34 protein-coding genes and 1 pseudogene (1 of these 35 cut by a window edge) are annotated in these 42340 nt (G+C 59.8%); 12 read left to right on the top strand and 23 right to left on the bottom strand.

Annotated features, from left to right (window positions below):
• Positions 1-203: 203 nt before the first annotated feature.
• The 3 genes from fecA to ACM6IN_RS20415 form a co-directional block, all read right to left on the bottom strand.
• On the bottom strand, positions 204-2537 hold the full coding sequence (fecA, locus tag ACM6IN_RS20425) for a TonB-dependent Fe(3+) dicitrate receptor FecA (RefSeq protein ID WP_414916612.1): 2334 nt from the start codon (positions 2535-2537) through the stop codon (positions 204-206).
• A gap of 144 nt (positions 2538-2681) precedes the next feature.
• Entirely contained in the window at positions 2682-3614 is a 933-nt protein-coding gene (locus ACM6IN_RS20420) for a DUF4880 domain-containing protein (RefSeq protein ID WP_414916611.1), read from the bottom strand.
• On the bottom strand, positions 3611-4099 hold the full coding sequence (locus ACM6IN_RS20415; protein WP_007914173.1) for a sigma-70 family RNA polymerase sigma factor: 489 nt from the start codon (positions 4097-4099) through the stop codon (positions 3611-3613). Before ACM6IN_RS20415 ends, ACM6IN_RS20420 begins: the two co-directional genes overlap by 4 nt.
• Positions 4100-4289: 190 nt before the next feature.
• On the opposite strand from ACM6IN_RS20415, the gene ACM6IN_RS20410 reads away from it, so the two are divergent.
• The 6 genes from ACM6IN_RS20410 to ACM6IN_RS20385 all read left to right on the top strand — a co-directional run bounded on the left by ACM6IN_RS20410 (position 4290) and on the right by ACM6IN_RS20385 (position 10689).
• A complete protein-coding gene (locus tag ACM6IN_RS20410) occupies positions 4290-4595 on the top strand; it encodes a DUF3649 domain-containing protein (protein WP_095112645.1) in 306 nt (101 codons plus the stop codon).
• On the top strand, positions 4592-6178 hold the full coding sequence (locus ACM6IN_RS20405; RefSeq protein WP_414916610.1) for a PepSY-associated TM helix domain-containing protein: 1587 nt from the start codon (positions 4592-4594) through the stop codon (positions 6176-6178). Before ACM6IN_RS20410 ends, ACM6IN_RS20405 begins: the two co-directional genes overlap by 4 nt.
• Positions 6178-6504, top strand: coding sequence for a DUF3325 domain-containing protein (locus tag ACM6IN_RS20400; protein ID WP_007914161.1), 327 nt, complete (start codon positions 6178-6180; stop codon positions 6502-6504). Before ACM6IN_RS20405 ends, ACM6IN_RS20400 begins: the two co-directional genes overlap by 1 nt.
• A 1-nt stretch (position 6505) precedes the next feature.
• Positions 6506-7072, top strand: a complete 567-nt coding sequence (locus tag ACM6IN_RS20395) for an RNA polymerase sigma factor (RefSeq protein WP_095112643.1) — start codon at positions 6506-6508, stop codon at positions 7070-7072.
• Positions 7069-8058 carry a FecR family protein gene (locus ACM6IN_RS20390; RefSeq protein ID WP_414916609.1) on the top strand — a complete coding sequence of 330 codons (990 nt, stop codon included), beginning with the start codon at positions 7069-7071 and terminating at the stop codon, positions 8056-8058. The genes ACM6IN_RS20395 and ACM6IN_RS20390 overlap by 4 nt, the downstream gene beginning before the upstream one ends.
• Before the next feature lie 201 nt (positions 8059-8259).
• Complete coding sequence (locus tag ACM6IN_RS20385) at positions 8260-10689, top strand: TonB-dependent siderophore receptor (RefSeq protein WP_414916608.1); 2430 nt, start codon at positions 8260-8262, stop codon at positions 10687-10689.
• 215 nt (positions 10690-10904) lie between these two features.
• Here ACM6IN_RS20385 and ACM6IN_RS20380 read toward each other — a convergent pair whose 3' ends face one another.
• A complete protein-coding gene (locus ACM6IN_RS20380) occupies positions 10905-11780 on the bottom strand; it encodes a helix-turn-helix domain-containing protein (protein ID WP_414916607.1) in 876 nt (291 codons plus the stop codon).
• A gap of 138 nt (positions 11781-11918) precedes the next feature.
• Here ACM6IN_RS20380 and ACM6IN_RS20375 point away from each other — a divergent pair, with 138 nt between their 5' ends.
• Positions 11919-12821 carry a DMT family transporter gene (locus ACM6IN_RS20375; RefSeq protein WP_414916606.1) on the top strand — a complete coding sequence of 301 codons (903 nt, stop codon included), beginning with the start codon at positions 11919-11921 and terminating at the stop codon, positions 12819-12821.
• 19 nt (positions 12822-12840) lie between these two features.
• On the opposite strand, the gene ACM6IN_RS20370 is transcribed toward ACM6IN_RS20375, so the two are convergent.
• The 7 genes and pseudogenes from ACM6IN_RS20370 to ACM6IN_RS20340 all read right to left on the bottom strand — a co-directional run bounded on the left by ACM6IN_RS20370 (position 12841) and on the right by ACM6IN_RS20340 (position 18861).
• The gene (locus tag ACM6IN_RS20370; RefSeq protein ID WP_122598000.1) at positions 12841-13350 is read right to left on the bottom strand and encodes a DUF2165 family protein; all 510 of its coding nucleotides are present in this window, start codon (positions 13348-13350) and stop codon (positions 12841-12843) included.
• 147 nt (positions 13351-13497) lie between these two features.
• Entirely contained in the window at positions 13498-14472 is a 975-nt protein-coding gene (locus ACM6IN_RS20365) for a 2-hydroxyacid dehydrogenase (RefSeq protein WP_414916605.1), read from the bottom strand.
• 568 nt (positions 14473-15040) lie between these two features.
• Positions 15041-15280 (bottom strand): annotated as a pseudogene (locus ACM6IN_RS20360) (DUF6124 family protein); the annotation flags it as partial.
• A 61-nt stretch (positions 15281-15341) separates the two neighbouring features.
• Positions 15342-15806, bottom strand: coding sequence for a hypothetical protein (locus tag ACM6IN_RS20355; RefSeq protein WP_414894698.1), 465 nt, complete (start codon positions 15804-15806; stop codon positions 15342-15344).
• Between the two features lie 339 nt (positions 15807-16145).
• Complete coding sequence (locus tag ACM6IN_RS20350) at positions 16146-16520, bottom strand: DUF6124 family protein (RefSeq protein WP_007914120.1); 375 nt, start codon at positions 16518-16520, stop codon at positions 16146-16148.
• A 602-nt stretch (positions 16521-17122) separates the two neighbouring features.
• Positions 17123-17497: a DUF6124 family protein gene (locus ACM6IN_RS20345; RefSeq protein ID WP_414916604.1), complete on the bottom strand. Its 375-nt coding sequence runs from the start codon at positions 17495-17497 to the stop codon at positions 17123-17125.
• A gap of 395 nt (positions 17498-17892) precedes the next feature.
• Positions 17893-18861: a LysR family transcriptional regulator gene (locus ACM6IN_RS20340; RefSeq protein WP_007914118.1), complete on the bottom strand. Its 969-nt coding sequence runs from the start codon at positions 18859-18861 to the stop codon at positions 17893-17895.
• Between the two features lie 276 nt (positions 18862-19137).
• On the opposite strand from ACM6IN_RS20340, the gene ACM6IN_RS20335 reads away from it, so the two are divergent.
• From ACM6IN_RS20335 to ACM6IN_RS20320, 4 genes are all read left to right on the top strand, one after another.
• Positions 19138-20637, top strand: coding sequence for an efflux transporter outer membrane subunit (locus ACM6IN_RS20335; protein WP_414916603.1), 1500 nt, complete (start codon positions 19138-19140; stop codon positions 20635-20637).
• Between the two features lie 140 nt (positions 20638-20777).
• Entirely contained in the window at positions 20778-22970 is a 2193-nt protein-coding gene (locus tag ACM6IN_RS20330) for an FUSC family protein (RefSeq protein ID WP_414916602.1), read from the top strand.
• Complete coding sequence (locus ACM6IN_RS20325; RefSeq protein WP_007914106.1) at positions 22960-23160, top strand: DUF1656 domain-containing protein; 201 nt, start codon at positions 22960-22962, stop codon at positions 23158-23160. Before ACM6IN_RS20330 ends, ACM6IN_RS20325 begins: the two co-directional genes overlap by 11 nt.
• 10 nt (positions 23161-23170) lie before the next feature.
• Positions 23171-24037 carry an HlyD family secretion protein gene (locus ACM6IN_RS20320; RefSeq protein WP_123375719.1) on the top strand — a complete coding sequence of 289 codons (867 nt, stop codon included), beginning with the start codon at positions 23171-23173 and terminating at the stop codon, positions 24035-24037.
• A 108-nt stretch (positions 24038-24145) separates the two neighbouring features.
• On the opposite strand, the gene ACM6IN_RS20315 is transcribed toward ACM6IN_RS20320, so the two are convergent.
• Both ACM6IN_RS20315 and ACM6IN_RS20310 read right to left on the bottom strand, forming a co-directional pair.
• Positions 24146-24970 carry an SDR family oxidoreductase gene (locus ACM6IN_RS20315; RefSeq protein WP_414916601.1) on the bottom strand — a complete coding sequence of 275 codons (825 nt, stop codon included), beginning with the start codon at positions 24968-24970 and terminating at the stop codon, positions 24146-24148.
• Between the two features lie 36 nt (positions 24971-25006).
• The gene (locus tag ACM6IN_RS20310; RefSeq protein WP_123451836.1) at positions 25007-25471 is read right to left on the bottom strand and encodes a multidrug transporter; all 465 of its coding nucleotides are present in this window, start codon (positions 25469-25471) and stop codon (positions 25007-25009) included.
• A 182-nt stretch (positions 25472-25653) separates the two neighbouring features.
• Here ACM6IN_RS20310 and ACM6IN_RS20305 point away from each other — a divergent pair, with 182 nt between their 5' ends.
• Positions 25654-28485 carry an RHS repeat domain-containing protein gene (locus ACM6IN_RS20305; RefSeq protein ID WP_414916600.1) on the top strand — a complete coding sequence of 944 codons (2832 nt, stop codon included), beginning with the start codon at positions 25654-25656 and terminating at the stop codon, positions 28483-28485.
• Positions 28486-28561: 76 nt separating this feature from the next.
• Here the strand turns inward: ACM6IN_RS20305 and ACM6IN_RS20300 are convergent, their stop codons facing one another.
• The 10 genes from ACM6IN_RS20300 to ACM6IN_RS20255 form a co-directional block, all read right to left on the bottom strand.
• On the bottom strand, positions 28562-30013 hold the full coding sequence (locus ACM6IN_RS20300; RefSeq protein WP_007914094.1) for a mannose-1-phosphate guanylyltransferase/mannose-6-phosphate isomerase: 1452 nt from the start codon (positions 30011-30013) through the stop codon (positions 28562-28564).
• Positions 30014-30223: 210 nt separating this feature from the next.
• Positions 30224-30880, bottom strand: a complete 657-nt coding sequence (locus ACM6IN_RS20295; RefSeq protein ID WP_007914291.1) for an alginate O-acetyltransferase AlgF — start codon at positions 30878-30880, stop codon at positions 30224-30226.
• 14 nt (positions 30881-30894) lie between these two features.
• The gene (locus ACM6IN_RS20290; protein ID WP_007914293.1) at positions 30895-32070 is read right to left on the bottom strand and encodes an alginate O-acetyltransferase; all 1176 of its coding nucleotides are present in this window, start codon (positions 32068-32070) and stop codon (positions 30895-30897) included.
• 10 nt (positions 32071-32080) lie between these two features.
• On the bottom strand, positions 32081-33646 hold the full coding sequence (locus tag ACM6IN_RS20285; RefSeq protein ID WP_007914295.1) for an MBOAT family O-acyltransferase: 1566 nt from the start codon (positions 33644-33646) through the stop codon (positions 32081-32083).
• Positions 33647-34028: 382 nt separating this feature from the next.
• The gene (locus ACM6IN_RS20280) at positions 34029-35153 is read right to left on the bottom strand and encodes a mannuronate-specific alginate lyase (protein ID WP_414916599.1); all 1125 of its coding nucleotides are present in this window, start codon (positions 35151-35153) and stop codon (positions 34029-34031) included.
• 8 nt (positions 35154-35161) lie between these two features.
• The gene (locus ACM6IN_RS20275) at positions 35162-36622 is read right to left on the bottom strand and encodes an alginate O-acetyltransferase (RefSeq protein ID WP_414916598.1); all 1461 of its coding nucleotides are present in this window, start codon (positions 36620-36622) and stop codon (positions 35162-35164) included.
• A gap of 10 nt (positions 36623-36632) precedes the next feature.
• The gene (gene algG / locus ACM6IN_RS20270; protein WP_007914299.1) at positions 36633-38204 is read right to left on the bottom strand and encodes a mannuronan 5-epimerase AlgG; all 1572 of its coding nucleotides are present in this window, start codon (positions 38202-38204) and stop codon (positions 36633-36635) included.
• 26 nt (positions 38205-38230) lie between these two features.
• A complete protein-coding gene (locus ACM6IN_RS20265; RefSeq protein ID WP_414916597.1) occupies positions 38231-39712 on the bottom strand; it encodes an alginate export family protein in 1482 nt (493 codons plus the stop codon).
• Positions 39709-41220, bottom strand: coding sequence for an alginate biosynthesis TPR repeat lipoprotein AlgK (algK, locus tag ACM6IN_RS20260; protein WP_414916596.1), 1512 nt, complete (start codon positions 41218-41220; stop codon positions 39709-39711). The genes ACM6IN_RS20265 and algK overlap by 4 nt, the downstream gene beginning before the upstream one ends.
• A gap of 9 nt (positions 41221-41229) precedes the next feature.
• Positions 41230-42340: the 3' portion of an alginate biosynthesis protein Alg44 gene (locus ACM6IN_RS20255; RefSeq protein WP_007914303.1), read on the bottom strand. 59 nt of this gene lie beyond the right edge of the window; only the last 1111 of its 1170 coding nucleotides appear in the window; its start codon lies off the right edge, out of view; it ends in the stop codon at positions 41230-41232.

Genomic DNA, 42340 nt, shown 5'->3' with positions numbered 1-42340 from the left:
GACCGAGGTGTCTGGCGTGGTACATCGACCTGACAGACCGAGTCGATTATGGATTCGGCAAAGCGGTTTCAGGTCGAGTCGATTATGGATTCGGCACAGTACGTTCAGGTCGGCGTACCTCGCAAGCATCCCCCCAATCAGTCCCCTCTCCCTCTGGGCGGTCCGACGTTTCGGGAGGGTTAGGGTGAGAGGCTCTTCAACCCTCAGAACGCTACAGAAGTTTGCACATAAACCGTGCGCGGTTCCCCGACATACTTGCCCTTGTTGTTGTCATCAAACGACCGCGTGAAGTACTGCGTGTTGAAGATGTTCTTCACCCCCACCGCCACATTCAGATCCGACAACTGCGGCCCGAAGTCATACCCCGCGCGGCTGCTGAACAGCATGTAACCCGGGATCTTCCCGGTACTGCCATCGGCACTTTCCTTCGAAGTGTTGGCGTTGTCGGCGAACTGATCGCTCTGGAAGCTGCTGTCCAGATTCAGCTTCCATGGCCCCTCGGTGTAACCGACGCCAATCGTGCCCTTGTGTTTCGACGAGAACGGTACGCGGTTGCCCTTGTTCGGTCCGTCTTCGCGGATGGTCGCGTCAACGTAGGCGTAGCTGGCATAGACATCAAAACCGGCGAGCGCAGGGCTCAAGTCATCCAGCGCGTAGTTGATGCTAGTTTCTATACCCTGATGGCGGGTTTCACCACGGGCGATTACCGAGTCGTTGGTCTGGTTGCTTTCGTACTGGTTATCGAAGTTGATCAGGAACGCGCCGATCTCCGCGCGTAACGCACCGTTGTCATAGCGCGTGCCGACTTCCCAAGTGCGCGCCTTCTCCGGTTTCACTTCGCCGCTGGTTACACGGTTGGGCATCTGGCTGTATTGCACACTGCCGAACGAGCCTTCGGTGTTGGCGTACAGATTCCAGCTGTCGGTCAGGTGATAAAGCACGTTCAACGCCGGCAGTGCGGTGTTGTAGTCGCCCTTGTATTTGACGTTGGTCAGGTTGTTGGTCTGCTGCGATTCGATCATCTCGTAGCGCACGCCCGGGGTGATCGTCCATTTGCCGATGTCGATGCGGTCGTCGACGAAGAACGCATTGGCCTCGGTGCCGCCACGGGTGTCGCGGTCATTGCGGCTGCTGGTGGTCGGGTATTCGTTGCTGCTGATTGGCGTGCGATAACGCAGCTCGTGGCCAGCCTCGTTAACGTAGCGGTAGCCGACGCCGACTTCATGGCTGGTCGGGCCGAGGTCGAAGCCTTGGGCGAAACGGGTTTCCAGGCCGCGAACCCAATACTCTCGCGGCGACAGCGAAAGGAATGTGCCCTGATCCAGATAGCCGCTGCGCAAGGTCTTGGTGAAAAAGGTGTTGGCGGTGAATTCGCGGCGATCTTCCTGATAGCGATAGCCGAAGTTGAACATCGTCCGACGGCCCCAGAACTGGTCTTTCGGACGCGTCGATTGATACGGATCGGCGTCGTAATCAGCAACGTTCAAACCGCCTGGCATGTCGGCCTTGCCTTCGTAATACTGGGCCATGGCGTTGAAACTGTTGGCCTCGTCGAGCTGGTATTTGCCTTTGAGGATCAGGTCGTCGATCTCGGTGTCGCTGTGTTCGCGCCAGTCACCACCACGGGTGCCGGAGTAGAGCAACGCGCCACCGAGGCCATTGGCATTAGTGCCGCCGGCCAGCAGGTTGGCGCTGGTCTTGAAGCCGTCATGGCTCGACGATGGGCTGGTTTCCGTCTGGAAGCCGCCCTTGACCGTTGGCTCGTCGGGAATCGCCCGGGTCACGAAGTTGACCACGCCGCCGACGTTCTGCGGGCCGTAACGCACGGCGCCACCGCCACGTACCACGTCCACGGCATCCATGTTGCCCATGCTGATTGGCGCGAACGATAGCTGCGGTTGGCCATAAGGCGCGAACGGCACAGGAATGCCGTCCATCAATACCGTCGAGCGCGCGGCCAGGCGAGGATTCAAACCACGAATGCCGAAATTAAGCGCCATGTCGTGGCTGCCGGTGCCGTTGTTTTCCGGGGCGTTGACGCCGGGGATACGGTTGAGCACATCACGCGCCTGAGTTGCACCCTGACGTTCGAACTCTTCGCGGCGGATCACGTCGCGAGCACCGGGATGTTCGAACACGTTGATTTGCGCGGCGTCACCCAGCCAGTCGCCGACGACTTTCGAAGTGTCCAGCTCCAGCGCGGCATCCGCCACCGGTTGCAGGCTGAACGCGTTGTTGCCTTCGGTGCGCGCTTGCAGGCCGGTGCCTTCGAGCAGCGCATTCAAACCTTGTTCGGGCGTGTAGCTGCCCTCCAGACCTCGACTTTGCACACCGCTGGTGACTTGCGAACCGAATGAAATCAACACGCCTGCTTCACGACCAAACTGGTTGAGAGCGTTTTCCAGCGACGACGGCGCGATGTGATAAGCCTTGGCTTCAGCAGCCATCGCAACGGGCAGGGCACTGAAACTCAGGCTGGCGCCGAGGACAAGATTGCGCAGGCTGCGAGCCAGTGGTGTGAGGCGGGTGGAGTGCATGTCGGATGATCCTGAGAAGGTTGAATCAAGGGGGCTTTCCTTCTCTGTCACGCCAGATCTGAAAAACGGCTCATTTATTTTTCAAGATCAAAGGATCGTCCGATCGCGGCCCGAGCCTTCGGACGATCTTTTGATTCTGCTGCTTTAAACCCGCGCTTCGACGCTCACCCAATAACGGGTAAAGCGCTTTACCTTTACCGGCAAACTGATTTCCAGCAGATCGAGAATCCGCTCGCTGTCGTCAAGTGGATACGTCCCGGAGATCAACAAATCGGCGACGTTCTTGGCGCAATTGAGTTGGCCGCGACGGTAACGGCCAAGCTCATCGAGGAAGTCGCCCAATCGCATATGCGCAGCCACCAGCATGCCGTCGGCCCAAGCGCCGCTGTTTGCATCCAACGGTTTGGCTGCGCTGACGGAGGTCGAGGTGAAACTCAGTTGCCGTGCAAGCGGCAACAGCATCGGCGCGCGCCCATTGCTGCTCAGTTCGACGCGACCTTCGAACAAGGCAACCTGCGTGCGATCGGCAAACTGGCGCACATTGAGACGTGCGCCGTGAGTTTCAAGAATGCCCTGAGCGGTGCGCACTTCGAACGATTGCTTGGCCGTCAGGAGGATTTCGCCTTCGAGCAAGCGTATCAGTCGCGCCGAGGCATCGACATCGGCGGCACTGGCGGTATTGAGTTGCAACTGATCGCCGGCACCAAGCGCCACCTTGCGCCGTTCCCCGATCGGGCTGCGGTAGTCGGCGAGGAACGACGGCAGTGGATTGTGCTCGCGCATGCCCCACGTGACGGCTGAGCCCGCGCCAAGAATCAGCAACAGTTTCAGTGCCTGACGACGACTGCCGGACTTCGCCCCGTTCAATGCCGCATGCGCCAGTGGTGAAGACACGCCGCGCAGACGCTGATTGACTCGTTGAATATGCTCCCACGCCCGCCGGTGTTCGCTGTGCGCCTCCAGCCATTGTTGCCAGGCGTGTTGCTGGCGCGGGGAGAGCGCGCCTTGCTGCATTTCCATCAGCCAGTGCACGGCCTGTTCCGCCACCTGAGAGGAGAAATCCGGTGTGCGGTTCATAGCGCGAAGTAGCAGCGCATTGCCGCTTTGTTCAGATGGCGTTTGACCGTGGCCACGGAAATGCCGAGTTCGGCGGCAATCTGTGGATAAGTCAGGCCATCCACCTGCGCCAGTAGAAATGCGCGTTTGACCTGACGCGGCAAACCGTCGAGTAACTCATCCAGCTCCATCAGGGTTTGCAGGATGATCGCCTTGTCTTCTTCCGACGGCGCGACCATGTCCGGCATCTGCGCCAGGGTGTCGAGGTAAGCGCGTTCGACATCCTGACGGCGGTAATGATTGAACAGGACGCGCTTGGCCAACGTTGTGAGAAAGGCGCGCGGTTCGATGATCACCGGCGGCTCGCGGGCGGTCAGCACCTTGATGAACGTGTCCTGCGCCAGGTCTGCCGCGCTGTCCGGGCAACCGAGTTTGCGCCGCAACCAGCCTGTGAGCCAGCCGTGATGGGCCTGATAGAGCGATTCGACGGGATGGGCGGACGACAACGGTGAACTCCGGGCGCTTTCTTGACGCGGTAGAGAGTGTGCGTTAGAGAACAAGAACTGTTCGCATTGTAGGGGGTGAAGCGCTCAACCGGCAATCAGATGCTTTTGCGTATGAGAATATTTATCATTAATATTGCTCGCCTATAGGTTCGGCTGATCGGCCGGACGTTTTTCGTTTCAGGGTCGAAACATGAAAGGCAAACTCGCCACACTTCCCATGTCTTATCGTCTGGCCGTCACCTCACGGGTGTTGGCCGCGGTGTTTGGCGGTTATCTCGTTGCGGCGCTGGCCAGTGTCACCCTGACACTGTGGCTGCCGCTGAGCCGTGCCGAAGCGGTGGTGACCGGCATGACCATTTCCTTTCTGGTCTACCTGGTGGCGGTGCTCTGGTGTTTTGCCTGTCGTACGGCATGGTCGGCCTGGGTCGGTTTGCTGGTACCGAGTGTGATTCTGGCAACTGTCTCTGGCGCGGCACGCGGATTGGGCCTGGCATGAAAGAGGGCTTTCGTCAGGCGATGGCTTGGCTGCACACTTGGGCCGGGCTGCTGTTCGGCTGGTTGCTGTTCGCGATTTTCCTGACCGGGACGCTGGCGTATTTCAAAGATGAAATCAGCCACTGGATGCAGCCGGAAATCCCTGCGCGATCGGTGAGTGCCGAGACCAGCTTGGCGCTGGCCCAGGATTATCTGCAGCAACACGCCGCTGGCGCCTCACGTTGGCTGATCGATCTGCCAGATGCCCGTGATCCCGGTCTTACCGTGCGCTGGCAGGCCGCGCCGGCGAAGCCCGGCGAGCGCGGGCGCTTCGAATCGAAAACCCTTGATGCGCAAACCGGCGCAGAAGTGCAGGGCCGCGACAGCATGGGCGGCGAGTTCTTCTACCGTTTCCACTTCCAGTTGCAAATGCCTTATCCGTGGGGCCGTTGGCTGGCGACCATTGCCGCGATGGTGATGTTCGTTGCGCTGATCACCGGGATCATCACCCACAAAAAAATCTTCAAGGACTTCTTCACCTTCCGCCCGCGCAAGGGCCAGCGCTCCTGGCTCGACGGGCATAACGCGGTGGGTGTGCTGGTGTTGCCGTTTCACCTGATGATCACCTACAGCAGCCTGGTGATTTTCATGTCGATGGTCATGCCGGCGAGCATCGTTGCGTCTTACGGCAGTGACGTGCGCACGTTTTATGACGAGGTTTTCCCGGCCTCGAAAACACCCGAGCGCGCCGCTATCGCTGCGCCGTTGGCGGCCATGGCGCCGCTGTTGAGCAAGGCCCGCGAGCAATGGTCGGGCGGCCACACGGCGCGCCTTTCCGTGAGCAATCCGGGCGATGCCAATGCGACGGTGGTGCTGTCCCGTGCCGGCGACCGTGTGGTGCATGATTTCGGCCGCGCCGTGACCTTCAACGGTGTGACCGGGCAGATGCTCGGCAGCACACCGGACCAGCCGCTGGCGATCGCGGTGGGTGGCGCGTTCTATGGTTTGCACATGGGCCACTTCGCCGGGCCGGTCTTGCGCTGGCTGTACTTCATCTGCGGGCTGGCCGGCACGGCAATGATTGGCACCGGGCTGGTGATCTGGCTCGGCAAGCGTCAACTCAAACACGCCAAGAGCGGTGTGATGCCGTTCGAGTTGCGGCTGGTGGAAGTGCTGAATATCGCCAGCATGGCCGGGCTGGTGTCGGCGGTTGCGGTGTTCTTTCTGGCCAATCGTCTGTTGCCGATGAGTCTCGCCGGGCGCGCAGATTGGGAGGTGAACGCGTTCTTCCTGGCCTGGGGATTGAGTGTGCTGCACGCAATGTTACGGCCGGGGCGCAAGGCCTGGGTTGAACAGCTTGTGCTCGGCGCGGCGCTGTTTGTCGCGGTGCCGCTGATCAATGCGCTGACCACCCCTTGGAATCTCGGCGTCGCGTTGATGCGGGGTGACTGGGCGTTGGCCGGTTTTGATCTGACGTGCCTCGCAACCGGTGTGTTTCTGGCGTGGGCCGCGTGGAAAATGCAGCGTGCTGGCAACACCGTCAGCATTAAAAAGCCCCGCCGCGAACAGGCCCGGCCGATCACCCTTGAACAAGGGGCGAACTGATGCTCTTGCCCTTGTTGCTCACCTACACCGGATTCACCGCGTTGTGCCTGTCGATGCCTCGTCACCACGATGAATTGCTCGGTCACAAACCGTCCACGCGTCGCCGCCAGGGCCTGAAAGTCGGCGGATGGTTATTGCTGTGTTTGTCGCTTTGGGCGGCGGTGAAGGCCAACGGCTGGAGCTTCGGTCTGGTCGACTGGTTCGCCGTGCTGATGCTCAGTGCCCTGGCGTTGGTATTGTTGCTGCCGTATCGCCCGCGTTTCGCATTGGCGCTGGCCGGGTTCAGTCTGCTGGCCAGCCCGGTCGCCGCATGGGCGCAGTGCTGAAGTGCTGATCGATCTGCCACCGGAATCCCGCGACGACGAGCCGCGTGGGGCGCGTGCGCATTTTCTTCAGGTGTTCCTGTCCCAGCGTTCGCAAATGGAAGCGCTGGTGAACCGGCGCGTCGGTTGCCGGGCGACGGCGGCGGATCTGGTCCAAGATCTGTTTCTGCGTTTCTGGCGGCGACCGCTGGTGCAGGTCGAAGAACTCAGCACCTATCTGCTGCGCTGCGCCGGCAACATCGCCATCGATCATCTGCGCAGCGAAGGCACACGCACGCGCGTCAACGAAGGCTGGCAACCGGAGGCGCCGGACAGCCACGGCAGCGAACCGCAAGCGGCGCTGGAAGCGGGCAATGATCTGAAGCATGTCGAAGCGGCGTTGCGCGCCTTGCCCGAGCGCACCCGGCAAATCTTTTTGCTCAATCGCATCCACGGTCGCAAATACGCGGACATCGCCAAAGCCATGGGCCTGTCCCAAAGTGCCGTGGAAAAACATATGATGCGCGCCCTCGAGGCCTGCAAGGCCAGCCTGCGCGAACCCGCGCCACGCCTGCCAGGGAAAGCACCGTGAAGCCATCCGACTCCGTCATCCCCACGCCCGCGCAAGAGCAGGCCGCGTTTGCCTGGCTGAGCCTGTTGCATGATCGGCCGAGTGCCGGCGATCAACTGACCTTCAGCCAATGGCTGCGCGCTGATCCGGCGCATGCCGAAGCGTATGCGCAGGCGCAAGTGCTCTGGGAGTTGAGCGAAGGCCCGGCGCGAACGCTCGCCGATGAAGAGGCCTTGGCACTGCAGGGCTATCTCGATGCGATGGATCGCCCGCGTCGTCCTCAGCTTTTGCGTTGGTCGGGTGCATTGGCGATGGCGGCGTGTCTGCTGCTGATGATCAGCCTTGGCACCGGCTGGCAGCCGCAGCGCTGGATCGATGATCTCGGCGCGGATTACGTTTCAGCGCCGGGTGAAATTCGCACCGTGACCTTGGCTGATCAATCGCAAGTCACGCTGGATGCTGACAGTGCGATTGCCGTGGATTTCAGCCGTGGCGAGCGGCATGTTCAGTTGCGTCGCGGTGCCGGGTTTTTCACGGTTACGCACACCGGCGAGCCGTTTGTGGTCGAGGCCGAGCAGGGCGAAGCGCGCGTGCTTGGGACGCAATTCGAAGTGCGACTGCAACCGCATGGCGCGCAGGTCACGGTGTTGTCCGGGCGCGTCGGGGTGACGGCGGAGCGTGGTGGCGAACAGCAGATTCTCACCGCCGGCCAGCAGGTTGCTTACGTTGGAGGCACGGCAGAAAAACTGCATGCGGTCGACAGCGAGGCTCAGTTGGCCTGGCGTCAGGGCTGGCTGACTTACTACAAGTCGACGCTGGCCGATGTGGTGGAGGATCTGCGGCGTTATTACCCGGGGCGGATTGTATTGCTCAACGATGAACTGGCGGCGCGCAAGGTCAGTGGCAGTTTTCCGAGCAAGGATCCGCAGGCGGTGTTGAGTTCTCTGCAAGGAGTGATGGGGTTTGAGCAGCATCAGGTGTTGGGGCATCTGATTATTTTGCGTTGAGGCAACAATCAAAAGATCGCAGCCTTCGGCAGCTCCTACATTGGAATGCGATCTCCTGTAGGAGCTGCCGAAGGCTGCGATCTTTTTGATCTGCAAAAATATTTTCAGATTTGTGGTGAGGTAAACCCGAGCCTCATCCGTGTAGTGACTGAAACTGCGAGTCATTCGCATCCGTTGCGGTTCTACACAGGTCATTGAGCAATGAAGTCCAGGGCAAAATCCGGTTCGGTCAAACAGTGGTTGGGTGTTTCGGCATTGAGTTTTTCGGCGCTGGCACTGTTGCCGCTGAGCGTGTCTCTGGCCGCCGAAACCGTCAGCAGCCAGGCGCAAAAACAGTTCAGTTTTTCCCTGGTCGCCAAACCGCTGCCGCAAGCCCTGAGCGACTTCAGCCGCGTCACCGGGCAGAGCGTGGTCTACACCGACGAAGCGCCATACGGCCTCACGGCGCCGGCGGTCAATGGCCAGATGAGTGCCGAACAGGCGCTGCAACGCCTGCTCAGTGGCTCCGGCCTCAGCTTCCGCCGCACCGATAGCCACACGCTGGCGCTGGAGCCCAAACCCACCGAAGGCGCGTTGAACCTCGGCGCGACGACCATCACTTCGATGCGCGACGAGTCGATGAGTTATCAGCCGCCGGAAACCAGTTCGGTGATGCGCTCTTCGGCGTCGTTGCAGGAAATCCCGCAGACCGTCAACGTCATCCCGGCGCAAGTCATCCGCGATCAGGCGCCGCGCAATCTGGATGACGCGCTGGCCAATGTCAGCGGCATCACCCAGGGCAACACCTTGGGCAGCACGCAGGATTCGGTGATGACCCGCGGTTTCGGTGACAACCGTAACGGCTCGATCATGCGCGACGGCATGCCGATCGTGCAGGGGCGTGGCATGAACGCCACGGTGGATCGCGTCGAAGTGCTCAAAGGCCCGGCCTCGTTGCTGTACGGCATTCAAGACCCCGGCGGCGTGGTCAACCTGGTCAGCAAGAAGCCTGAACTGACGCAATACAACGCCCTGACCTTGCGCGGTTCGACTTACGGCGACGGCAAGAACGGCAGCGGCGGCACCTTCGACAGCACCGGCCCGCTGGGTGATTCCGGGCTGGCCTACCGCATGGTGCTCGATCACGAAGACGAAGACTACTGGCGCAACTTCGGCACCCACCGTGAAACCCTGATCGCTCCGTCGCTGGCCTGGTTCGGCGAGAGCACCAAGCTGTTGTTCGCCTACGAGCACCGCGAATTTCTCACGCCGTTCGACCGTGGCACGCTGATCGATCCACGCACCAATCACCCGCTGGATATCTCGCGCAAGGAGCGTCTGGACGAGCCGTTCAACAACATGGAAGGCCGCTCGGACCTGTATCACTTTGAAGCTGATCACGAGCTCAACGACGACTGGAAAGCGCACTTCGGCTACAGCTGGAACCGCGAAACCTACGACGCCAGCCAAGTCCGCGTGACGGCCATCGACACCAACAAGGGCACGCTGACCCGCAGCATGGACGGCACACAGAACGCGATCAGCACTGACCGTTTCACCACCGCCAGTCTTGAAGGCAAAGTCAAAGTGCTGGGCATGCAGCATGATCTGGTGTTCGGCGTTGATGACGAGTACCGCAAGATCTACCGCGAGGACTTGATCCGGCAGAAAAGCCTGACCACCTTCAGCTACGTCAATCCGGTGTACGGCCGCGAAGTCGCCGGCACGACCGTCAGCGCCCCCGACAGCGCGCAGACCGATGAACTGCGCAGTGATTCGGTGTTCATGCAGGACTCGATTCACCTCAACGATCAGTGGATTCTGGTCGCTGGCGGACGCTTTCAGGAATACGACCAGTACGCCGGCAAAGGCGTGCCGTTCAAGGCCAACACCGACAGCAACGGCCAGAAGTTCGTCCCGCGCGCAGGTCTGGTGTATCGCTACACCGACGCCTTGTCGTTCTACGGCAGCTACACCGAATCGTTCAAACCCAACTCGACCATCGCCCCGCTGAGCGGCAGCAGCACCGTGCTCGACGGCAGTATCGCGCCGGAAGAAGCCAAGTCTTGGGAACTGGGCGCGCGCCTGGACATGCCGGGGCGGGTGACCGGTAACATCGCGTTGTTCGACATCAAGAAGCGCAACGTGCTGGTGGCCAATTCCGAAGGCCCGACCACGATTTACAGCGCCGCCGGCGAGGTGCGTTCGCGCGGTCTGGAAATGGACCTGACCGGTCAGCTAAGTGACCATTGGAGCATGATCGGCAGCTACGCCTACACCGATGCCGAAGTGACCGAAGACCCGGATTACAAAGGCAAGCGCCTGCAAAACGTGGCGAAGAACTCCGGTTCGTTGTCGGCGGTGTATGACTTCGGCAGCGTGATCGGTGGCGATCAATTGCGCGTCGGTGCCGGGGCGCGTTATGTCGGGGAACGTGCGGGTAACGCGGTGAATGATTTTGATCTGCCGAGTTATACCGTGGCCGATGCGTTTGCCACGTACGACACCAGGGTTGAGGGGCAGAAGGTCAAGTTTCAGCTGAATGTGAAGAACCTGTTTGATCGCACGTATTACACCTCGGCGGCGAGCCGGTTCTTTGTGTCGATGGGGGATGCGCGGCAGGTTTCGCTGTCTAGCACTTTGGAGTTTTAAGGCAAGATCAAAAGCCCCTCACCCTAACCCTCTCCCCGAGGGAGAGGGGACTGACCGAGGTGTCTTGCGCGATACATCGACTTGAGATATCGATTCGATTATGGATTCAGAAGAGCACTTTCAGGTCGGTGTAAAGCTCGAGCATCCCCCAATCGGCCCCCTCTCCCTCTGGGCGGTCCGACGTTTCGGGAGGGCTGGGGTGAGGGGAAAAGGGCTCAACGCAAAAACGCCTGCCGATACTCCCCCGGCGTCCCGCCCAAAACCTGCTTGAACCGATTAGTGAAATGACTGGCACTGGCAAACCCGCACGCCAGTGCAATCTCACCCAACGGCAACGCCGTCCCGCGCAACAACTCCCGCGCCCGGCTCAAGCGTCGCGCCAGCACGTATTGGTGCGGCGGCAGGCCGAAACTCGTGCGAAACATCCGCGCAAAGTGGTATTCCGACAGGGCACACAACCCGGCCAATTGTCCGAGGCTGATCGGCTCGGCCAACTGAGTGTCGATAAAATCCACCAGTTGCCGACGCTGGTGCGGCGCCAATCCGCCCTTCAAACGCAGACCCTGACGCGCGCCAACCTGACTGAGCAAGGTATGGTTGATCAATTCATGGGCGAGGCTGCTGGTCAGCAAGCGTTCGGCAGGTTCGTCCCAATTCAGCGTCAGCAGCTGCCGGAAGCGCTGCGCCTGTTGTGGATCTTCGAGAAACGTCTGCTCGCGCAATTGCATCTCACGTGGTTCGCGATCGAGCAACGTGACGCAACCGAGGGCAAATTGTTCGGCGCTGAAATACAGATGCGCGAGACGGATATCGCCGTTGATCACCCAGCCCGATTCATGATCGGCCGGGAGGATGCACAGCTTGTCCGGCCCGCCTTTCTGCCCGGGTTGATCGCGACGGAAGGTGCCGGTACCTCCGGCGATGTAGCAGGACAGGGTGTGATGGCTTGGCGCTTCATAATTCTGCGCATCGTGGTGGTTGGTCCACAAAGCGGCAGACAAGCCGTCACCGAGCTCGGCGCTGTGCACAAGACGTGCGTTCGGCGAGCTGTTTAGCGCTTGAAAGACTTGCAGGGTATCGATGGCGGCCATGAGCGGTTCTCTTCAACGCCTTGCATCCTACTCCGTAGACGCCGAGCTGCCAGCCTGCCACCCGACAAAAGCGCAAGATTCTGCAAGCGCGCAAACCGGGCTCGGGCAGACACTCAAGGCCTATCGAGGAGTGTCGCCATGAACCTGTCGTTGTATTTGTTGACCGTGCTGATCTGGGGCACCACCTGGATTGCCCTGAAATGGCAACTGGGCGTGGTGGCGATTCCCGTATCGATCGTCTATCGCTTCGGCCTCGCCGCGCTGGTGCTGTTTGCGCTGTTGCTGCTCAGCCGTCGCCTGCAACCGATGAACCGTCGCGGGCATCTGATCTGCGTGGCTCAGGGCTTGTGTCTGTTCTGCGTCAACTTCATGTGCTTCCTGACCGCCAGTCAGTGGATTCCCAGCGGTCTGGTCGCGGTGGTGTTTTCTACCGCAACACTGTGGAACGCGCTGAATGCACGAGTGTTCTTCGGTCAACGTATCGCGCGCAATGTGCTGATGGGCGGTGCGCTGGGGCTGTTCGGGTTGGGCATGTTGTTCTGGCCGGAACTGGCCGGGCATCAGGCCAGCCCGCAAACCTTGCTCGGTCTGGGCCTGGCGTTGTGCGGCACCTTGTGTTTCTCGGCGGGCAACATGCTCTCGAGTCTGCAGCAGAAAGCAGGTCTCAAGCCGCTGACCACCAACGCCTGGGGCATGGCCTATGGCGCGGCGATGCTGTCGGTGTGGTGCCTGGTCAAGGGCATTCCGTTCGACATGGATTGGAGCCCGCGTTACGTCGGTGCGCTGCTGTATCTGGTCATCCCGGGCTCAGTGATCGGTTTCACTGCGTATCTGACGCTGGTCGGACGCATGGGCCCGGAGCGCGCGGCTTACTGCACCGTGCTGTTCCCGGTTGTGGCGCTGAACGTCTCGGCATTTGCTGAGGGTTATCAGTGGACAGTGCCAGCGCTGGTCGGACTGGTGTTAGTGATGCTGGGCAACGTATTGGTGTTTCGTAAACCGAAAGCGGTGGTGGCGCCGGTACAGGGAAAGTTGGCTTGAAATAAACGAGCGCTGAACTTCAGCGCTCGACTTTCAAGGTGATGTAAATCATTACCGGGAAGATGAAATCAACGATATGTCGCGCCCAGTCCTTGGCATTCCATGATTGCGAAGTGTCCATGTCGAACCATTCCACTCCCACGGTTTGCAAACAGACGTAATAAATGAAGATTGCCGCCAGTATGCCCATGATCGAGAACTTTTTTGCCTCGTGGAATACTTCTGCGGACGCATTTATGTGGCGATATAGCTGATACGTGCCTATCAGGCACAGCACGGTATACGTGACTTCCAGCGTGATGATGAACCAGTAGATCCGGTGATGGATCATCGGTGATTCAATGGCTCGGTACTTGATGGTTTCACTGGCCGTGGTGGTGTCCATACTCAGGATATGCGCCACGTAGGTGTAGTTTGAATTGTAGTCGGTAAAGTTGTGGATCATCACCAGCACGCCAAAGAAGCTGATGTAAGCCATTAATATGACTTTGCTGTAACGAATGAGTTTGTCGGTTGTCAGGGTGTTCAAGGTATTGGCTCTCCATAGCGTTTGTCGATTATTCGACAGGCAGGCAGAGCTTATAATGCTGTTGTTTGATTGGCTTTTTTGTTCAATTTCAAGTTGTGTAACGCGTAACTAACGGGCAAGTGCGATAACGCACTTGCCCGTGTTTTTTTATCCGCGCCAGACTTGCGGGTTGACCAGATCCTGCGGGCGTTCGCCGAGCAGGGCACTACGCAGATTGGCCAGCGCACGATTGGCCATGGCTTCGCGGGTTTCATTCGTCGCCGAGCCGATGTGCGGCAGGGTCACGGCGTTACTCAATTGGAACAGCGGTGATTCGGCCAGCGGTTCTTTTTCGTAGACGTCGAGGCCGGCGCCACGAATGCGCTTGTTTTGCAGGGCTTCGATCAACGCCGGTTCATCGACGACCGGGCCACGTGAGATGTTCACCAGGATGGCGTCGGGTTTCATCAGCGCCAGTTCGCGATGGCTGATCAGGTGGCGGGTCTTGTCGCTGAGCGGCACCACCAGGCAGACGAAATCGGCTTCGGCGAGCAGTTGATCGAGGCTGCGAAATTGCGCGCCGAGTTCCTGTTCCAGTTCGGTCTTGCGGCTGTTGCCGCTGTAGATAATCGGCATGTTGAAACCGAAGCGGCCACGGCGGGCGACGGCGGCGCCGATGTTGCCCATGCCGACAATGCCGAGGGTTTTACCGTGGACGTCACAGCCGAACAGTGGGGCGCCGACGCTGGCTTGCCACTGGCCGGCCTTGGTCCAGGCGTCGAGTTCGGCGACGCGGCGGGCGCTGCTCATGATCAGGGCGAAGGCGAGGTCGGCGGTGCTTTCGGTGAGCACGTCGGGGGTGTTGGTGAGCATGATCCCGCGTTGGTTGAAGTAGTCGAGGTCGTAGTTGTCGTAGCCGACGGAGACGCTGGAGACCACTTCGAGTTTTGCGGCGTTTTCCAGTTGTGCGCGGCCGAGTTTGCGGCCGACGCCGATGAGGCCGTGGGCGTGGGGCAGGGCTTCGTTGAATTGGGCGTTGATGTCGCCGTTCTTTGGATTTGGGACGATGACGTCGAACTCCTGTTGCAGGTGTTCGATCATGGGTGGGGTGATGCGGCTGAAGGCCAGGACAGTCTTTTTCATCGTTGTTGGCTCTTGTTCGGGCTTGATACCAAGCACGCTAACATTTCTGGCTCGGGGTTGTCTTGGCGGCCTCTGGGCCGACCATGTTGTGGGTGTGCTTGGTGAATATCCGTTGCTGCGGTAACGGCGGCTTAGGGTTCCGCCCTGACGGCGGGTCACCTTTTCCAAACGCCGAAAAGGTAACCGAAAAGGCTTGCTCCTACGTGCGGCCCGCTCGCTGGGGCTCGGGGTTCCTTCGCTCCGGGATCGATCCGGGCGCAGCGCCTACGGTTTGCTTCGCTGCACCTCCTCTCGCTGTGTTTGGCTTCGCCAAACGGTCGCTGCGCTCGCACGCCCGGATCAATCCCTCCACTCAGCCTTCCGACGTCGCCCGTGGATCAAGATCAAGATCAAGAGCAGGCGAGCTGACACTCGGCCTATTGAGTGGTGAAGAGCGGGGCGTGGTCGGCTTTGGATTTGTGGGCATTTCAAAATTTGAGTTCGACTCGGTATTTCACGTCGATGTAACTCGCCCAAACACCTCGGTCAGTCCCCTCTCCCTTTGGGAGAGGGTTAGGGTGAGGGGCTCTTAGTTGTGTGCCGGGGATTTCGGGATTTCGTGGTTATCCAGCACGCGATTCACCGCCAGTTCGGCGAGCATGATGATCTGCTGAATCGCCAGGATCGTCCGTCGTTGCGGCAGGTCGATGTAGGCGGCGATGTCGCTGGTCATCAGGCTGGCTTGTGCCAGTGATTCGCAGGCGTGGACCAGCAGGCTTTCGCTGTACTGTTCGGGGGAGATCTGAAACACGGTGGCTTTGGGGAAGCGGTATCAACATTGGCTGATACCTGCTTGTGTCTGCACTTGGGTCAGACTTTGCGATCTACCTTTACACCTCGATAGTTTCAAGACCTTTGACATCAATCTGACCATCATGAACTTGATGCAGCTCATTTGTGTCGAAATCTACAAAACTGAAGTTGAAGGCTGCCTTGAAAATGCCTTTGGCAATGTTGAACTCTTCTACAACAATGAACCCTGCATTTTTAGCGCTTGTATAGCCTTTTGTATGTGAGCCTGACGTATATGAAAATCTGAACGGAGAGGGAAAGTGCTCCGTGCTGAATTCATTCCTCCCAAGCTTAATATTTGCGTCAAAAGTGAGGTTGATAGTGAATGAGGTGGTAGAGGATTTTTGGTAAGTTGCTTTTAGCGCGACTATCTTGTTATCGGTAATAAAATGGTCGGGTTTTCCTTCGAACTTGTCGGTGATATAGTCTTTGTTTAGTTTGGCAATTACAGTGCCTTCACCTGATTTCTTAAGTTTGTCGAGTTCCAGATCTTTAATGGACATGTCTTGCTCCTTCAAGGTTAGGTTGGTGTGACGACATCCATTGTTCGGCTAAAGCGATAAAATGGGCACTGTCAGATCTGACAGGTCTCCTATATCGATTGGCTATTAAAAATTAATCGGAAGATGATTTGTGGAACTTGATTGCCCACTTCAGGTTTGCGGCCATTGGACAATGCTTAATTGTGTCAGGCCGTCATCCGGCATCATTCAAGGGAGAGGGAGCCGATTTCCGAGCCTTTCAGAGTTTGAATTCGACTGGGTATTTCACGTCGGTGTAACTCGCCCAAACACCTCGGTCAGTCCCCTCTCCCTTTGGGAGAGGGCTAGGGTGAGGGGCTTTTAGTTGTGTGCCGGGGATTGGGGGATTTCGTGGTTATCCAGCACGCGGTTCACCGCCAGTTCGGCGAGCATGATGATCTGCTGAATCGCCAGAATCGTGCGCCGTTGCGGCAGGTCGATGTAGGCGGCGATGTCGCTGGTCATCAGGCTGGCCTGGGCCAGTGATTCGCAGGCGTGGACCAGCAGGCTTTCGCTGTCCTGTTCCGGGGCGACTTGGAACATGGTGCTGGGTTTGTGGAAGCGCAGGGTGAGTGCGTTGGGTTTGAGGTAGTGGTCGAGGGCGCGGTCGGCGGCTTCGTGGAATTTCTTCGAACCGGGGAATTCGTAGGGGGTGGTGTCGTCGGTTTCAGGTGGATTAGGCGTTGGTTTGAACATTGTGAAACTCCATTCGGGATGTGGAGTTCGTCACGTACTGCGACCAAGCAGTAGGGTGGCGAACTGTACGCGGGTTGGTCGACCAGGGAATGGAAACCCGGCAGGGCCAAAGCCCTCCCTCGCACAGTTCGCCATTAGGCAAGCTGAAAAGTGCGCCATTCTAAACCCGGACGACCAAGTCCGGTCGCTGATTCGTCAGCGACACCCAAATCCTAGCCACCGCACTTCCGACGGACAACCTGCAAAACCTGTCGGAAAGATCCGCGAAATCCTGGTTTTCGTAGGAGTTGTTGTAGGCGTGGATTGCTTGATTTTTAAACGGGAAGTCCGGCGACCGCAGGCTGTGACTGATCTGCGCGAAGATGGTTTTCCGTTTAAGGTTTGGTCATGGCAGCAGTCGAAGGTGAAAGGGGAAGACACGCGCTCGGCTTTTGTTTTACGGTGAATTTACCCCTCACCCCAGCCCTCTCCCCTAGGAGAGGGAGCCGATTTTTGGGCCTTTCAGAACCTGAGTTGGACTCGGTATTTCACGTCGGCGTAACTCGTCCAAACACCTCGGTCAGTCCCCTCTCCCTTTGGGAGAGGGCTAGGGTGAGGGGCTTTTAGTTGTGTGCCGGGGATTGGGGGATTTCGTGATTATCCAGCACGCGGTTCACCGCCAGTTCGGCGAGCATGATGATCTGCTGAATCGCCAGAATCGTCCGTCGTTGCGGCAGGTCGATGTAGGCGGCGATGTCGCTGGTCATCAGGCTGGCTTGTGCCAGTGATTCGCAGGCGTGGACCAGCAGGCTTTCGCTGTCCTGTTCGGGGGCGACCTGGAACATGGTGCTGGGTTTGTGGAAGCGCAGGGTGAGTGCGTTGGGTTTTAGGTAGTGGTCGAGGGCGCGCTCGGCGGCTTCGTGGAATTTCTTCGAGCCGGGGAATTCGTAGGGGGTGGTGTCTTCCGCTACAGGCGGATTGGGACTGTGTTTGATCATGGCAATATCCTTTTAAAGAGATGGAGCTGCCATGTTTCGTTTTCCAGGCGAAAGGGGTGGCAGCTGTACGCGGACTGGAAAAAACCGGCAAAGGATCAAACCCGGCAGACCCGAAGGTCTCCCACGTACAGCCGCCATAACAAAACTTCGGCGCCGAAAAAACGCGGCATTATGTCATGTGCTGTGATCCTGCGGGTTTTCCAGACCCGGTCGCTGATGCGTCAGCGACACCCAAATCCTAGCCAGCGCACTTCCGACGGACAACCGTCAAAACCTGTCGGAAAGATCCGCGAAATTGCCGTTTCTGTAGGCTCGGCCGTAGGCTGCGATTAAACAGCAAGATCAAAAGATCGCAGCCTGCGGCAGCTCCTACAGGTTTCGTGGTGTGTTGAAAATCAGTTGGCGACGCGCGCGCCGGCGAGGCTGCCGCTTAATTCGTAAGCGGCCAATTCGGCCTGGTGGGCGGCGAGAATCTCTGGCAACGACCCACGCAAATACTCAACCCACGTCTTGATCTTCGCATCCAGATATTGCCGCGAAGGGTAGATCGCATACAGGTTCAGTTCTTGCGAGCGATAGTTCGGCATGACCCGCACCAGCGTGCCGTTGCGCAAACCTTCGATCGCCGCATACACCGGCAGCACGCCCACCCCCATGCCGCTGGTGATCGCGGTTTTCATCGCGTCGGCGGAGTTCACCAAAAATGGCGAGCTGTTGATGGTGACCATTTCCTGGCCTTCCGGACCGTCGAAGGCCCACTTCTCCAAAGGAATCACCGGGCTGACCAGGCGCAGGCAAGCGTGGTTGAGCAGGTCGCTGGGTTTTTGCGCGGCGCCGTTGGCTTTCACGTAGGCCGGCGAAGCGCAGACGATGCTGTAGGTGATGCCCAGCCGTTGCGAGACAAAACCCGAATCCGGCAGTTCGCTGGCGAGCACGATGGACACGTCGTAGCCCTCGTCGAGCAGGTCCGGCACGCGATTGGCCAGGGTCAGGTCGAAGGTGACGTCCGGGTGGGTTTTGCGGTAGCGGGCGATGGCGTCGATGACAAAGTGCTGGCCGATGCCGGTCATGGTGTGCACTTTCAGTTGCCCGGCCGGGCGGGCGTGGGCGTCGCTGGCTTCGGCTTCGGCCTCTTCGACGTAGGCGAGGATCTGCTCGCAGCGCAGCAGGTAGCGTTTGCCCGCTTCGGTCAGGGCGATGCGCCGCGTGGTGCGGTTGAGCAAGCGGGTTTGCAGGTGGGCTTCCAGGTTGGAGACCGCGCGCGAGACGTTGGCGGTGGTGGTGTCGAGTTGCACGGCGGCGGCAGTGAAGCTGCCGGCTTCGGCGACACAACTGAAGGCGCGCATGTTTTGCAAAGTGTCCATGGGGTGCTCTCAAGGGAGATGGCAAATTGTGACACGAAGTTTCGGGGGCTGAGACCCCAGACTTAAGGATTATCTCGTTAACCGTAACAAAGATTCACAGAAATCCCAGCTTATCGCCGTACAGGGCGTTCCATAGAATTGCGCCGATCCCTGTAGGAGCTGCCGCAGGCTGCGATCTTTTGGTTTTGTTTTAAGGGAATCAAGATCAAAAGATCGCAGCCTGCGGCAGCTCCTACATGGGTCCTCGATCTACCCCCTTCTCAGGAATTCGCAGCTGTGCCGCGTCGCATCAACAGAGCGCTTTTGCCGCTCAGTGTTCTGGCTTTTACCCTGGGTCTTGGCGGCTGCATCTCAACGGACGGAATTGCTCCACAAGGCATGGCAATGGAGGCCAACTCGCTGGCCACCGACGATGCCATTGCTCACGCCGCCCGTGACGCCAACTGGCCCACCGCGCAATGGTGGCAAGCCTACGGCGACCCGCAACTCAATCGCTGGATCGACCTCGCCGTGCAGGGCAGCCCGAGCATGGCCATGGCCGCTGCGCGGGTGCGTCAGGCCAAAGCCTTGGCCGGTGTCGCCGAATCCGCCGAGTCATTGCAAATCAATGGCGAGTCGACCCTCAAACGCCACAACTGGCCGACCGATCAGTTCTACGGCCCCGGCGAGTTGGCCAACACCACCACCTGGGACAACAACGCCGCATTGGGTTTCAGCTACGCCCTCGACCTTTGGGGTCGCGAAAGCAATAGCAGCGAGCGAGCGGTGGATCTTGCGCATATGAGCGCGGCCGAGGCGCGGTTGGCGCAGCTTGAATTGCAGAACAACATCGTTCGCGCCTACATCGAACTGTCGCTGCATTACGCCCAGCGCGACATCGTTGCGGCGACGCTTAAGCAGCAACAGCAGATTCTCGATCTGGCGCAAAAACGTCTGAATGGTGGGATCGGCACACATTTCGAAGTCAGTCAGGCCGAAACGCCGTTGCCGGAAACCCATCGGCAAATCGATGCGCTGGATGAGGAGATTGCCCTCAGTCGCAATCAGCTTGCCGCTCTGGCGGGTAAAGGGCCAGGCGAGGGCGCGCAGTTGCAGCGTCCGACGCTGTCGCTCGCTGCTGCGTTGAAACTACCGTCGGCTCTGCCCGCCGAATTGCTCGGTCAGCGGCCGGACGTGGTCGCCAGTCGCTGGCAAGTGGCGGCGCAGGCGCGTGGAATTGATGTGGCGCATGCCGGGTTTTACCCCAACGTCGATCTGGTCGGCAGCCTCGGCTACATGGCGACCGGCGGTGGCGCGCTGGAGTTTTTGACCGGCAAGAAACTCAACTACAACGTCGGCCCGGCGATCTCTTTGCCGATCTTCGACGGTGGCCGACTGCGTGCCGAACTCGGTGAAGCCTCCGCTGGTTACGACATCGCCGTGGCGCATTACAACCAGACGCTGGTGAATGCGCTGAAGAACATCTCTGACCAATTGATCCGCCGCGAGTCGATGGACAAGCAGCAAGGCTTCGCCGCCGAATCCGTTGCCACGGCGCAGAAGACTTACGACATCGCGATGATTGCTTATCAGCGCGGCCTCACCGATTACCTCAACGTGCTCAATGCGCAGACGTTGCTGTTCAAACAGCAGCAGGTGCAGCAGCAGGTGCAGGCGGCACGGTTGACTGCGCATGCCGAGTTGGTGACTGCGCTGGGTGGTGGCCTCGGGGCTGGCAACGACGTGCCGACTGCCGAGAAAACCCAAGCGCCGAAAACCCCGGTTCTCCTGCATTGAACACACATCAAATTGTAGGAGTGAGCCTGCTCGCGATAGCGGTGTATCAGTCAACAGAAATGTTGGATGTAAAATCGCCATCGCGAGCAGGCTCACTCCTACAGGGATCGCGTCTTGCCTGAATTCTTGAGCACAATTAAATGACCCCCTTGCCCGCACCACTGCGCTGGCTCTACTCCCTGGAATGGCGCCGTGGTTTTTTCGACTGGGCGCGCAGCGATGGCGTGACCTGGGTCTACATCTTCAAGGTGTTGATCGCCGCATTCCTCACGCTGTGGCTGGCCATGCGTCTGGAATTGCCGCAACCGCGCACGGCGATGATCACCGTGTTCATCGTCATGCAGCCGCAGAGCGGCCAGGTGTTTGCCAAGAGTTTCTATCGCTTCCTCGGCACACTGGCCGGGTCGGCGATGATGGTCACGCTGATCGCGTTGTTCGCGCAGAACACCGAGCTGTTTCTTGGCTCGTTGGCGATCTGGGTCGGTATCTGCTCGGCCGGCGCTGCGCGTTGCCGCAACTTCCGCGCTTACGGTTTTGTCCTCGCCGGTTACACCGCAGCGATGGTCGGGCTGCCGGCGCTGGCGCACCCGGACGGAGCGTTCATGGCGGCGGTGTGGCGGGTGCTGGAGATCTCGTTGGGGATTCTCTGTTCGACTCTGATCAGCGCCGCGATCCTGCCGCAAACCGCCAGCGCCGCCATGCGCAATGCCTTGTACCAGCGATTCGGCGTGTTCGCGCTGTTCGTTACCGATGGCCTGCGCGGACGCAGCAAGGCCGAGTCTTTCGAGGCGAGCAATGTGCGCTTCATTGCTGAAGCCGTGGGGCTGGAAGGGCTGCGCAGTGTCACCGTGTTTGAAGACCCGCACATGCGTCGGCGTAACGGTCGACTAAGTCGGTTGAACAGCGAATTCATGGGCATCACCACGCGGTTCAATGCCCTGCATCAATTGCTCGAGCGCTTGCGCGGCAATGGTGAAGAACACGTTGTCGCCGCGATCAAACCGGGCCTGCAGGATCTCGCCGAAGTGCTCGACGGCTTCAGTGGCCGCGCCCTGACCAGCCCCGATGCCGGCCGTTTGGCGACTGCATTGGCGAGCTATAAGGAAGGCCTGCCGGCCCGCGTGCGCAGCCTGCGCGCGATCTTTCAGGACACCGAGCGGAGCGAAGCCGAACAACTGGATTTCCACACCGCTTACGAACTGCTTTATCGCTTCGTCGACGACTTGCACAGTTATGCACAGACCCATGCGTCATTGGCCGATCACCGCCACGAACGTGAGCGTTGGGACGAGCCGTTCACCCCGCAAACCAACTGGTGGGCCGCCGCTGCGTCGGGCATTCGCGCCTCGTTCATTCTCATCGTGCTGGGCAGTTACTGGGTCGCCACCGCTTGGCCAAGCGGCGCGACGATGACGCTGATCGCTGCCGCCACCGTGGGCCTCTCGGCTGCTACGCCGAACCCGAAACGCATGGCGTTCCAGATGGCGTGCGGAACCTTCCTCGGTGCCCTGATCGGCTTCGTCGAGATGTTTTTCATCTTCCCGTGGATCGATGGTTTCCCGCTGCTGTGCGTGATGCTCGCGCCGGTGATCGTGCTCGGCTCGTTCCTCACCTCGCGGCCGCAATACGCCGGCGTCGGCCTCGGTTTGCTGATCTTCTTCAGCACCGGTTCGGTGCCGGACAACCTGACCATCTACAACCCTTACACCTTTATCAACGACTACATCGCCATGGTCATGGGCATGTTGGTCTGTGCTGCCGCCGGGGCGATCATTCTGCCGCCGAACAGCCGCTGGTTGTGGAAGCGCCTGGAACAGGATCTGCGCGGGCAAGTGGTCTACGCGATCAGCGGCAAACTGAAAGGTCTGGCCTCGAGTTTCGAGAGCCGCACACGTGATCTGTTGCATCAGGCTTACGGCCTCGCGGCCGGTCAGCCGAAAGTGCAGAAGAACCTGCTGCGCTGGATGTTCGTGGTACTGGAAGTCGGCCACGCGATCATCGAGTTGCGCAAGGAACAGGCGATCCTGCCGGTGCACCCGGCCTATGCCGAGTCGCAGCCGTGGCGCCAGGCGATCCGCGTGATGGGCCGCGCGCTGGTGCGACTGTTTCTGCAACCAAACTCCAGCAATCTTGAGCGCGCATTGGTCGCGGTTGACCACGCAATCAGCCGCGTCGCAGCCACCGATGAGCCGTTCGCCCCACACTTCGATACCTCGGCATTGCGGCGGGTGAAGAGCTATCTGCACTTCATCCGTACCTCGCTGCTCGACCCGCAATCACCGCTTGCTGCCTACGCCATCGCCAAGCCCGAAGGACTTGCCCATGCCTCGTGAAATCGCCTTCCACGGCGTGTACATGCCGACCATGACCCTGATGTTTTTCATCGCTGCGGCGCTGGCCTGGGCGGTGGACCGGTTCCTGTCCGGGTTCGATCTGTACCGTTTTTTCTGGCACCCGGCGCTGCTGCGTCTGAGTCTGTTTACCTGTCTGTTCGGCGCCATGGCGCTGACTGTCTACCGTTGAGAACGTTCTGATGAAAAAGTTTTTCAGCCTGCTCGCGACCCTGCTGGTGCTGGCCCTGGCGTTGTGGATCGGCCGCACGTTGTGGGAGCACTACATGAACACGCCGTGGACCCGTGACGGTCGCGTGCGTGCCGACATCATCAACGTCGCCGCCGACGTCACCGGTGAAGTGGTCGACGTGCCGGTGCGCGACAACCAACTGGTGAAGAAGGGTGATCTGTTGATGCAGATCGACCCGGAGCACTACCGCATCGCGGTGAAACAGGCGCAGTCGCTGGTCGCCTCGCGCAAGTCGACGTGGGAGATGCGCAAGGTCAACGCCCATCGCCGCGCCGATCTGGACAACCTGGTGATCTCCAAGGAAAACCGTGACGACGCCAGCAACATCGCCGATGCCGCGCTCGCCGATTACCAACACGCGCAGGCGCAACTGGAAGCTGCCGAACTCAACCTCAAACGCACCGAAGTGCGCGCGGCGGTCGACGGTTACGTGACCAACCTCAACGTGCATCGCGGTGACTACGCGCGCATCGGCGAGGCGAAAATGGCCGTGGTCGACATGAACTCGTTCTGGGTTTACGGCTTCTTCGAAGAGACCAAACTGCCCCACGTGAAAGTCGGTGACAAGGCCGACATGCAGTTGATGAGCGGCGAAGTCTTGAAGGGCCACGTGGAAAGCATTTCTCGTGGCATCTATGACCGCGACAACCCGGAAAGCCGCGAACTGATCGCCGATGTGAACCCGACGTTCAACTGGGTGCGGTTGGCGCAGCGGGTGCCGGTGCGGATTCACATTGATGAAGTACCGGAGGGTGTTCTGTTGGCGGCGGGGATTACGTGCACGGTTGTGGTGAAGCAGAGCGCTGTGGATAACTGATGGACTGAGGCGTCTGCATCGCGAGCAGGCTCACTCCTACACTGGATCTGCGTTACACCGAAGATCCCCTGTAGGAGTGAGCCTGCTCGCGATGGCGTCGACCCGGTCTCAGAGTTTGCCGCGCAAACCGAAGCGCTTCATTAACGTCGGCTCCAGTAAACCCTTGGGCAGCAACGCCGCCAACAACGGCAACGCCCGGCTGCCATTGCCAATACGGATCAATCTTGGCGGTTTGTTCTGTTGCACGGCTTTCAGCAGCACAGCCGCAAATTCAATGGCCGGCGTCGGCTTGTCCTGCGACGCCTTGGCCCGCGCGCGAATACCCTCACGTAGCGGAAACCACGGCGATTGTTCATTGATCAATTGCTCGGCTTCATGCCCGGCGTTTTTGGCAAAACTCGATTGAATCGCCCCCGGCTGCACTTCCATCACGCGAATACCGAACGGTGCCAGCTCCATGCGCAAGGCATCGCTCAACGCATGTACTGCCGCCTTCGATGCGCAATAGGCACCGGCAAACGGTGTGACCAATACGCCGGAAACACTGCCGATGTTCACCACCAATCCCTTGGCCCGGCGCAGCACTGGAAACAGTGCGCGCGTAACGCCGACAATCGAAAACACATTGGTCTCGAACTGGCGCTGCATGGCCGCGACACCGCCATCGAGCAGCGGCCCCATGGCGCCGTACCCGGCGTTGTTGATCAGCACATCAAGGCCGCCGTGTTGCTGGTTGATCCGCTCGCCGAGTTGCTCCAGCGCCGCATTGTCGTTGACGTCGAGTTGCACGGCGCTGAACCCGGCTGATGCCAGCAAAGCGACATCTTCAGCCTTGCGCGCACTGGCCCAGACTTCGAAACCAGCGGCTTTGAACGCATCGGCGAGGGCGCGGCCGATGCCGCTGGAACAACCGGTAATCAACGCAACGGGCATGGCGCATTCCTTGTGCAGCAAGTGTGAGAAAGGGGATCAGTCGGAGAAACTACCCTGCAATCGCTCGGCGCGAAACTCCAGGGTTTGCGGGCGATAACCGGGACGCAGCGGCGGCATCGGCAGGCAGTCTTCCCAGTCGCCACCGGCCTGCAGTTCACCGGGACCACGATAGCGCGGCGCGGTGTATTGGTTGTCGGCCAGATTGACCGTGTCACCCGGTGCATAAGCGGCGATGCGCCAGCGCAGTTCGGTCAAGGGAACGTCGTTGCCATTTTTCATTTTCAGCTGCAACGGACGATCGGCCGGGCATTGTTCGGGAGCGTAAGCGATACGCATCTCAAGGCGCGCCAGTTGCTTGATCTCGCGGTTGTCCAGCCACACCACCCACATGGCCACGAAACCCAGGCCAATCGCCGCCGCCACGGAAACCGGCAAGGCTTTGGCCGGGTAGCGCAGCAGGAGGATCAGCCAGGTAATGACCAGCAGAATGCCGATGAACATGTGGGAACGCTCCGTGAGTTTGTGCGCACCATCCTACCGAAGGCTCGGCGCAATGGACATTTGTTGCGCACGGGATTTAACCGTTGGTCGGAACTGTAATTTCTGACAGTAGGCGCATCGCCAGGCGTCTGCTCAGATCATTGCAGGCGCAGAGGACGCAGTTATCGAGCGGGGTGAGCTACATGGACATGTTCAGCAAAACACCGGTGCTGGCAGTGAACGACCCACGCGGGCTGGCCGTTCGCAGGGTCGATTACTGGCGTTGCGACGTTAATCAAGCACCTGAACCGCGCATCCATCGCACGGCCCACGATGCGGCGGGTCGCGCGGTGACGCAGTGGGACCCGCGATTGTGGGCGCTGCAAAGCGATGATCCGCTAGCGCCGGCCAACCTGAGCACCGTTTACTTGTTGAACGGGCAGATTCTGCGCTCGAACAGCGTCGACGCCGGGATGCAGCTCAGTCTGTTCGGTCCGGGCTCAGAGACATTGACGGATTGGGACAGCCGAGGCACCCGCCGGGACATTGAGCATGACCTGTTACTGCGGCCGACGGCGGTGTTCGAAGCTGGTGAGCTGCAACCACGCCGTTGCGCCGAGCGTTTTGGATATGGTCAGCCGGGTGATGCCGATCAGGCGCGTAATCAGCTTGGCCAACTGATTCGTCACGAAGACCCGGCGGGAAGCGTGCTGTTCGAGGTCTTCGCGATCACCGGGGAGAACGTTGAAAGTACCCGGCATTTCACCCTTGAACCCGTCTCCCCGGATTGGCCTGAGCCAATCGATGAGCGCCAGCGTTTGCTCGAACCCGGTGAGGGCGCAATGACCCATTGGCGTTTCGGGCCCCTCGGGGCGGTGCTCGAGCAGATCGATGCGAAGGGTAACCGGCATGTCAGTGAGTTGACCCTCGATGGAGGCTTGCGCGCCCGCCATCTGCAGTTGAGCCATCAGACTGAGTGGCGGGCGGTGGTCAGCGATATTCACTACAACGCAGAAGGGCTGGTCACGCAGGAACTGGCAGGCAATGGCGTGCTGACAACGCTGACCTACCGTGAAGAGGATGGGCGTCTGATGACGCGTCACGCCGAAACCGGTCAGGGTGTGGTCTTGCAGCATCTGCTGTACCAATACGACCGGACAGGCAATGTGCTGAGCATCGAAGACAAGGCGTTGCCCGTGCGCTACTTCGCCAACCAGCGTATCGAACCGATCAGCCGCTTCACCTACGACAGCCTCTACCAATTGTGTGAGGCCCGCGGATGGGAGGCAGGGCCGGGCGATGGCGGCCCGACAGCGATCGCCAACTATTTGCAAACCTATGGTTATGACGCTGGCGGCAATCTGCTCAAGCTGACCCACGTCGGTGCACAGAGTCCAGGTCATGATCTGCAGGCTGCCCGCTACAGCAATCGCTGCCTGCCCTGGCGCAATGGCGTGCCCCCCGACGAGGCAGAGATCGCCGCAGCGTTCGACGCTCGCGGTAACTTGCTGCTGCTGGATCAAGGCCGGCAGTTGCAGTGGAATCTGCGCAATCAACTGGATGCGTTCGTGGCGGTGCAACGCGATTGCGCTGCGGATGATCACGAAGTCTATCTCTACGACGGCGCTGGTCAGCGTGTACGCAAGATTCGGTCGCTGCAGACCAGGGTTCGTGCTGTCGTTACGCAGGTACGCTACCTCCCTGAACTGGAATTGCGCACGGATGCCGGCACCGGCGAGGTGCTGCAAGTCATCACGGTGCAGACCGCCCTGAACAGTGTTCGTGTTCTGCACTGGGAGAGTCCGCCGCCAGCAGGCGTTAACGATCAGTATCGCTACAGTTTCAATGATCATCTGGGATCGATCAGTCTGGAACTGGCGGCAGATGCGCAACTGATCAGCCGCGAGCATTTCTATCCATTCGGGGCGACCGCGTGGAGTGAGGAAAGCGACATCAGTTACAAAACCGTGCGTTATTCGGGCAAGGAGCGTGATGCCACGGGTCTGTACTACTATGGTTTTCGTTATTACATGCCGTGGTTGCAGCGCTGGCTCAACCCTGACCCGAAAGGTTTTATCGACGGGCCGAATCTGTACCAGATGGTCGGTAACTCACCGATGCGGCATGCCGACAGCGACGGCGGTAAAAAGACCGATACGTCAGAGTTGGCTGACAGTGCACAAGAGCAGAAGGCATTGCTGGATTCGATGACTTCGGCTGCTGCGGATGTCAGAAATTCGTTACTCAATCACACGCAGGCGCGGCACCGCTTTCAGGCGCTGGTCAGGCGGGTGACGACGCAACTGAGCAGCAGTCTGGTCAGAACTGGAGCTAAGGCTTTGGGGGGCGCGGCAGGCACAGCGTTGGGGGGAACATTGGGGCCGGTAGTGGGTGCACTCGGGGGGCAGGTGGGTGAGAAGGCCGGCACCGCGCTGGCGAACGTCGTCATCGAAAAGGTCGTGGACACCTTTCAGTTGAACCGTCCTATCAACTTCAAGGGCAGCGAGATGAATCCGAAGGCGTTCGTTGAAAGCGTGGCGCCAAAAACGAAACCCAGTCTCGCCAAGGTAAAACTGGAGTTGGCCGCCCATGATCCGCGCACTGCCGACGGTCGATCACGTCTGGTGAAAATGGCTGGCACCAAGGCGGAGGACAAAGTAATCGAGATAATCGCCGACAAACTGGGACCGGAGGCTCCGGGTCTGGTCCAGACGGTACGGGAGTTCGCCCATGCTTCGCGAGGTTTGAATGCCGAGGCGTTAAGTGAAGCTTACGAACATATTCCGGTAGACATCGACATGGCAACGTTCAGGATGTCAGCCATCTTGAACGAGTTGGCGACTGCCGGCAGTTCAGATCCTGAGCTTTTCGAAACGGTTGCAGGGCTTTCAATGCAAACATCGAACACTGTTCAAACGCTGGAACGGACTCAGGACTTCATTGGATTTATTGCACCGACGCCATACGCCGGGAGGCAGCAATCGCTGGGAGGAAGTTCCCGGCCAAAACTGATCCGACAACATTCGCTCGGCTGAAAAAAAGCCCCCGCCCAACCCGCTGCGGATAGGGGACGCAGCGGGCTGGACGGGGGCTTCTTGTTTTATCGATCAGTTACTGCGCGATGGTTTTCACCGACACGCCGCGTTCGATCGGGGTGGAGCGGCCGTAGATATCTTCGAAGCGTTCGATATCGTCTTCACCCAAGTACGAACCCGATTGTACTTCGATGATTTCCAGCGGGATCTTGCCCGGGTTGCGCAGACGATGCACCGAGGCGATCGGGATGTAGGTCGACTGGTTTTCGCAGAGCAGGAACACGTTTTCATCGCAGGTCACTTCGGCGGTGCCGCTGACCACGATCCAGTGCTCGGCGCGGTGGTGGTGCATCTGCAGCGACAGGCACGCGCCCGGTTTCACCGAGATGTGCTTGACCTGGAAACGCCCGCCCATGTCCACCGAGTCGTACGAGCCCCACGGACGATAGACTTCGCAGTGGTTCTGGGTTTCGCTGCGGCCCTGCTCGTTGAGCGTGTTGACCATCTGCTTGACGCCCTGAACCTTGTCTTTGTGGGCGATCATCATGGCGTCTTTGGTTTCGACCACGACAATGTTTTCCAGACCGATCACCGACACCAGTTTGCCGTTGCCGTGGATCATGCAGTTCTTGCTGTCCTGAATCACCACATCGCCTTTGGTGACGTTGCCGTTGGCGTCCTTCTCGTTGACTTCCCACAGCGACGACCAGCAACCAACATCGCTCCAGCCTGCGGTCAGCGGCACCACGCAGGCGCGCTGGGTTTTTTCCATGACGGAGTAGTCAATGGAGTTGTCCGGGCAGCAGGCGAAGGTGGCTTCGTCGAAGGTGATGGTGTCGGCGTCCTGCTGGCTGCGCTCGAGGGTCAGCAGGCAGGTGTCGTAGATGTCCGGATCGTGTTTTTTCAGTTCTTCGAGGAAGCGGCTGGCGCGGAACAGGAACATGCCGCTGTTCCAGTAGTAACCGCCGGACTCGACGTACTCGGTGGCACGTTTGACGTCAGGTTTTTCAACGAAATGCGAAACGCGGCTGACGCCTTCGGGCAGCAGCGAGTCGCCGGTGGATTTGATGTAGCCGTAACCGGTTTCCGGTTTGGTTGCCGGCACGCCGAACAGGACCATTTCGCCGTTTTCGGCAGCAACGGTGGCGAGGGCGAGGGCGCGTTGCAGGGCTTTCTGATCTTCCAGCACGTGGTCGGCCGGCAGCACCAGCATCAACTCGTCACGACCTTCATTGACCAGCATCATCGCGGTCAGCGCCACGGCCGGCGCGGTGTTGCGGCCGAACGGTTCCATGAGGATGCGCTGGCATTCCAGCTTACGGTTGGCCAACTGCTCGTTGACGATGAAGCGGTGATCCTTGTTGCAGACCACGATCGGGGTGTCCATGCCTTCGAACACCAGACGCTCGAGGGTCTGCTGGAATAGAGTGTGTTCGCCGGTCAGGGCGAGGAACTGTTTAGGGAACTGCTTACGCGAAAGCGGCCAGAGACGCGAACCGCTACCACCTGACAAGATCACCGGAATCATATTGTTTACTCCATAAAATCGATTGGTTAGAGGCACGAACGCTGTGTCGTTTCACTCTTGTTTTTGTCTCGTGTCCGAACTCTCACCTCGGTCCCTGTGGGAGCCTGGCTTGCCAGCGATGGCATCACCTCGGTGTATCTGCAGAACAGAGGTGTCTGCATCGCTGGCAAGCCAGCTCCCACAGGGAGCCGGGTCAGTTCGGAAAATTCGTTAGCGGGTCGATACCGGGCGTTTCACCCATACTGGCGACAGGCTGCTGCCGCTGCCGGTGACGTACAGCACCGCAGCTTCGCCGCGCTCAAGGGCGACCGGCTTCACGTCGCCGACTTTCTTGTCACCTTCGTACAGCGCCAGGCTGACTTTTACCGGGTTGATTTCACGTTCGCCACGGCCCTTGGCGGCCACGTTCGGCACCACGTCGGTCTTGCCGTCGGCGGTCTTCAGGGTCAGCGGCTTGTCGCTGAGGTTCTGCACGCGCACCAGGGATTTCTGCTTGTTCTTGAACGGCGGCTCTTCGATCAGTTGCGGCGCGCCGGAAGCGTTGTTGACCAGGGTGTAGTAGTGGTCACCAGCGAGTTTCACCGGCAGGGTCTGGCTGCCGACCTTTGCGCTGTAATCACCGCCCGGCATGAAGCTGAAGTCGCTGCTGGCCAGTGGCGCAACGTCGCTCAGGTTGGTGCTGCCGACAGTCGCGCTGACTTCAGCGTTGCTGGCGTTGTAGACACGCACGAAGGTCGAGCCTTTCGGTGCGGTCGGGCCGTACAGGGCGGCGTCGCCACCGGCAAAGGCTGGGACGGAAAGCACGCTGAGGCCAGCAACCAGTGCGAAGCTTTTAGCGAGACGACGAGGAGTAGTAGTGAAAGTCATGGTGTACCTCTCTTTCAGTTTTGCGCCCGATCGGGCGTCTCGGATTTAGTGTTGATTGCTACGTTTTGTTGGCGCGCGCCGGCTTGTTTAAGCTCTGCGACCCACTGCGGGTCGGCGTCGCCGATTTCGTTGTTCACAGGCAGATAACGTTCAGGAAACTCCCAGATCAGCACCTGCGGCGGGCTGTTCTTGAAGTCATCGCTTTTCAGGTAGCTGAGCATCGGCAGAATCGGGCCGTGGCCGTCTTCGGCGTAGCTCACCACGTCGCTGTGCAGCGCTTGTTTCAGTGCACCGACGAAGTTCCAGTTAGGGTTGGCGCTGTAGCTGGTGCCGACCAGTGCCACCGGCACTTCATTGCTGGCGAACAGCGCGTCGTCACCGGCAGGCTGATCGCCAGCCGCGACGGTGTTGCGCTTTTGCAGCGGCTCTTGCGCCGGCATCAGGTTTTCAAACAGCGGATCGAGCGGCAGGAACAAGCGCAGGTCGCCCTTGTGCGTGACCTTCTCCGCTGGCGTGGTAACAAAGCGCTGCGGCTCGCCGCTGAGCGGGAACTTGTCAGCGATGGTTTTTGCCAGGGTGTTCGCGGCAATCTCGGCGCCTTCCGGCGTCCAGTGCGTGTCGGTGCGCAGGAACACTTGCTGACCGTTCTGCTTGGCCTGTTGCAATGGCTTGAGCAGGTCAGGGGCGAGGATCTTGTCCGCCGCGACGCGGTGGTGGAAATCCTCATAGAGGTTTTCGTGAATGCTCGCCGGCTTCACTTCACCCAGGTGCTCCGGGTACAGACGAACCTTGGCCGGCACGATCGCCATCACCAGTTTCACGCCTTTCTCTTTCAGGGTCTGGCGCACGCCTTCGACCAGCGCGTAGTTGCCTTGCAGGTTCAGCTCTTCGTTGACGATCGGGTTGAATTCCTCATCGCTGTACAACCACTGATCGCGACCGAGCACCACGCCCGGACGACCTTCGTTGAACAGTTTGAAATCCAGCGCGGCCCAGAGGTTGGTGCCCAGACGCTTGATCGGGAATTCTTCGTCGTAATGGGTTTCCACAGCCTTGGTCCAGCGGCCGTTAAGCACCGTCGCATCGGCGTTGGTGCTGAAGCCGAAGAAGCTGCGTACCGACCACAGACCCAAGACCAACAGGGTCACCAGGAACAGGGCGATGTAGAAGATGCGTAATGAGCGGGTCATGTCAGATCCCTCAGAACTGGAAGTAAAGGAACGGCGAGAAGCTTTGCGCCGAAAGTTTGAGAATCGAGGCGATGAACAGCAGCAGGATCAGGCCGCGCATCACGTAACGCGACCAGTCCGCGCTCCAGTAGGCCGGTTGTACCTGGGCTTCGACGCCGACGGTGTAGCCAGGCTCGTGGATGCTTGCCGGGTTTTCGCCGGGTGCGGCTTTGATCATTCCCGGCGTCGCGGTGGCAGGGCCGTTGGCCTCGACGTTGACTTCCGGTTTGCTCTTGGCTGGCGGCTGATTGGTGTACAGATCGCGCAGACCGAAGAACGCCAGCGTCACGTACGCAACAACCAAAGTCGCCACTTGCAGACCGGTGAGGCTGGCCTGATTAAGTTCCGACAACGACCATTCACCGAAGCTGAACATCGCGCCGTACATACGACCGGCGACGTGCAGGTTCTCGGCGCGGAAGATCACCCAGCCCATGACCACGAGCAGGAAGGTCAGCGCCCAGCGGATCGGGTTGAGGCTGCGCGGCGAGGTGTTCAGGCCCAGCGCTTTTTCAATCGCCAGCCACATGCCGTGCCAGGCGCCCCAGACGATGTAAGTGATGTTCGCGCCGTGCCACAGGCCACCGAGGAGCATGGTCAGGAACAGGTTGCGGTAAGTCATCAGCGTGCCTTTACGGTTACCGCCGAGAGTGATGTACAGATAGTCACGCAGCCAGGTCGACAGGCTGATGTGCCAGCGGCGCCAGAACTCGGTGATCGACTGGCTGATGTACGGTTGTTTGAAGTTTTCCATGAAGCGGAAACCCATCATCAAGCCCAGACCGATGGCCATGTCGCTGTAACCGGAAAAGTCGAAATACAGCTGTGCGGTGTACGCCAGCGCGCCGAGCCAGGCATCACCCGTGGTCGGGTTTTGCAGGGCGAAGCAATGGTCGGCGACCACCGCGAGGGTGTCGGCAATGAAGACCTTCTTGATGAAACCCTGCATGAACCGCGTGCAGCCCTCGGAGAATTTATCGAGGGTGTGCGTGCGGTTGTTGAACTGGTCGGCGAGGTCGCGGAAACGCAGGACCGGGCCGGCAATCAGGTGCGGGAAGATCGCTACGAATGCGGCGAAGTCGATCAGGTTGCGCGTGGCCGGGGTATCGCCGCGATACACGTCGATGATGTAGCTGATCGACTCGAAGATGTAGAACGAGATACCGATCGGCAGCAGCACGTGGGTGAGGATGAACGGCTCAAGACCGACCGAAGTCATCATCGCATTGATGCTGTCGACGCCGAAGTTGGCGTACTTGAAGTAGCCGAGGATGCACAGGTCGACTGCTACGCCGAGCAGCAGCCAGCGCTGCGCCGGTTTGGTTCTGACGCCGGCGGCACCGACTTTGAGGCCGATCCAGTAGTTCCACAGCGTGACGGCGGCGAACAGCGCGAGGAAGTCCACACGCCACCAGGCGTAGAACACGTAGCTGGCGATCAGCAGCAGCAGGTTGCGATAGCGTTGCCCGCTCAAGTAGTACAAGCCGAGAAAGATCGGCAAGAACAGAAACAGGAACACGTTGGATGAAAATACCATCCCGATCTCTCCATGTTTGAACCAACAGTCAAGGGCCAAAGCCCCCCCAAACCCCCCGTGGTAGTGGAGGGGTGAAACGGTGTTTCTGTCAGGGTTGTGCAGGGCCTTGAAAACTTGCCCTCACCCCCCGCCCTCTCCCGGAGGGAGAGGGAGCCTGATCTCCATGGTTTTCAGAAAAGGAGATCGACTCGATATTTCTTTGCAGCCTGATCTCGATTGTTTTTCAACACCTGAGATCGACTCGGTATTTCTGTGCAGCCTGATCTCGATTGTTTTTCAACACCTGAGATCGGCTCGGTATTTCATTTCGGTGTAACTCGCACAGCCACCTCGGTCAGTCCCCTCTCCCTTTGGGAGAGGGTTAGGGTGAGGGGCTTTTGCTTTATGAGCCTTTGTTGCCCTTCTCATGCGACGGGTCGTAGACCTTGGTCAGGTCGCCACCCAGGCGGAAAGTCTTGAACGGTTGCATGCCATGCTTCTTCTCGATGACATCCGGCGCACAGGTGTAGAGCGTGCAGAACGGTTCGAGCCAGGCGAATTTCATGTCCTCTTTCAAGTCGGTCATGTCCTGCTCTTTACCGTTCTTCTTCTCGAATTCATCCGGGTCTTTCACCCCAGACAACACCCGATCACCCAGACGCTTCAGCGCGCCGTTGTTTTCCTGACGCAAATCAACACCATTGACCTGAGCAAAACTGGCGATCATCGCCAGCGGCGGCAGGGCGTAGTTGTGATAGGCGAGGGCGCGTTGCTGGCGCTTGAGTTCGTTGGGCAGGAAGCCGTCGGCATCGACTTGATTGACGCCAACCTTGTATTCCTTCACCGCCCAGTCAAACAGATCGCGGCGGTTGGTCGCGACCGAGGTAGCCATCACCGACCATGCAGCCCAGTAGGAATGGTTGTTGGTTTTTTCCAGCGGCAGGTTGTCCCAATCGCTGACCACCTGATCAGCCATTTTGCTGAACCACGCCTCAATCAACTGCGCTTCCTGTTGATGCTGGGCCAGCGGATGCGAGTCGGAGAACTTCAGGCGAATGTACGAAGAGGCCATGCTGCCCAGCGCCCATTTGCGCATCGACTTGCCGGTGTGGTTGAAGTCTTTCGACATCAACGCATCGGCCTTGGCCCACGCGGTCAGCCAGTTCAGCGTGCATTCGAGCTGCTCCGGACGCCCGTCGCGCATGAACTGCATCACCCGTTTGGCGGTGCCGCGTTCCAGCGTGGTGATGTCTTTGGTGGTGTCGCGAAAGGCTTTTTCCGACTGCACGTTCAGTGTCGCGCGGGCCTTGTCCGAACCTTCGTATTTGCTGCGAAATTGCAGCGGCCCAGTGTAGGGCGTCGGCATCGCATCGCAGCCTTCGCTTTTGTCACCGGTCTTGAATTTATCCACAGGCGCGAAATAGCCCTGAGGTGGACGCAGTGGTGCGGCGGCCTGCGCGTTGCCGGCGAAGATCGCCAGCCCGAGCAGCGTCGGCGCTAAAAGAGTTTTCAGTTTCGAGTTTCGCATAGCAGACCTCATTGCCCGACCTGAGCGGTTTGTTGCCCAGCGCCCGGGAATACGTTGCGTTTGCAGATTTTCGCTTCGACTTTCTGCGGCGCGGTGCCCGCTTCCGGGCCCTGGACTTCGACTGCCAGCAGGTTTTGCGAGGCCCAGTCTTCGTCCGTGCGCAGCTCAAAGGCGAAACGACCGTCGGTGTCGGAGGTTTCCGGTTTCTCGATCTTGATGTCCTCGTGGCGACCGTTCATGTACCAGAGGGTGGCTTGCAGGGTTTTCACCGAAGGGTCGGCGAAGCGGATGTCGACCTGATGGCTGCTGTTCTGCAGGTTCAGGTTCTTGCTGTTGACCAGCAGTTCTTGTTTGCTGCCCGGCTTGAGCGTGGTGCTCGCGGACATTTGCGCGTCTTTGCCTTCGCAGCCGTTGTCGAGAAGAGACATCATCTGGCGATAGATGGTTTCCTGGTCGAGGCGGTACAGCGGCGAGAATTCCCAGATGAGAATTTTCGGCGGGGTCTTCTGGAATTCGTCGCTGCCGAGGTACTGCAACATCGAACCTTCCAGGCCACCGCCGGGGAAGGCGACGTTGAGAATATCGGCGCCGATGGCTTCTTCGAGGAAGCCGGCGAAGTTGTAGTTCTTGCCGCTGTGCGAGGTGCCGACCAAGGTGATTTGTGGATTGCCGGAATCACCGAACAGGTCGCCGTCACCGGCCTCGCCCTTAGGCTCGGTGGTGAATTGATCCATGTACTGGATCGCGTAACTGGTGCCGCACAGTTGCCCGGCCATGTTGTGCAGGGTGCCGGTCTTGCCCATGCGCCCGGAGCGCTTGGTCTCGAATTCACGCTTGGGCACGTCGGCGAAGGCCGGGATCTGCTTGACCTTCTCGGCGACGATTTTCGCCGTGCGCTGTGCACCGTATGGCGTCCAGTGTTGGTCGCCACGGAAGTAGAAATCGTGGGCGGGCAGAGTGTCCGGCAGCGATTCGTTGGTCAGCGGCGACAGGTCCGGCACCACGTAACCCATCTTGGCGAAACGGCCGAGCATGGTCTTGTAGTTGCCCAGCGCTTTCTCGTAATCGAACGCGGCTTTTTCCTGCGGATTGAGCTTGTTGCGGTTCACCAGACCACGGGTCGGCTGGTAAACGATCACCAGCTCAACGCCTTTGGCTTTGAACGCATCGTGCAGTTGTTGCAGGCGTTTGTAGCCGGCCGGGGTGGTGTTGAACTCGGTACGCAGGTCTTCCTGCGTCCGGAACAGCCAGTCACCTTGCGCCTGCACCAGGGTGGTGAAGTTCTGCTGATAGCGCGTGGTGTAGTTCTTCGCGTCATGGGCGGCCGGGCACAGGTTGCAGCACGGTTCAGCGCTGAACTTCGGCGGTGTGGCAGCCGCGTTTTCATCGGCGCGGGCGCCGTTGCTGGCCGCGAGAATGCCCACGGTCAGGGCCGACAGGCTGAGTAATTTGATCAAGTGTGGGTGCATAAAATTATCCTCAGTCCTGCATTTCGGTCTGGCGTTCGACAGGGTCGATCAGCACGGCTTTCTGCTGGCGCACCAGCAGGTCGAGAATTTCATCCTGGCGTTCGCCGAGGATGCCGTTGAAGCTGATGCCGCTGGATTTGGTCGGCGCCAGCATCGACACGCGATACAGCTCGACACTCAACGGTGAATCGATCGACAGCGGGCCGCTGCCATTGGCCGCCAGTTCACCGCCAACGACGATCAGCGACACTTGGGCATCGAACGGGTCGAGCTTGATGTCACGGTCGGTGTCGGTGAGGTCCTTGATGTGGCCGTAGACGCCGGTCAAACCGTTGGCCATGGCGACGTTTTCGTAGAGGCGGATATTCACGCTGTTACGAATGCGGATGCCGTGGCGCTTGTTGCTGATGACCTTGTTGCCCCACAGCAGGTTGTCGGCGGACTCGTAGAGGGTGATGCCGTCGGTGTGGTTCTTGTAGATCTCGTTGTAGGCAATGATGTTGTTGACGCTGTTACGGTCGATCACCAGGCCCGAGAGGTGGTTATCGAAGCTCTTGTTGTTGAAGATGAAGCTGTCGTTGACCTCACGGGAAATAATGATCCCGTGCTTCTTCTTCGTACCGTGGACGGTGTTCTCCGCGATGATCAGACCGTGGGAACGGTCGTGCGGGTCGATGCCGTAGACGATGTTGTCTTTGTAGGTGTTGCCCTTGACCACGAAGTCGCGGGTCTCGTAGCAGTAGAAGCCGTACCACATGTCGGAGAACTCGGAGCCGACGATCCAGCCAGTCGGTTCAGGACGCTTGAGGACCTTGGCCATGTTCGGCGTGTACTGGGAAATACTCACGCCGTACGACTTACTGTTGGCGTAACCGAAACTGGCCATCTTGCTGTTGACGATGTAGGTCTCGGTGCCGCCCCAGGCGAGCAGGAACGGTCGGAATTCCTTCGGCGAACGGAAGGTTGCCGGGCCGTTGTCCTTTTCGCGCCAGCCAGTGACTTTGGTGTCACGCACGAACAACTGACCGTCGTTGACCATGAACGCACCGGCTTCTTGCGACAGGCGCAGTTCCTGGGTCTGACCGTCGATTTCGAGGATGCCTTTACGGCCAACCACGATCGGCAGCTTCGACAGGTACACGCCCGGCGCGGTCTCGCTGAAATACTGCTTGGGCAGTTTCTGCGCCAGATCCTTGAGGTTCATGTAGCCGTCGTCGACGAAGATCGCCTGCGGGATACCGTGCTGACGCACCACCCATTCGGCCATCTTGTTGTCGCCGCCGATAAAGTCCTTAAGGGCGTCTTCCTGCATCATCCGGCGCACGCTGACTTTGCCTGCTTTGCTGCGGACGATTTTCGCGGCGGCGGCTTCGGCGGTGTAGCCGGAAATGTCCGGCAGTTTCGGCGCGGCCAGGTTCAGCGCTTCGGTCGGCGCGCTGCTGACGGTGTAGGTCTTGGCTTGCTGCAGCTCTTTGGCGGTGGTCACCGGCTTAACCGGCTCCACAGTCGCGAAGGCGCTGGCGCTGGCCAGCAGCATCGCGCCGGCCAGCAGGCTGAGTGAGCCTGTCCTGGTGCTGATCATGTCGGGCACTCCCTTGGCGGTTTGCATCAGAAGCGCCAGATCACGTCGATGAACGCGCGGTGCATGTACGAATCAACCTGCTTGCCATAGGCATCGCCCGGTTTGAACACACCGCCACGGAAACGCACGAGGGCCGAAGGCTCGTCGATCGACTGGCTCAGCGCCGCCGGCAACAGGCCTTGCTTGAAGTACTTGGTGACGACCAGATCCATCTCCTGACCGAGATCCTTGTTGCCGTCTTCAAGCGGCAGCGAAGTACTGGAGAGGATCGCGCCGGTGGCGTCGTCGGTGTTGTTTTCCACCGCGTTGATGCCGTTGCTGCCCACTGGCTTGTTGCCGTCGACGCGCCAGAACTTGTGGTAGATCAGGCTGGCGTCGTACTCGTCGTTGACCATCCACGAACCGAACAGGGTCGCGGTCTGCATGTTGTTCATTTCGCCACGGAAGGCTTCACCGAAACGGTGCACCCGCGAGCGCGTACCGGTGTAGTTGGAGCGGTTGCTCTCCAGACCGGTCTGCTCGTAATCGGCACTGGCACGGGCATAGGCACCGCCGACTTGCCATTGCGGATCAAGGCGCAGGCGCACACCGATGTCGGTGGCCCAACCGTTGACGTCGTCGCTGCGTTTGGCTTGTGCCGGGCGCGAACCATCGGCGTTGAGGGCGTTGACCGAGTCGCGGTCGCCGCTCATGCCGGTGATGCTGCCCCAGTAGTTGACGGTGTTGGTGTTGCGCCAGTTGTAGGCGTCGCTGTCGGCGGTCAGGCCGATCCAACTGATGTCGCCGTTCTGGGTTTTATCCAGCGAATCGCGCGGCACGCCCGGCTCGGCGTAATCGAGTTTGCCGTCATCGTGGGTGTGATGACCACGAATGCCGACCCAGTTGCCCGGGGTCCACTGATAGGCCGCATCGGCGTAGGCGTGCAGGCGATCCTTGTCTTTCGGCGCCAGCTCTTTGAGGTCGGTGCGGTATTCGCTGAAGCGTTCGGCGACACCGGCGTTGGCGCGCAACAGGGTGGTGTCGAAGGTCCAGTTCAGCGCTTCGATGTTGGTGTCGCGCCATTGACCGTCGTCATTGCGCAGACGCTGGCGACCGAACTTGAGCATCTCGCCCGGGTACGGGGTGAGGCCGCTGTAACCGACCCAGAACTCGCGCATCGCCAGGTAGTTTTTCTTGGTTTTGCGATCACTGTTGTCGGTGGCTTGTTCACCGTCGGATTGTTGCAGGGTGTCGGTTTCGATGATGTCGGTCGAGGTCACGGCCTGGCCCATGGCGTAGGCGCTCCACGCGCCGCTTTCGCCGTAGATCCATGGACGCAGGTCGAGGCCGACGCCATTGACGTCGCCGCCACCGGCGGTGCCGAGGTCACGGTCGTCTTCGGACTGGCCGGTGACTTTCACTTCGAGGCCGAAGTTCTTGGTTTCAGTCATCGCGGCCAGTGTCGGGCAAGACCAGATCAGCGCGAACGAAAGGCCAATGCCGGCCTTCACGAATGGATTCAACTTCATAATTTTTCCTCGCCGTCTTCTTCTTGCAGGGCGTGCAGTTGCAGCGTGTTCGGGTTCAGAGCGCCACGGCTGGCTTGCTCCTGTTGCAGCAGACGTTGGGCTTCGGCCAGACGCTCGGGCGGCAGTTGCGCGGCGAGGGTGGTCGCCAGCTCATCGGCTTGCGGAGTGTTTTGCGCCTTGGCCAATTGGCTGAACACGTAGGCGTTGAGTGGATCGGGCTTGGTGCCCTTGCCTTGGGAGAACAGTTGGGCGATGGCGAAGTCGGCGCTGTTCTGGCCGTTACGCGCAGCCGTCAGCAGGTGGTCGAGAGCCTTCTGCGGGTAGACCTTACCCAGGTAACCACGGCGATAGATCTGGCCGAGGTAGTAGTCGGCGGCGACTTCGCGGCCAACGGCTTTCTGGAAATGTTCTTCGGCGACTTTCGCGTCGGCCGGGACCAGCTTGCCTTCGTAGTAGAGCTTGCCCAGCAACAGTTCGGCGCGCGGTTGGTCGGCGGCACGGCCGTTGTCGAGGTACTTCATCATCTGATCGACGTCACCCAGTTCCGGGTAGTCGTAGAGCAATTGCGCGAGGGTCACCCACGACGCCGGGTAGCCCGGAGCGATCGGCTCAAGCAGCGACTGCGCGGTTTTTTCGTCGGGCTTGCCGAGGGTCGAATCGGCCAATACACGGGCCACCGAATCGACGCGCTGCGCGGTGACGGTGCCACGGCTGTAACCGGCCTGCATCTGCTTGATCAGCTCAGCTTGTTGCTCTGGCTGCGCGCGTTTCTGGTAAACGGTGGCCAGTTCGACGTAGCAGATGTCGGTGGTGTTGAGCGCGGCTTTGCAGATTTTTTCCACGTCATCCAGGTGCTGGTCGTAGGTGCCTTGGGTGCGATACAGCAGCACCTGCGCCAGACCCGCTTCCGGATAACCGGATTTGCGCCACTGATCGATCTGCTGCTGCGCGTTGATGTTGGGGAAGCTGTGCGGGTATTGCAGATACAGCATCGCCAGCGGGATCAACGTGTTGCCTTCGCCATTGGCGGCGGCTTTTTTCAGCAGGGTTTCGGCTTCGTGGTGCTCGGCTTCGGTGGAACCCGGTTTGGCCACCAGCAAGCGGCCGAGACGCGCCTGAGCACGCGGCGAAACACTGGCGGCGGCGCGGTAAGTCGCCTCGGCCTGTTTCATTTGCGCAGGGTCGCGGCTGTCAACCTGGATGTCGGCGAGGCCGACTTGCGCTTCGCTGTAACCCAGATCAGCCAGTTGCTGATAGTTCTGCGCGGCGGTGGCGGTGTCGCCACGCTTGAGCGCTTCGTTGGCCAGACGCTGATCGGGCAGGCCGGCACAACCGGCCAGAGACACTGCCAGCGCCAGCGAGCACACCACATGAACTCTGTGGGAGCTGGCTTGCCAGCGATTCAGGCGACTCGGTATTCCAGTAAAACCACTGTGATCCAATCGCTGGCAAGCCAGCTCCCACAGGGATCGCGGTGTTTTCAGGATGGGTGGAGTAGTCACAGGCATGTCCTCGACTTAAAGACCGGCAGCCATGGCTTTGTCGATCAGCCAGTTCAGGTTCGGGCCACGGTCGCTGTTCACTTCCACCGGGCGGCCGGCGAGGCTGCTGTCGAGCGGCTCGTCAGGCTGGATCTGCACGCGGATGTCGGAGGACAGGTCGGCGCTCTTCAGGCTGGTGCTGCTGACGATCTTGCCGGTGCGGGTCTTGTCTTCGCCGGCAATCTGGAAGCTCACCGGGGTGCCTGGACGCACGTCGCCGAACTGGCGATAGGAGAAGCGTGCATCGACGGTGGCCTGGGTATTGCGCGGCACCAGTTGGAAGATCACATCGCCCTTGCTCGCGTATTGACCGTCGGCGACCAGTTGCTGGGCCACGGTGCAATCGCACGGCGAAGTCAGGGTGCCGGTCATTTGCTTGCCGAACAGTTCTTCAACCTTGGCCGGCGACAGTTGATCTTCTTCCAGATGGCCCTTGAGCACATCGAGCATGCTGGTGCTGAAGGTCGCGAGCGGCGCGCCTTTGGCCGCGACGCCGTCGGACTTGACCAGGCTCTGCACGGTGCCGTCACGCGGCATGGTGATGTTCATCCCCGGCACGCTGACCAGACCGGCCTGCGCGTGGCTGACGAAGTACATGCCGTACACCGATTTGAAAATGAAACCCGCCGCGACCAGGCCGACCGCGAAGATACCGGCGCTGAAGGTCACTGCTTTCAGGCGGCCGAACGGGGTCATGCCGGAGCCGCCGTCCTTGACCTTGCGCGCCTTGGTGAAGTTGTCGCGCTGCAGAGTCGCCAGCACTTCACCGATGCTGACGATGTCGCCGGCCAGGTGCGAAGTGATCAAGTGGCGCAGGGTGGAAATGTCCTGCGGCTCCAGATTCTGGAACTGGCAGCCGGCGCGGCCGGTCTGGCGATCGAAGGAACGTACTTGCAGTTCAACGTCCATGGCGATGCCGAGGTTGTCGATGACGAATTGCAGACGCGCCTTGTACACCTGGCCAATGGTCAGCGGCAGCTGCCCGGCGTTGAACGCCAGACCACCGGCAGACAGGTCGATGACCCGCGCTTCGACCGGCGTCCGGTCGGGACCGAAGAAGCGCAGTTTGGCCGGGATTTTCACGCGG

It is taken from the genome of Pseudomonas sp. IT-P395 (genome assembly GCF_949767675.1).
GTDB lineage: Bacteria > Pseudomonadota > Gammaproteobacteria > Pseudomonadales > Pseudomonadaceae > Aquipseudomonas.
Note: the sequence above shows the minus strand (reverse complement) of the source record. Positions and strands in the feature narration are given on the sequence as shown.

Coding starts and splice junctions, on each gene's coding strand:
- ACM6IN_RS20285 (WP_007914295.1), bottom strand. CDS start 33,646: ATGGTATTTTCATCCAACGTGTTCCTGTTTCTGTTCTTGCCGATCTTT.
- ACM6IN_RS20300 (WP_007914094.1), bottom strand. CDS start 30,013: ATGATTCCGGTGATCTTGTCAGGTGGTAGCGGTTCGCGTCTCTGGCCG.
- ACM6IN_RS20420 (WP_414916611.1), bottom strand. CDS start 3,614: ATGAACCGCACACCGGATTTCTCCTCTCAGGTGGCGGAACAGGCCGTG.
- ACM6IN_RS20280 (WP_414916599.1), bottom strand. CDS start 35,153: ATGCGAAACTCGAAACTGAAAACTCTTTTAGCGCCGACGCTGCTCGGG.
- ACM6IN_RS20305 (WP_414916600.1), top strand. CDS start 25,654: ATGGACATGTTCAGCAAAACACCGGTGCTGGCAGTGAACGACCCACGC.
- ACM6IN_RS20355 (WP_414894698.1), bottom strand. CDS start 15,806: ATGTCCATTAAAGATCTGGAACTCGACAAACTTAAGAAATCAGGTGAA.
- ACM6IN_RS20350 (WP_007914120.1), bottom strand. CDS start 16,520: ATGTTCAAACCAACGCCTAATCCACCTGAAACCGACGACACCACCCCC.
- ACM6IN_RS20265 (WP_414916597.1), bottom strand. CDS start 39,712: ATGAAGTTGAATCCATTCGTGAAGGCCGGCATTGGCCTTTCGTTCGCG.
- ACM6IN_RS20290 (WP_007914293.1), bottom strand. CDS start 32,070: ATGACCCGCTCATTACGCATCTTCTACATCGCCCTGTTCCTGGTGACC.
- ACM6IN_RS20310 (WP_123451836.1), bottom strand. CDS start 25,471: ATGTTCATCGGCATTCTGCTGGTCATTACCTGGCTGATCCTCCTGCTG.
- ACM6IN_RS20405 (WP_414916610.1), top strand. CDS start 4,592: ATGAAAGAGGGCTTTCGTCAGGCGATGGCTTGGCTGCACACTTGGGCC.
- ACM6IN_RS20330 (WP_414916602.1), top strand. CDS start 20,778: ATGACCCCCTTGCCCGCACCACTGCGCTGGCTCTACTCCCTGGAATGG.
- fecA (WP_414916612.1), bottom strand. CDS start 2,537: ATGCACTCCACCCGCCTCACACCACTGGCTCGCAGCCTGCGCAATCTT.
- ACM6IN_RS20345 (WP_414916604.1), bottom strand. CDS start 17,497: ATGATCAAACACAGTCCCAATCCGCCTGTAGCGGAAGACACCACCCCC.
- ACM6IN_RS20365 (WP_414916605.1), bottom strand. CDS start 14,472: ATGAAAAAGACTGTCCTGGCCTTCAGCCGCATCACCCCACCCATGATC.
- ACM6IN_RS20400 (WP_007914161.1), top strand. CDS start 6,178: ATGCTCTTGCCCTTGTTGCTCACCTACACCGGATTCACCGCGTTGTGC.
- ACM6IN_RS20340 (WP_007914118.1), bottom strand. CDS start 18,861: ATGGACACTTTGCAAAACATGCGCGCCTTCAGTTGTGTCGCCGAAGCC.
- ACM6IN_RS20385 (WP_414916608.1), top strand. CDS start 8,260: ATGAAGTCCAGGGCAAAATCCGGTTCGGTCAAACAGTGGTTGGGTGTT.
- ACM6IN_RS20410 (WP_095112645.1), top strand. CDS start 4,290: ATGAAAGGCAAACTCGCCACACTTCCCATGTCTTATCGTCTGGCCGTC.
- ACM6IN_RS20380 (WP_414916607.1), bottom strand. CDS start 11,780: ATGGCCGCCATCGATACCCTGCAAGTCTTTCAAGCGCTAAACAGCTCG.
- ACM6IN_RS20325 (WP_007914106.1), top strand. CDS start 22,960: ATGCCTCGTGAAATCGCCTTCCACGGCGTGTACATGCCGACCATGACC.
- ACM6IN_RS20275 (WP_414916598.1), bottom strand. CDS start 36,622: ATGCACCCACACTTGATCAAATTACTCAGCCTGTCGGCCCTGACCGTG.
- algG (WP_007914299.1), bottom strand. CDS start 38,204: ATGATCAGCACCAGGACAGGCTCACTCAGCCTGCTGGCCGGCGCGATG.
- algK (WP_414916596.1), bottom strand. CDS start 41,220: ATGCCTGTGACTACTCCACCCATCCTGAAAACACCGCGATCCCTGTGG.
- ACM6IN_RS20375 (WP_414916606.1), top strand. CDS start 11,919: ATGAACCTGTCGTTGTATTTGTTGACCGTGCTGATCTGGGGCACCACC.
- ACM6IN_RS20320 (WP_123375719.1), top strand. CDS start 23,171: ATGAAAAAGTTTTTCAGCCTGCTCGCGACCCTGCTGGTGCTGGCCCTG.
- ACM6IN_RS20295 (WP_007914291.1), bottom strand. CDS start 30,880: ATGACTTTCACTACTACTCCTCGTCGTCTCGCTAAAAGCTTCGCACTG.
- ACM6IN_RS20315 (WP_414916601.1), bottom strand. CDS start 24,970: ATGCCCGTTGCGTTGATTACCGGTTGTTCCAGCGGCATCGGCCGCGCC.